Source organism: Andreesenia angusta (assembly GCF_001855385.1).
In the GTDB taxonomy this organism is placed as follows: Bacteria; Bacillota; Clostridia; order Tissierellales; family Gottschalkiaceae; genus Andreesenia; species Andreesenia angusta.
Map to the genome: position 1 here is coordinate 115,344 of NZ_MKIE01000005.1, position 57,671 is coordinate 173,014.

Sequence of the window (57,671 nt, forward strand, 5' to 3'; positions counted from 1 at the left end):
GTCGTACTTGGCTATTACATTAGCCATCTCTGGGTCTCTCTGAAGTCCCCATATGTCGTTTATGATGTCGACTCCAAGCTTCAGCATGGCCTCGGCCACTGCCGGCTTGTATGTGTCTATAGATATTGGAACCTCAACTTCCGACAGAAGCCTCTGAACAACCGGAGTGAGCCTAGCTATCTCCTCTTCATCGCTTATGACAGTATACCCAGGTCTTGTAGACTCCGCTCCTATGTCCAGGATGTCAGCGCCTTCAGCTATCATAGCTTTGGCACGCCTTACTGCATCTTCCTCGTCGAAGTACTTGCCTCCGTCTGAAAAAGAGTCTGGGGTTACGTTGAGTATCCCCATTATATAAGTTCTCTCCCCGAATTTGAACTCGGTGTTCCTGCACTTCATATTCACTTTTCTGTTTAGTCTATATCCAATATTTCTCATCTATATCACCCTAGAACTTTATAAGTGTCATTGCCTCTGATCTAGCTTTGGCATCTGTATTGAATATTCCTCTAACGGCAGATGTAATAGTCTTAGATCCTGGCTTCTTTATGCCTCTCATAGTCATGCACATATGTTCAGCTTCCACTACAACTATGACTCCATGAGGGTCTAGCACTTCCATTATGGCATCGGCCACAGAGCAAGTTATCCTCTCCTGAAGCTGCGGTCTCTTCGCCACGTCGTCTACGACTCTAGCCAGCTTGCTAAGGCCTGTCAGTTTCCCATTCTTAGGAAGATATCCAACATGGGCTTTTCCGAAGAAAGGCACTAGATGGTGCTCGCAAGTCGAGTAGAACGGTATGTCTTTTACAAGTACAAGCTCTTCGTGCTTTTCTTCCTGGAAGAAAACCTGAAGATGGTCCTTAGGGTCCACTTTCATTCCTCCGAATATCTCTCCGTACATCTTTGCAATTCTCTTAGGAGTGTCAACTAGTCCTTCTCTGTCTGGGTCTTCTCCTATAGCAAAAAGTATTTCTCTTATCGCTTTTTCAATTCTCTCTCTATCCATTTCTCTTCCTCCAAGTTTTTATGTTTTTTCACTTAAAGTCAAAAGGGTATTCCGATTTATCCCAATCATAAAGCTTCCCACCGAGCGGGTCCATAACATAATCTGCCACACGCTCTAAAGACTTTAGTTTTATCTCACGCTCGCTGCACATCAGGAGCGCTTCCACATAACCTCTAAGCTCCACATCTTCTATAGACTTTACAAGTCTTTTTTCCGATGGAGTCCAGTCTCCTCTGCTCTCGTAGTAAAAGCAGAGCAGGTCTGACAGATAGTTATGTACAAGAAAATCAAACTCCACTGAGTCTAGCCTTTTAATAACTGTTTCTAGCGACTTGGTCAGCCTGAACCTTCCATACCTTATTTGGGTTTCAGGCTTTTTTTCAGGACCTCTGTCGTAAGCCTCCACCACTCTAGAGACTATGTCATTGGCTTCTTCGCTCATATAGACTGGCTCCGAATTTGAAAGTACAGAAAGCACAGACCCAAGCTGGTTTTCTATCGCGTACTCCAGGTCTGAACAGCTTATATACGAAATGTCGTACTCCACTTCCCCGTCTTGTACCACTTCTCTTTCAAAGTCGCCGCTCTTCTTTATTACAAATACGTCTATATCGCTCGTAGCACAGTAGGGCTCTTCTAAGATTTTCCTTGAAGATCCTACTAAGAGTATACCATATGGCTTTTCAGTTTTTTTAATAAAATCAAGTTTTTCTTTTGTTTTTTCATATATATCTCTCTGCATTCAACATATCTCCATAAAGCCTCTGAAGTTTCCCTAAAACTCCGTCGAATTTTATATCTTTTTTCACATCTTCGATCTCTGAAACAGGCATAAGCCCCATAAGTGAGTTTGTAAGAAAAGCCTCTTCCGAGCTTAAAAGCTCTTCAAGGCTGTATTCTCCCTCAAAGACTTCAAGCCCCAAAGAGATTGCGGCTGAAATCACCTTGCCCCTGACTATGCCGTCCAGTATTCCAGATTCCAAGCTTGGGGTGTAGAGCGAACCGTCTTTTACGTAGAACAGATTGGATATAGACGTCTCGGCCAAATAGCCCTCTGTGTTTAAAAACAGACAGTCGTCAAACCCAACTTTCAAAGCCATGTTTCGCTCTAGCATGTTCTCCATGTAGTTTAGGGACTTCAGCCTCGGCATGAGCGAGTGCGTATTCCGCCTAGACCCGCTCAGCTTCAGTTTGAAGCCTCTTTCGTAAAGAGCTGCCGGGTATTCAGCCACTCTTGTCGACAGGACTGTGTCCCTAGAGTCTCCACTCTTAGAGACTATCACTTTGAGCGCACCCTCTTCTAGCTTGTTAAGGCTTATCAGGTGCTTTGCGCTCTTTTCCATGTCGTCCCGGTCTAAATCTGAAGCCATGCCTATCTTGGAAAGCCCTCTTGCAAGCCTTTCCATATGCTCTTGCCAGAACACAAGCTCGCCGTCTAGCACTTTCACAGTCTCAAACAGCCCATAGCCAAAGCTGTAACCATCGGTCAGCTTTAACGCTCTGCTGTTTGATGGCATCAGCTCTTCATTTACATATATATACAATATATTCACCTTCTTTGGCTACATATTAAACGAGTCCATAAGGGCTTTCCCCTTGTGCAGCGTCTCCTCGTACTCAAGCTGAGGGTCCGAATCCCAGGTTATCCCACCGCCTACTTGGAAGTAGGCCTTCTTGTCTTTGCACACCACAGTCCTTATGACTATGTTCAGGTCCATATCTCCGTTGAAGCCTATATAACCTATCGAGCCTGTATATATGTTTCTCTGCGTAGGCTCCAGCTCGTCTATTACCTCCATCGACCTTATCTTAGGCGCACCTGTTATAGATCCTCCAGGGAAAGTGGCCTTTACAGCGTCTATGGCGTCGCAGTCGTCTCTGAGCTCTGCCACTATCGTAGACACAAGGTGATACACAGTCGCATACTCCTCTAGGTGAAAAAGCTCTGTAACCTTTACAGTGCCTGTCTTTGCAACTCTTCCCAGGTCGTTTCTCTCGAGGTCCACTATCATCAGAAGCTCTGCCTTGTCCTTTTCGCTTGAAAGAAGCTGCTCTCTGTTGGCCAAATCCTCTTCCTCAGTCTTCCCTCTAGGGATAGTTCCCTTTATAGGCCTTGTCTCTATTATGCCGTCCTTCAGCTTTATAAATCTCTCCGGTGAGCTGCTGACTATTTGGAATCCATCTAAATTTAGAAAGCTTGCGAAAGGCGCCGGATTTATGCTTCTAAGCTTTCCATAGAGCTCGTAAGCACTCTCTTCTAGGGTGGTTTCAAACCTCTGGGTCAGGTTCGCTTGGTATATATCCCCTGTCTTTATATAGGCCCTTACCTTCTCTATAGCCTCTTTGTAGTCCTCTACGCTCTCGAAGTTAGACTTGAACTCAGATTTTCTCTTCTTCTCAGGAAGTACTATCTCTACCCCTTCGCGCTCTCCGCGCTCCACAGTCTCTAGTATCTCCTTGAAAAGCTCCTCTGCATCTGACTTGACTCCGTGGGCCGCTATATAGACGCTGTCGCTTCCGCCTCTGTGGTCTATGGCTATTATCCCATCGTATACTCCAAAGTAGGCGTCTGGTATCTTCACATCGTCTATGGCCGTCCTTGGGAGCTTCTCTATGTGGTGGCAGAGGTCGTACGAAAAGTATCCAACTGCTCCACCTGTAAACGGGATTTCACTCTCATAGTCCATCTTGTACTGGGACATCAGCGCTTGAAGCTCGTCAAACGGATTCCCTTCAAATACTGTCTTTTCTCCATCTCTCTCTATAGTTATCTCTCTATCTTTACTCTTTAAAAGCACTATTGGGTCGAAACCTATGAATGAAAACTGGCCCAGCTTTTCCGAGTCCATTCCACTGTCTAAAAAGAAGCTGTCTTTTCTGTCTTTGAACAGTGTGTAAAGCTGAAAACTGTTTAATTTTGTATCTATTTTTCTTACTAGCATTCCTTCACCTGCTTCTGCTCTTTTTTAGCCATTTTCAAGAAGTTGTCCAAGAGCTCCATTCCCTGCTCTGTGAGTATCGCCTCGGGATGAAACTGAACTCCTTCCACCAAGCACTCTTTATGCCTAAAGCCCATTATCTCGCCTGCCTCTGTCTCTGCCGTTATCTCCAGACATTCAGGCAGTGTCTCTTTTTCCACTATGAGCGAGTGGTACCTTGTGACATTTAGAGGGTTGTTCAAACCGGCAAATACCCCTTTGTTAGTATGGACTATAGGGTATACTTTCCCGTGTACCGGCTTTTCGGCCTTTACTATCTTCCCTCCAAACACCTGACCTATAGTCTGATGTCCAAGGCATATCCCCAGTATAGGTATCTTCCCCTTGAATCGCTTAACCACTTCAAGGCTCACCCCTGCCTCCATAGGCGTACACGGGCCAGGCGATATCACTATCATGTCTGGATTAATCTCTTCTATCTGCTCTAGGGAAATCTCATCATTTCTATAGACCAATACTTCTTCTTTTAGTCCCTGCAAATACTGCACTAGATTGAACGTAAAAGAGTCATAGTTGTCAATCATAAGTATCAAAACTTAACACTCCTTTTAAAGTAAAGAATTAGCGATTATAGTTCAATAAAATTACGTTATCAGTATACATTGTTAAAATGATATAGTCAAAGGATATTTGAGGGGTTATAATGGTGTGAAATAGAGTTAAGGAGGAAATCTAGATGAAGCTTGGTTTTACTTTTGATGAAAAGGCAATTTCCCACATATCAATTTCAGACTGGATATCAAAAGCGCACTCCCTCGGGGCCAATGCCATAGAGCTTGCACCCGACAAGAACATACTTTCCGTCTCCCAGTACCTTGAAATCGCCGGTCTGGCGGCAGATCTAGGCATAGAGCTAAACTACCATATACCCTACTTCGCCTCAGAGTATTACTCTGTGTCTGGCTTCTACAGCGATATCTATGAAGGTAAAAAAGCGTACGCCGGGTTTGTAGATCTTCTGGAGCAGATAAGCTTAGTCGCTGGAAACTCTGACTCCACTATAGTCGTTCATGGAGAGGAGTTCTCCTCTTCTTCAAAAAAGTCGCTTGAGAGGACTGTAGAGCTTATGGAATATATCTCAGATCTGCTTGAGTCTAAGAATCTAAATCACCGTGTGGCCATAGAGTCGCTTGGGCTTGGCGGCAAAGAGAAGGTGGGGAACTCAAGGCCTGAACTGCTTGAGATACTGGACCGTCTCAGTGGAAACCGCTTTGGAATCTGCCTAGACATATGCCATGACTCCATGAACTATTTCCCTTCAAAGCCGAATAGCGACAGTGACTTTTACGAAAAAATAATATATTCGCATATACACGGATTTGACTTTTCCACAGGAAAGAAACACATGAGCTTTTGCAACAGCCAGATAAACTTCTTAGATCAGATTTTCTCATTAAAGCAAATAAAGCCCGAAATAACTCTAAATATAGAGTCGCTTTCGGACTTTACAGGCAGTTCCTATTTAGAAGAGCTTTTCTGCGATATTTCCACGCTCTCTAAGCTTGTCTGATTACTCGTTTTCAAAGAGCACAGTGGAAAGGTATCTCTCTCCTGTATCAGGAAGGAGCACAACTATGTTCTTTCCTGCATTCTCTTCTCTCTTCGCTATCTCTGCCGCAGCATGAAGCGCCGCCCCAGAAGATATTCCAACTAGCAGCCCCTCTGTAGTGGCTACCTCTCTTGCCGCCTTGAAAGACTCTTCGTTCTCCACTTTGAATATCTCATCTATTATCTCAGTGTTCAGTATCTTAGGCACAAATCCTGCCCCTATCCCCTGAATCTTGTGTGGTCCTGGATCTCCTCCTGAAAGTACAGGTGAGTCTGTAGGCTCCACTGCCACTATCTTGACTTCGCTGTTGTGGGCTTTAAGCACTTCTCCCACTCCTGTTACAGTTCCGCCTGTTCCAACTCCAGCTATAAATATGTCCACCTTGCCATCTGTATCTCTCAGTATCTCCTGAGCTGTCGTATTTCTATGCATCTCTGGATTTGACGGGTTCTCGAACTGCTGAAGTATTATCGAGTTCGGAGTTTTCTTAGATATCTCCTGGGCCTTGGCTATAGCCCCTTTCATACCCTCGCTTCCAGGTGTAAGCACAAGCTCTGCTCCAAGCGCCTTCAGCAGATTTCTACGCTCCACGCTCATAGTGTCTGGCATAGTCAGTATAAGCTTGTATCCCCTTGCCGCTGACACAAATGCCAGTGCAACTCCAGTGTTTCCGCTTGTAGGCTCCACTATTACAGTGTCCTTGTTTATAAGCCCCTTGTCTTCTGCATCTTTTATCATTGCATAGCCAACTCTATCTTTGACGCTGCTGGCCGGGTTAAATGACTCCAGCTTTGCTATTATGTTCCCCTTCGCCTTTCTAGACTCTTTGAAGCTTTCAAGCTCCAGTAGCGGAGTGTTTCCTATAAGTTCTGTCAGATTTTTTGCTATTTTAGCCATCAGTATTCCTCCCTAATTTACTATTTTCATATCGTTTTACACGGAATTAGTATGTTCATTTTTAACTTATTTCAATTATAATCCATCAATCTCTATATGTCAACTATGTTTTTATGGTTTTATTGTTTTGGAGAGTGCAGAGTTTCTCTGCACTCTCTTCTCTAGATCAGCTCCAGCTCTCTGAGCACCGCTTCTCCTAGATTTCTGTTCTCTCCTACATAAGGGTAGCAGTGTATATGGATGGCCGGGTTGAAGTTAAGCTCTATTATGGCGTGGTTCTCCTCGTTTGGCTTCTCAGTTATGTCGTCTATCATGATATCCACTCCGCAGAACCTGGCCTCCACAGTTTTTGCCGCCTCTATGGCTATATGCTTGTACTCGTCCATTATTTCGTCTGTGTAGTCGACGCTGTCTCCACCTGTGCTTATGTTGGAGTTTTCCCTCAAGTATACGACTTCGCCTTCTGATGGCACATATTCGAAGTCTTTCCCCTGGGAGCTCAGGAACATCTCCTCGGCTTTCCCCAAACTTATCTTCTCAAGCGGAGTCTTGTATCCTTTCCCCCTCAGGAAGTCCTTGTTTTTTTCCTCTACAAGACCTCTTATGCTGGAAGTGCCGTCGCCCGTCACATTGGCCGGAACCCTGTTGAGTATACCGCAGACACGGTCCCCCACCACTATAAATCTGTACTCTTTGCCGCTTATGAATTCCTCCACCAGCACGGTGTCACCATGCTCGAAAGCTATGTCTATGGCCTCTATATAGCTTTCAACTGAGAAACTCTCCTTGAATATGGTTATACCTATTCCGAAGTTGGTCATTTTGGGCTTTATGACTATACTGCTGTCTTTAAATTTCTCGTAGTCTAATATGGCCTGCTCTCTGTCTCTGTAGTGATCCCCTTTCGGAACCCTTATTCCATTTCTCTCCAGTATCTTCTTGGTGACCACCTTGTTTTCCATCATCATTATGGTTATATAGGAGTCCTTAGAGGTCTTGGTGGCCTGCTTTACGTACTCCATCTTTTCATAGTTTGAAAGCTTTATGAAATTGTCTTCAAGGTCTAGAACCTCGAAGTCCAGCCCTCTCTTTATACTGTCCCTTAAAAGTATCTGCGTTGAAAGCTCAAGGTCTTGATAGCCAAAGAGCTTGTACTCCTCTCTTCTGCTCAGCTCCCTGTATTCCGCCGCAAGCTTCATGTGGAAATCCACAAATCCGTCACGCTTTATACCTTCATAGACCTTGTAGCCTATAGTCTCTCTTCTGTTTTCTATCCTGTTTCTGGCAGTTTTCAGTGCCCCCGAGAAGTTAGGGTTGCTAGACAGACCGAATATCTCAACTATCTCTTCCATGGCCTCTAGGATCTCTCCTCCAGCTTCCTCTATAGTTGTCTTATTTCCATCTACATCGTGTATATATATCTCCTGGTTGAGCCCGTAGTTGACAACCGACTCGTGATTTCTATACGCCATAACCTGATCCGCTTCTCCAAAGCTCTCGTCTTCCGTAAGCAGACAATAAAGTACCAGGAGGTGTGTCATATAGAAAGAGTCCAGCGATATACCGTTCCGATCTAGCGGGTTCAAGTCTATCGACCTTATCTCAAGGTACTTTATGCCACTTTCCTTCAGCGAGTCCAGTAACTTCTTGTTGTTCTTGCCCTTAGGTCTGACCGTCGTATAGAATTCCCTGGCGTCTGTCAGTTCCCCTTCCGCTATCAGCTTCTCTATGCTCTCTATATATCCTTCCACGCTGTCATAGGACACTATATAGTCTTTTTCATTTCTATATCCGCAAAATCCATTTCTGAGAGACATGCTGTTGGCATACATATACCTGTCCTCTATATCAGTCATCTTGCTGAAGTATTTAGAGTCATAAGTCTTGTGTATAAACGGACTAGCGCCTGTAAGGTATATCAGAAGCCATCTGTATTTCAGCAGCTTTCTGTTCAGCTTAAGGTAGAGATTGTTCCTAAACTCCCTGAAGCTATCCTGGCTCTCGCAACTGTCGCACAGTGCTTTCACAAACGACTCTTTGAAAGAGAAGTTGTAGTGGATTCCAGAAATCATCTGTATTTTTTTACCATATTTTTGCGAAAGAAATTCCCTGTAGGCTGTCTCCTTCTGTCCACGCTCTCCTGTTCCAAAGTCGGCCAGTGGTATCTTCTCTTCTTCTGGAAGCACACATGGAGAGCTCTGAGGCCAGAGGTACTCTTCCCCTATATTTGTATTTACTATGTTGTTCAAGTTCCGAAGAAAGTCATAGGCTTCCTCTATCGTGTCAAGTGCTGGCGTTACTACCTCTACTTGACTCTCTGAAAAATCTGTCTTTATATATGGATTGTCTACTTTGTGTCCAAAACACTCTGGATGTGGACGCTGTGAAAGCTCTCCTTTAGAGTTTACTCTCAAATTCTCTTTTTCTATGCCGTAGTTCCCAATATAGAGATATCTTTGGAGATTGCTTTCTAAAATGCTGTTTATAATTTTCATATCTAACTTCTTCACCTGTGACTTCCTCCTTGCTCGCTTTCTATGTACGTTCTCCAACTATTACTATACATTTAATGCGTTATATTGTCTACAGTAACTGGTCATATACCAGATTTAACAAAAGGCAGAGCCATAAAAATGCAACTTTGTGCATCTTAAGGCTCCAAATTACTCTCCGATTAAGGCTGTAGCACATCTGATATAGCAGCTATTATATCTCTTCTGGCCACTATTCCTATAACTTTGTGTTTCTCAACCACTACGACTCTGTTTATGTCTTTTTCCGACATCAAGAGTGCTATCTCGCCTACAGGGGTGTCTGGCTCAGCTGTGATCACCTTTTTGCTCATTGCGCTCTCCACAGGCTCTCTCAGAGTATCCTTCAGCTCTTCCCTGTATTTTTCCGGTGTCTGTCTGTAGAGAAGCACCTCTAAGAGCTCTAGATAGTCGGGTACCAGCAGGAGCTGTCCATGACTTAAGACATCACTCTCAGATATAACCCCTATTAGATATCCGTTATCGTCCACAACTGGAAGCCCACTTATCTCATTTTTTACCATCTTTATAACTGCATCGCTTATAAGTTCCTCTGGCTTTACCGTCACAACATCTGTTTTCATTATATCTTTAGCGTACATATATATCCCTCCTATTTTTCAGACAAAAGCTTGTTGGCGGAAAGCTCCATGCCTATGGCTCCTATAGGAGCTGTCAACAGTATTGCAAGCACCGAAATGGCCAGTATAGCCTCCCCTGACTCCACTCCCCTTGAAAGCGGAATGGCCCCTATGGCGGCCTGCACTGTGGCTTTCGGTATGTAGGCAATTGCGCAAAAAAGCCTCTCTTTCGCATTTAATTTCGATCCCAAAAGCGAAATCATAACACCTATCCCCCTAGCTATTATCCCTATGATTATTATTGCTATACTCTTTATACCCATGTCTAGCGCAACTGAAATATTTACTTCTGAGCCTATCAGCACAAATAAAAATATCTGCGCAAAAAACCATATGTCATTCAAGCCTTTCTCCAGAGGCTTGACCTTGTCTTTGAGCTTTTCCAAGAGGAAGAATCCCATTGTCATAACTCCCAACAGACCCGATATGGCTATGCTCTTTTCAAGCATCACCATAAAGAGCCCAGAAGCCAGCACGAGCAGCAGCCTTTCATTATTCTGCTCTAGAACCCGTCCTGATCTGTACACTCTATATATAACATATCCAAGCATAAATCCGGCGAAGAGCCCCCCTATTATCTTGGCGGGCACTCCCAGAAGACTCAGAGCACTCAAGCCCTCCCCAAAGTATATATTCAGAAATGCTGTAAATATGGTTATGGCGAATATATCGTCTATAGATGCACCTGAGAGTATTATTATCGGAATCCCCTTGCTCGTTCCAAGCTTTCTCTCTTTCAGCTCTATCATAAACGGAACTATGACGGCCGGGGAGACTGCTGCCACTATAAAGCCGAGCATTCCAGCTTCCACATAGCTTATCCCAAGCAGATACCTTGAACATATCATAATGGCGATACCTTCGACTACACATGGTATAAAGCTCATCTTGAGAGATATTGTGCCTACGCTTTTCAGTACGTCCTTATTTATTCCAAGCCCCGCTCGCAGCAGTATTACAACAAGGGCTATCATCCTTATGTCAGGTGATATCTCTATCATGGAGCTATCTAAAAGATCAGCGCCGTATGGTCCTATGGCCATGCCCAGCAGAATCATCCCTAGAAGCCCTGGGAGTTTAAGCGCCTTGAAAATTTTGTTGAAAGCTATTCCAAGCGAAAGTATCAGAAAAGTGCTTGCTATCATGTCTATTCCTCCTTTTTATTCATACAAAAAAACTTCTACTCAAAAGAGTAGAAGTCATAGAAATGCTTTTCAATTACACTATCCCTTTTCGTCCAGTATTATCCCCTCGTAGTCCATATGCTCTCTGTATTTCCCCTCTAGTTCCTCTTCGAACTTAGGTATCTTTATGTTCTTGAAAGCTTTGTAGAGCCTTATTATAAGTCCCTTTACAGGCTCGAATATGAACTTAAAAGCATCGTCTGACTCGTTCAGCTTTTCCTTGAACTTCTCTTTATCGTATATAAGCTTGTTGTCGCTTCCCCTTATTATCCCAATTCTGAACAGCTCTACTTTAAAGTCATTTATTATATTCACTATCCTCGAGTAGTAGCTTGTCCCAAAGTCGTAGTCAAAAGACTTAAGCGACTCTATTGCGTTGTTGTAGTTTCCCACAAGCTTTCCCATGTTCTCCACTATGCTGTCGTCATACTCAAGCTCCTTTATAGCTTTTTCTAGCTCTTGCTGATCATGGTAGAAGCTCTCATACTCTTTTCTGAGATTCTTAAGCTTGTCGTAGAACTCATCTGAGCCGGTTAAAAAATTGTATGCAGTCCTAGAGTCATTTGCAACCGGGTCCACCCTGTCTACTGGATTGACCATGTTAGCCCCCCTGACCACTGTCATCCTCTCTACAACGTTGTCGTGAACTCTCTGTCTTATTCTCTCTATGTCCCCAACTCTTCCTACGCCCATGTCCCCACCCCCGTAAAAAATAGAATCCAAGCCTCTTCACGATTTATATCGTCTCAGAGCTTGGATTTCTTCATAACAGATCTAAGCAAAAAGTCCTAGGCTCACCGCCATCACAACCATCCCCGATATAAGCCCATATATTGATATATGATGCTCTCCATATTCCTCTGAAGCTGGAAGCAGTTCATCAAGCGATATATACACCATTATTCCCGCAACTATCCCGAAGAGTATGCCGAAAGTCATGTCGTTAAAAAGCCTTGAAAGCAGCAGATATCCCACAATTGCCCCCACAGGCTCTGCCAGTCCCGACAGAAAAGAGTATATAAAGGCCTTTTTCTTGCTTCCTGTGGCATAGAAGAGTGGAATTGAAACAGCTATACCCTCTGGAACGTTGTGTATAGCTATGGCTATGGCTATTGGAACACCTAGGCTAGGATCTTTCACCGTCGCAGTGAAAGTCGCAAGCCCTTCCGGGAAGTTGTGAATCCCTATCGCAATGGCAGACATTATTCCCATCCTGTATAGATTGCTTTTATCCTCTATTCTATCCTTGTTTTCAAAGCCTATATCCACAGCGTTGCTGTCAAGCCTGAGCTCTTCTATATCAGACTGGGAATGCATAGTGTGTGGGTTTTCAAAACTTGGCACCAGCTTGTCTATTATGGCTATGACAAGCATGCCTCCAAAAAAAGAGGCTATAGATACCCACATGCCCATGCTGTCCCCAAGCTCGGACATCAAAGACTCTCTGGACTTTACAAGTATCTCTGTGAAAGATACATATATCATGACACCTGCCGAAAAACCTAGCGCTGCTGACAAAAACTTGGTGTTAGTCTTTTTTGCGAAGAAAGCTATAAGCCCTCCTATTCCGGTTGCCAGTCCAGCAAACAGCGTCACCGCAAATGCCAAAATCAAATTATCTTCCATTTTATCCCTCCTACATTCAATCTATCTTTAGTACAAGCGCCCTGTTTCTGCCGTGTTTTTTCGCTCTGTAGAGCGCCATATCAGCCTTCTCCATCGCATTTTCCATAGACACCCCGTCCTCTGGCTCTACTGCGACTCCTCCTAAGCTTACCGTAATCACGTCACTTATACTGGAGTATTCATGCTTATACCCCAGTCTCTCCACTCTTTTCACAATTTCGTCTGCGACCTCGCTCATCTTCGAGTATGCCATACCCTCGAAAGCTATGAGAAACTCGTCTCCCCCGAATCTTCCCATAAAGCCTCCATGCTCTTCTACCTTCACTTTTACCTCTCTACATACAGCCTTTATGGCTTCATCCCCGTTTATATGCCCATAGTTGTCATTGTAGTTTTTGAAATGGTCTATGTCCAGCATAAATAGCCCTATCTCTTTTTCATTTTTTTCAACACTTCTCCATATGCTAGACAGCCTATCTAGGAATTTTTCTCGGCTTAAAACAGAGGTCAGATAGTCTGTCGAATAGTGATTCTCTATTTTCTCTACGAAGCTTTTAGTCGTCTTCAGCTTTAAGGCCGACTTCAGTATTATAATCCCAGCTATAATATTTATGGCTACAAACCCAGAGAGTATTTTCAAAAATACGCCGACCTCTCTATAGTATTTGTCCATGTATATATCTGCCCCTACCATTCCTATGTATTTTCCACTTTCGGTGTAGAAAGGAGCGTATCCTGTCACATACTCTCCCCATTTCCCGTCGCTTATGGTGTATGTAGCTTTTCCCTCTATGTATATCTTTTCAAACTCAGAACTAAGCACATCATACCTATCTTTGTCGGAATAGCCTTGTCCGCCTGTGTCCTCTTCCCTTATGGCTTCACTTTTTACAGCGTCGAGCAAGTATACGACTTCAAGCTTGGTTCCAGCTGATGCATTGAAGTCTTCTTGTTCCTCGGGCTTTACATCGTATCTAACTTTATCTTTTGGAACCAAGCTTTCTAAGTATATATATTTTATATCTGTACTTTCCATGTATTTTCTTGATTTGCTTTCAAATTCAAGGTTTTTTGCAGTGTTTAAGGCGTCTTCAAAGTCCATATCCAGTATGTGCCTGTATTCTCTGTCGCTCATGCTGAGCTCGTTTGAAACGCTTATCGCCGCAAACATAGCCTTGTTGCCGAGATTGGACTTTATTTGACTAGATACTTTCGAGTATGAGTATATCGAGAGCAGTATAAGTGAAGCTATCCAGACCAAAATAATCATCTTTGTCTTGCTTAAACCGTCTATTTCGGTTCCCTTTCTCACCGTTTCTTTCCCTCCTAAAGTTGCTTGAAAATAAAACAGAATTCACCTCAGACCTAGTTTTACCCCTTTTTTGAACGCTAAACCAGTTTACTTTAAGTCTAGAAGATATTTCTCCTTATTTCTTCTAAGGTAGTATAGAAACATACTGACCAAGAGCAATCCTTTTACTATGCTGCTTACACTTATACTCATCCAGATTCCGTTAAGCTTAAACAAATCTTCACTGGATAGAAGCAATGCTATGGGTATTCTTAGAGCCGTGAAAGTGATGCTTATTATAGGTGCTACGTAAGTCTTACCCAAGCCGTTAAAAGCTCCTACCGTCAAGAGTTCCATGCACATAAACGCCTGAGATATACCCAGTATCCTCATGTAGTAGACCCCTATCTCTAAACTCTCCTTATCGTTTAGAAATATTTTAAATATCTGCTCTGGAAATATCAAGAAAACAGCTGTGACAGTGGCTCCAAATGCAAGCGTCATGGCCAGCGATTTGTAGTACCCTTCTCTTATACGCTTGAATTTCTTCGCCCCGTAGTTTTGACCTATAAATGCGGCTATCGCTCCCTGAAGTCCCCCTATAGTCATGTAAGATATGGACTCTATCTGAAGCCCGACCTTCTGAACAGCAATTGCAGTAGGCCCCCAAACAGCTATTATCTTGGCTATCATTATGGATATGAATATAAAAGTGACTCTCTGAGTTGTGATCGGAATCCCCATCTTGATTACAGATTTGGCCTTTTCTCTGTTGAACTTTATGTCCTGGCCAAAGACTTTGAAGTATCTCTTTCCAGATGTATAAAACACCATAAGCACCAATAGTCTGCAGAATACTGTAGCTATAGCAGCTCCTGCAACTCCCATAGGCGGTATAAAACCTATGCCGAATATAAGAATTGGATCTAGCACTATGTTTAGAAGCAGCCCTATTGAGTTGACCCTAAATGGGATTGCACTGTTTCCATAGCTGTTGAATATATTGCTGTACAGATTGTTGAAGCACATAAAGAGAACTCCTACCATCGAGATAACAAGATACTGCACAGCCAGCCTTTCGACCTCTGGGTCTCCTAGCTCGAAAAAACCTATAAGCCTGTCTCTGAATATCAGTATAAACAAGGCATAGACTATAGCTAAAATAAAAGACATTATAAATCCGCTCTTTATATACTCCTCTGCCCCTTCGCTGTCTCCTGCCCCTATGCTGTGCGCTATCTTGACTCCGCTGCCTATTATGACTATTGTGAACAGAGCCATCGCCAGATTCACAAAAAAGCTGGCCGTTCCTATTGCGGCCACAGACTTGCTCCCAAGCCTGCCTATCCAGATCATGTCCACCATGCCGTAAGCTGTTTGAATGAAGTTTGTAGCTATTATTGGAACTGACAGTTTCAGCAGAGTAGAGACTATATTTCCTTCAGTTAAGTTGTTTTTTCCTTTCAAAGCATCATCTCCTATCATAGAATATTATATCTCAATTATGATTTTTTTCTAGACTCTAGTCCTAACTTGGGTATACTTTAATTAAAGCGAGGTGATTTCATGAACATTTCCAACTATTTTCACACAATGCGAAACTTGATGGAGATAAAAAGATACCAAAACAAGATATCTTTAGTTCCAAGAACTATAGCAGAACACAAATTCGGATACTCCAAGATCTCATATATGCTCGGCTACTGGGAGAATCGCCTTGGTGGCGCTCTCGACATGAGCGAGCTTCTTCAGAGGAGCATCTTGAGCGGCACTATAAAGGCCATAACAGGGGATATTCAGAACAACACCCTATCTGCAACTCCCAATATGAGAAGCACGCTCCTAGACACCTACGACAAGTTCTATGACTCTTCGTACAAACCTCTTTTGCCCCTATTTATATCTGAAAATATAAAGTCAAAAGTTCTATACGCAAAAGACAACTCTATAGAAGGACAGGTTCTCAGGGTAGCCAGCCTTGTAAACAGGTTCCTGGAGTGTTTTGATGAAGTTTCCCTTGGTAATGGCTTTAAATTCGAAAAAATATTAGAAGACACGACTGAAGAGCTTCTTTCCATAGACTCTATTACAGCCAAGCTTCTGCTCTCCGAGATGCCCAAGAGCATGTCTTACCACCTCTCTAAGTTCAAGTCTGAACTCAAAGAGAACAAGCGTTTCGTATACAGCAATTTGGAAGCTAAGGATATTTTCGACTTCGACTACACTTTCTACAGCTATATCACAGAGATAAGGGGGCTTATGGGAGTTGTCAGGTACCAGAATATATTCAAACACAGAGTCAGAAGCGTGGCGGAACATCAGTGGTTTGTGTCGCTTGTATCTCTCTTTGTCTACTACTACCTTGACAGCTCAGAGGTGGATTTAGAGGATCTGCTTGTAAGGTCACTTTTCCATGACGACATCGAACTCTACACTGGCGACATCATCACTGGGACTAAGAACGCCAATTCCGACACAAAGCAGGAAGTGCTGAAAGTGGAGAGCAAGTACTACGACAGCATCTACTGCAATCTTGTGCCAGAAGATCTAAACGGGTATCTCAAGTCAATGGTCCTGGATCCGAAGTCTGACAGCCTAGAGGGCAGGATTCTATCCATATCCGACATAGTGGATACCATATACGAATCTCAGGAGGAGATAATACTCGGCAATCTGGAAAACTTCCGCAATATAAGGCATACAGGCCTTTCTAAGCTTGAAGTCTACAGAGAAGAGTTCCCTTTCCTAAACGAGTTAATACCGTCTGAAATTTGACACAAAAAAGTTCAGGATAGGAGGTTCAATCTATCCTGAACTTTTTGTCTATGCAGTGCTTTTTGCAGACAGCTCCCCTCTTGTTGCAAGCTATCTCCTCTGAGCCACATGCAGGGCATCTTACCTTGTCTTGCTCATAGCCCGCCTCGTATTCGTGTCCGCAGTCTCTACATGTAAAGCTGCAGTGCTTGCTCGTGTAGTTTCCTCCACCTATGCTTATGGCAAAGCCTTCAGTTAAAGCTATCGCCACTTTCTTTCTAGCGCTGTCTATTATGTTTTGAAATGTCTGGCGAGACACCCCCATCTGCTCTGCGCACTCTTCTTGGTTCAAGCCCTCTATGTCCTTTAATCTCATAGCTTCAAGCTCTTCCACTTTCAAATTCATCTCTTCCACTTTACACTTGGGCTTTCCAGCCGGTATAAAATAGCTTGTATCTGGAAAAAACTCAACTCTTCTCATCTTCACAGGTCTAGCCATGTCTCACTTCCACTTCCTCACTATTTCATTCTGTCTATTTTAGCCGCAAACACTATATCGCTTTCACTGAGTCCATCTATCTTGTGGGTAAATAGCGTCAGCACGACTTTTCCCCAGGACAGACTTATATCTGGATGATGTTGTTCTTCTTCCGCAAGCGCTCCAACTCTATTTACATAGTCAAGAGCCTCTACAAAGTTCTTAAACCTGAAGACTCTCTCTAAATGATGATTGTCCACCACTTCCCATCCACAGTCTAGCGACTCCATATACTCTGCTATCTCCTCTGGCTTGAGCGGTTCAGCCCCTATGGTGCATGCCTCGCATCTCTTTTTATGCAGTTCTTCTTTCATTTTCTTTCACTCCTCGCTGTATTTTCTATCGGTTTTCTTTCTAGCTTCATTATATCACAGTCTAGCGCTCTGCACTTCTTCAATAGCCACGCTCTTGAACCTAATTCTATCACCTGACTTGGACTGTGCAATCTTGCTCAAGTCGTCCCAAACTACACAGGCTATCTTGGCATAGCCCCCAACAGTCTGTCTGTCCGACATCATGATGATGGGCTCTCCTCCGTTTGTAATCTGTATGGCTCCAAATGCTATTCCGTCAGAAACTATATCTGTTCCTGAAATAGACTCCACTTTGGGCCCTGTGAGCCTGTAACCCATCCTATCTATCTGAGCAGTGCATCTGTATTCGGAGCACAGAAATGTCTCGATCCCGAGATCTGAAAAATACTCCTTTTGTGGCCCAAGCACGACTCTAACCTGCTTCTCTTCTCTGTACTCTGGTATATATAGAGGGTTAAGCCTCTTTGAAAGGCTACCTCCGTCAATCCCAGTTTTCCTGAACACCTTGAGCTTGTCGCCTTCGCGGAGCTGTCTTCCGAGATATCCACCGATTTCTCCCCTCGCATAGGTGGACCGGCTTCCCATTGTAAGAGGTATATCCAGTCCGCCAAAAAAAGCTATATACGTCCTAGCCCCCGACTTCAGCTCTCCAAACGATAAAACATCTCCAGGCTTCACCTCAACTGACCTCCACATCTCGATCATATCCCCGTTTAAGCTCGGAGACATATCTCCCCCGGTCAAGGCGATTTCCATAGGCGAGCGAAACAATATCCTAGGCCCGGAAATTGTGGCTTCCAGCACTGCATCGCTTTCGCTGTTTCCCAGTATATAGTTGGCCATTTTGTAGGCGTACATGTCCATAGCCCCGCTTACAGGTATTCCGTAGGACTGGTAGCCGTATCTGCCAGAATCCTGAACCGTGGTGAAAAGCCCCGGGCTGATTATCTCCAAGTCGCTCATCAGAGTTCACCTCTCTCCACCATATTTTCAAGCCTCTTGTATTCATCCCTATCTATGCTCTTAAACGAGACGTAGTCGCCTGGCTCAAGCAGCACAGGCACTTCTCTCTCCGGACTGTAGAGTTTAAGGGGTGTTCGCCCTATTATATTCCATCCTCCAGGACTCTCTATGGGGTATATCCCGGTTTGGACTCCAGCTATTCCTACAGAGCCCTTCATCACTTTCAGCCTAGGAGTGTCTCTCCTTGGAGCTGAAATCGACTCGTCAAGCCCTCCAAGGTATGGAAAGCCTGGGGTGAACCCGATCATGTGGACAAGATACCTGCCCTCTGCGTGCCGCTTAACCACCTCGTCGACTGGAAGTCCGCAGTGTCTTGAAACAGCCTCTATATCTGGTCCGAACTCACCGCCGTATAGAACCGGTATCTCCACTGTTCTCTCTGGTGTTCTCTCTTCCGTCTCTAGCGTTCTCTCTATCTCAATCAGCTCTTTTTCAAGCTCTCTGTAACCCCTAATCGGGTCGTAGTAGATCAAAAGGGATCTGTAGGTCTGCACCACTTCCTCAACGCCGTATATCCTTCTGCGCTCCACTTCCCTCTTCATGGCCGAAACTCTTCTAGATACCGTCTCGGATATCTTATCTCCAAACTCCACCGTGATAGCCCTGTCCCCTGAACAAGTATATTTCGTCTTCATGCCGCTACCCCAGCACTTCACTCATGGAGACCACTGAAATTCCAGAGCACTTAAGTGCTTCACCTATTCCCCTTGCGAGCTCTACAGCTTTTCTGTTGTCGCCGTGGACGCATACTGTGTCGGCAGCTATCTCGACTTCATACCCGTCTATAGACCTGACTTTGCCGTCTTTCACCATTCCGACTACTCTCTCTATGGCAAAAGATTCATCCTCTATCACAGCTCCCAGAACGCTTCTGTCCACAAGGGTCCCGTCTCTATTATATGATCTGTCTGCAAACACCTCGTTGGCCACCTTTAGCCCAACTCTCTTTCCAGCTGTGATTATCTCGCTGTTTGAAAGCCCCACCAGTATTATGCCCTTGTCCACTTCGTATACGGCCTCTGCAAGGGCCATGGCCAACTCTATGTCTCTGGCCGCCAGATTGTACATTGATCCGTGAGCTTTCAGATGCTCCACTTTAGCCCCTCTGCTGGCCGCTATGCCCATTATGGCTCCTAGCTGATACTTAACGTATGACTTCAGCTCTTTCGGGCTTACAGATATGTTTCGCCTTCCAAAGCCCATCATGTCCATAAAGCCTGGATGAGCCCCTATCTTCACGCTGTGATCTCTTGAGATATCAACCGTTTTCTCCATCACAAGGGGGTCTCCCGCATGCCATCCGCAGGCTATATTGGCAGAGGAGATATGCTTGACTATCTCCTCGTCAAGGCCGACTTTGTAAACTCCCATACTCTCTCCTATGTCGCTGTTTAAATCTATTTTTTTCAATTTTTAGCACCTCACCGCAATCTATCTCTACACTACGATTTTATCACCTTTCGAGCTATATTACTATATTCAGCCTCTCTCCGCATTTGCCGCATATGTCAGAGCTGTTTCTCACTTTAGAGGAATATGCGTCCCTCTCCACTATGGTGCTCCCGCAGTTCGGGCAGTACGTGTTGTTGTCCACATCCCCCACATTTCCTATATAGACGTAGTCCAGTTTTTGCTTGGCTATCTCGGCGAGCTTCAATATCCTCTCAACAGGGGTCGGAATCTCGTTGAACTTGTAAGTCGGATGGTACCTGGATATGTGGAGTGGTATCGACCTGTCCAGCTCGGAAATCCAGCCTGAAAGCTCCTCCATCTCCTCGTCCGAGTCGTTGTAGCCCGTTATGGCAAGGGTGGTTAGCTCCACATGGCAGCTTTTGTTTGCCCGCTCTATAGTGCGCAAGACATCCGAAAGGCTGCCTCCACAGACTTTTCTGTAGAAATCCTCGTTAAAGGACTTCAGGTCTATGTTCATGGCATCTACATACGGAAGCAGCTCCTCAAGCGGCTCTGCATTTATATATCCGTTTGTAACCACCACCACGTCAAGCCCCTTAGACTTGCAGATATTTGCCGTGTCCAGCATGTACTCGTAGAACACCGTAGGCTCGTTGTACGTGAATGCAAGCCCTACGTTTTTTCTCTGGCTCAGCTCTGCAGCTTTCTCAGCCATCTGCTCCGGCCCTATATAGTCTGTCATGGGCTTGAAATGGGCTATGCTGTAGTTCTGGCAGTAGCCGCAGCTGAAATTGCACCCATAGCTTCCGCAGGAGAGTATGCTCTTTCCCGGCCTGAAGTGGAACAGCGGCTTCTTCTCTATAGGGTCAATCCCAAGAGATGAGATCTCCCCGTAGTTTTCAGAGTAGATCTCTCCGCCTCTAGCATGCCTTACACGGCATATGCCGCTCTTCCCCTCTTTTACTCTGCAAGCATGAGGGCATAGCTCGCATACAGCTCCGTCCTCTGTCTTTCTGAAATAGCTGGCTAGCTTCTCCAAATCCTCCACCTCCTATTCATCTTGACCATGTCTTATGACTTCAAATCTCTCTATGCTGTAGTCTTCGCCCCTGTATATCCCTGCCTTTTGAAGCGCCACAGACAGCTGGTACTCCACTGTGTCCACGCCCTCAAGGTCCGGAAGCAGAAGTCCTCTTCTCATGCCTGAAGTCACTATGACCCCGTATTTTCTTGGGTCGAGCTCATCACGGCTTGCCAGCTCCGGCTCTAGAAGTTCGTCCACAGACACTTCAAGCTCGTCTATCTCGCTCTCCGCAATCGGCTGGAACCTAGGGTCTCTCTGTCCCGCTTCCACGGCATTTCTGATTATCTCTTCAGCCACATTTTCCGTAGTGGGGTATATCGTGCCTATGCAGCCCCTAAGCTCTCCGTGTTTCTTGAAAGACACAAACACCCCTCTCTTCACGCTTCTCATCTTGTCTGGAATATAGTCCGGAATGTCCATCTCCCGCCCGTGCCTTATATAGTGCTTTAAACTCTCTCTGGCCAGTCTAGTATAGCAGCTATTCAGTGTGTCCAACTTTACGACAGCGTATCCAACTCCAAACGGCCCCTCATAAGAGAACACGTCCCCAGTGTAATCCATGTTTTTCAGAGTTCCAAGCAGTATGCAAAGTGACCTGAGCCCGCACTCTCCAGCGTCTCTCACCAGCTCCTCGTCCAGTTCCATGACGCTTTCACTGTCCCCCCGTTCAAGGGCCGATAAAAGCGTGCTGTCAAATTCCTCTCCCGCAGGGCTGTAGCTATAAGGGCCATCTTCACTCAGCCTGTGGGACAGATCTCCGCTCGCTATCATCACCACGTCGCTGTCACCTGATGAAACAGCTTCCACTATGGCCTCTCCAAAGCTGTACAGCTCTTTTCTCGAAAGCATCCCGTATGTTATGTGGACCAATTTGTAGGAGCTGTATCTCTCGTTTACATAGTAGAGCGGAACCATGGTCCCATGGTCTAGCTTTCCGCTTATATCATAGCCCTTTATAATTTTCTCGTTTATCGAGACAAGTGGTATCCCCTTTTCAAAAGAACTGTCCACTATTCGCTCTGTAAGCTCGGAATCTATTCTTAACTTCATCTTGACATCAGGCCTTCCAAATTGAGCAAAGTCGCCTTCGACCTCTTCCAGCTGATTTATGGCTATGGCGTCGCTGAAAAGCGGTCCATGAGGCGTTACAACCACCACAGTGCTTGGCCTCAACCTGGCGATTTCCTCAGACACTCTCTCCAAGGCTTCTACAGTTTTCACAGCCTTTTCTTCCTGACCCCGACCTATCTCGTGAACCACTATAGGCGGATGTGGAACTACATACCTTCCAATTATCTTTCCCATGACTTCACCCCCATGAATTTGATTAATTTATACCCCTTTTACGTCAAAATAAAAAGCTCCAGACTAAAACAGCCTAGAGCTTCTCATTTTCCATGATTTCTTTGTATATGTGTATATCTGTCTGAGGGTATGGAATCGAAATCCCTCCGCTGTCAAATGCCTTCTTGATCTCTTCCTGGAATTCAAAATATATGTCCCAGTATTTGTCCGCATCGCACCATACCTTGACAGCTATGTCAACTGAATGGTCGCTCAGACTAGTTACTTGAACAAGAGGCTCTGGATGCCTTATGACCAGCCTGTTCTTTTTTATTATCTCATTTATTATGTCTCTGGCTTTGTCTATGTCGTCCTTGTAGCCTATTCCAAAGACCATATCCACTCTTCTCAGCTTCTCTGCAGTGTAGTTTATTATCTTGCCAGTCGCCAAGTCGCCGTTTGGAATTATTATTCTCCTGTTGTCTACAGTGTTAAGCCTGGTGTAGAGCAGCTTTATTTCCTTTACCGTCCCCGATATCCCGTCAAGCTCTATGACATCGTCTATCTTGAATATCTCGAATGCAAGTATCAGTATCCCTCCGGCAAAATTGGCCAAGCTGTCTTTAAGTGCAAGACCTATGGCAAGTCCGGCCGCACTCAGCATAGCTATAAATGTAGTCACAGGGACTCCAAGCATAGTAGCCGCCGTTATAACCACTATTATCTTCATAAGGAACTCGGATATGGACTCTATGAAAGAGTGAAGCGATTTGTCTACCTTGCTTTTCTTCAGCACCTTGTCCAGCATTTTTTTAAGCAGCCTGACTATCCAAAAGCCTATCACCATCACGAGGATTGCCGCTAAAAGCTTGGGAGCCATTTCAAGTCCCCAGTCTATAAGCTTTTCCTGAAACCTTAAAAAAGTTCTCACTTCGGTATTCTCTAGAGCTCCTTCTATAGGATTTCCCAGAACTTCTTCCGCTTTTTCTATTGCCAAAACTATCTTCCTCTCTCTGCTATTTTATCTATACAATTCTATCACTCTTAGGCAATAAAAAAAAGGCCTCTTCCTGGGAAAAGGCCCTTGAAATCTACTACATTATTGCGAATCTTATTACAAATAGAATCGCCAGTATATACATTGGTATCTTTATCTCTTTTCTTCTTCCTGTTGCAAGCTTAAGCACTACGTAGCTTATTATTCCTCCGGCTATACCTTCGGCTATGCTAGTTGTGAATGGCATAAGCGCCATAGTGAAGAATGCTGGAGCACCTTCAGTTATGTCAGAGAAGTCTAGTCTTGTAACAGAACTCATCATGAGAACTCCTACAACTATAAGCGCCGGAGCTGTTGCCGCCCCTGGAATAATGCTGACAAGTCCCGAGAAGAACATTGCAACTATGAAAAGTATTCCAGTAGTTAGGGCTGCAAGACCAGTTCTTCCACCTGCAGCTATTCCTGAAGAACACTCTAGGTAAGTCGACGTAGTAGTCGTTCCGAAGAAAGAGCTTAGAGTAGTTGATATAGAGTCTGAGACAAGCGCTTTCTTCATGTTTCTTACATTTCCGTTTTCATCGTACAGCTTCCCTCTGTCCGCTACCGCCAGAAGAGTTCCCATATTGTCGAAGAAGTCCACCAAACTTATAGTCAGAACTACCATAACTACGTTTAGTAGCGCAACTCCTATTCCGCCACTTCCAAATAGCCCTGCAAAGTCTTGCTGGAAGAAAGTCCCTCCTATTGACGGTGGAATCGAAAGGAACCCTAACTTGCTTACATCAGTTATTCCAAGCGGTATACCTATAAGAGTAGTTGCAGCTATGGAAACTATAAGAGCGGCACCTATTCCCTTGGCCATCAACACTAGAGTCAGAAGTAGCCCAAATATACTGAGCAGAACTGCTGGATTTGAAACATCTCCGAAGTACATTCCGCCATCTACTGCTACAACTATTCCAGCGTTTTTGAACCCTATGACAGCTATAAACAGTCCTATTCCGCCGGTGATAGCCACTTTTATGTTGTTAGGCAGACTATCTATTATAGATTCCCTTATTGACGTCATAGACACCAAGAAGAACGCTATACCCGACACCATTACCGCTGCAAGTCCCTGCTGCCAAGTATAACCCATAGGGCCAACTACAGTATATGCAAAGAATATGGTCAGTCCGAGACCTGGCGCTGTCGCAAGCGGCAGCTTAGAGTAGAACGCATGAAAAAATGTTCCTATTATCGATATAAGACATACAGATGTGTACAGACCCGCGGCTGGCATCCCTGCGTCCGCCAAAAATCCTGGTACAACTACCAGCACATACGCCATGGTCAAGAAAGTCGTTATTCCAGCCATGATCTCGGTTTTTACGTCAGTTCCGTATTTAGACAGCTGATAGAACCTTTCCAAGAAATTTCCCGAGTCGCTCGATACAGACTCAACTTTATTATTTAGTTCTTCCAAAATTTCTCCTCCTCTTTTATAATCATTCTTGTTGATAAGGTTTTCCCAAACCTATGTACTTCAAAGTATACATTGCGCCTCAAAGTTTGTCTGTAAAATAACTGTTACGAACTTATTTTGTATTCTTAATAATTTACTTTTTAGAAATATTTATTTTGTACAGCAGTATTGCTGGTGTTTCGAACAAAACCGTAGGGTTTGATGAATAGATATTGACGTTTTTTTATCAAAAACTGCTCTACTTTTTCTTTGAAAATAAAAAAGAGTCGAGTTTTTACTCTCGACTCTCATATATCTATGCCTTACACTTGCTTTTAAATAAAGACCTGTAGATCAGCTCTTCTAAAATTGAAAAGATTCCGCTCGTTATAAGGTATATTCCCATTACTACAGGGCTTTTGAACGTCAGCATAATCGAAATGACAATAGTAGTTATTATATTTTGCTTCAGAGGCTTGTCGCTGTTGAATCCCTTTAAGTAGCCTATATAGTTCAGCAAGCTAGGCCCCAGAGCGACCAGCGAGTATATAATCGGAATTATATTATATAGCTGCTGTCATGCACCTTTAAACTTGAAACCCACGGCACCAGTGCCGACCCAGTCTCTATACTCAAAGCCTTTATAGAATTGAATAGAGGTATCAGTATCGGAAGTTGAAGAAAGACTATAAAAAAACCTAAAAGACTTGAGCTATTTTCCTTGTAGCACTTCTTTAGCGCTTCGTTTTTCTTCTCCTCATTGTTTTTATATTTTTTGTTTATCTCATTAACAGCTGAGCTTAGTTTTTGCTGCTCTGACATGGCTATCTTTTGCTTTATAGACAATGGCAGCATTATGACTTTAACAAGTATAGTCAAAGCTACTATAGCCATCCCCCAGTCATTAGTCAGTCCAAACATAATATTTAAGACATCATTCAGTATATTAGACATAATAATTTCATCTCCTAATTGTGAGTATTTGTGGTTTGAATTATTATATCTTGCCTCTAGTCTGGAAAGTAGAGTCTCCAAATTTCATATTTTTCATACTGTCTAAAGTCCACGGAATCTAGGTGAATATCGTAATCTAAAGACTTGATTCTATTTAATTTGCAGCTATTGTAGTTCAAGTATGTCATCTTGCTCTTATATGAACTTAGCAACAGGAATCCTATAGACATAAAACATAAAAAGAATATTGCAGCACTCAATATATAGAGATATTCAAAACTCATGGCAACTTCCTCCTATCGCATTATGTACGCTCCCTTTTATAACTTAATCAAGATTATATACCAAATAATACTAATTTACAATACTGTACATCATTTTTAGCAAATGTATGTTTCTATTAATAAAAAAAAAGAGAGCTAAGCTCTCTTCTCTATTCTTTATTCAACTGTAACCGACTTGGCAAGGTTCTTTGGCTTATCCACGTCACAACCCCTTATAACTGCAACATAGTATGAAAGCAGCTGAAGCGGTATTACCGAGAGGATAGGAGTCAGTATTGATATAGTTCTAGGCATATATACTACCTGATCCGAAACCTGCTCTATATCTGTATTTCCCTCTAGCGCAAACGATATAACCTTGGCTCCTCTAGTCACTACCTCTTTTATATTGCTGACCATCTTTTCAAATAGCTCTTCCTGTGTCGCTAGTGCTATTACAGGTATATCTTGATCTATAAGAGCTATTGGCCCGTGCTTCAGCTCTCCAGCTGGATATGCCTCTGCATGTATATACGATATCTCCTTGAGCTTAAGTGCGCCCTCAAGCGAGACAGATCCGTCTAGCCCACGACCTATATAGAACATGTCCCTATGCATGTGGTTCTTGTCTGCAAACTTCTGTAGCTCTTCTTTGTTTTGTATAAGCTTCTCCACTTTCTCAGGAAGTACAAGCATCTCGTCTCTTATAGTTCTGAACTCCTCTACTGAGAGCTTTCCGTTCAGCCTTCCAAGGTAAAGCGCAAGTATATACATAGCTATAAGCTGTGTAGTGTAGGCCTTGGTGGACGCAACTGCTATCTCTGGTCCAGCCCATGTATAGAACACGTCGTCGGCTTCCCTTGCAACAGAACTTCCAACCACATTTGTGACTGCCATGACTCTTGCTCCGGCTTTTTTAGCCTCCCTTAAGGCTGCAAGCGTGTCTGCCGTCTCGCCTGACTGGCTTACAACTATAAGAAGTGTCTTTTCATCCATTATAGGGTTTCTGTATCTGAATTCCGAAGCTATGTCCACCTCTACAGGTATTCTAGCCAGCTTCTCTATCACGTATTTTCCAACCATCCCAGCATGGTAAGCTGTTCCACACGCCACTATAAAGACTTTGTTTATATTGTCTAAGTCTTCTTTTGTAAGTTTTATGTCGTCTAGAACAATTTCGTCTGAATCACTCATTATCCTTGAAGTCATTGTATCTTTTATGGCTTTAGGCTGCTCGTGAATCTCTTTTATCATAAAGTGCTCGTATCCACCTTTTTCAGCAGCTTGGGCATCCCAAGTCACGTGGAATATCTCTTTCTCCACTGGAAGCCCCTCAAGTGTCTGTATCTCTACAGCGTCTTTAGTAAGCACAACCATTTCCTTGTCCTCTAGCAGGTATACGTCTCTAGTGTAGTTCAGTATTGCAGGTATGTCTGAAGCTATGAAATTCTCACCTTTTCCAAGCCCCACTATAAGCGGACTGTCCTTTCTAATAGCTACAAGCCTGTCCGGCTCCTGCTTCGACACCACGCCCAGCGCATACGATCCCTCTAGCTTCTGCACAGTCTTGGCCACTGCCTCGACTATGTCTCCGTTGTAGTTATGGTCTACCAGATGTGCTATTACCTCAGTGTCTGTATCTGATTTAAACTCATATCCAAGTGATATAAGCCATTCTTTCAGGTACATGTAGTTCTCTATTATTCCATTGTGGACAACCGATATGCTCTCTTTCCCATTGAAATGAGGGTGCGAGTTTACATCTGAAGGCTCCCCATGAGTTGCCCATCTCGTATGCCCTATTCCGATTGTCCCCTCTATAGGGAACTCGTTTATTCTGTCCTCTAAGTTTGCAAGCCTTCCCTTTTTCTTAGCTATTGTGAGCTTGCTTTCTCCTAGTATAGCCACTCCTGCCGAGTCGTAGCCTCTGTACTCAAGCTTTGAAAGACCGTCTATAAGCACAGACGTAGCCTCTCTATATCCTATATAACCTACTATTCCACACATTTTTCAATTGCTCCTTTCAATTTCTAAAGAAGCCCATAGACCTCCGCTTCCCTTTGTCCTCGAAATCGCTCCCGAGTTTTGTAGAAGCTTTGACGCTGGTCAAACGCAGAGTATCCGCCGAATCCTCGATAGACTCTGTCCTCGTCAACTTTGCAAGACGCAAAGTCCTGGCGCTTTTATTTTACATATATGGGCTTTACGCTTATTATATTACATTTTCTCTTTAAGCGTTAGTCTTTTTATTTCTTCTTCTTCTTCTGATCTGTGCAGGGCAGTCCGGGCAGTCTTTCATCTGCTTTTTTTTCTCACAGAGCTCGTACTGTCCTCCCTGTATCTTTAAGTTTTTTCCGTTGACCAACGCATCTGCCAGCTTCTCTCTTGCTTCCTTGTATATCCTCTGAATAGTAGATCTGGCCACTCCCATTTTCTCAGATGTCTCTATTTGGTCTAAATTCCTATGGTCTATCAGTCTTATAACTTCGTATTCTTCTAGTGTCATTAAAATTGTATCTCTGATGCAACATTCACCTGATGGCCCAAATCTTTCGAATATAGGCTTTTCACATACTTTTCTGAGTTTTTTTGGTCTAGACAACTTAAATCCTCCTCTTGTTCTAAGACATGGCCCTAGAGATTCTCTATGCCATGTCCCTTTATAAATATTACTTATTTTGAAAACTGGTATTTGCCTTCTACATAGATCTGATGCCAAAGCGCAAATATCAGCACAGTCCACACCTTCCTGCTATTGTCTGCTACACCCTTGCAGTGACTTTCTAAAAGTGACAGTACGTATTTCTTGTCTATATACTCGTCTATTTCACTGTTGCTTATGATGTCTACAGCCCAATCGTGTATTTCGTCTTTAAGCCAATGGCGTATTGGCACTGGGAATCCCAGCTTTCTTCTAGTAGAGGCGCCTGTTTTTACAACCTCTTTTGCGGCCTCTCTCAACGCATATTTTGTTGTATCGCTAGCTATCCTGAGGTCTGTGCCTATCCTAGATGCGACCGAGAATACCTCTTTGTCCAAGAAGGGAACTCTAAGCTCAAGCGAATTGGCCATAGTCATCCTGTCCGCCTTTACCAGTATGTCTCCTCTAAGCCATGTGTGGATATCCACCTGCATCATCTTGGTAACGTCGTCATAGTCTTTGAATTTCTCATATATAGGCCCTGTTATGTCTTTGTAGCTTGTGTTAGGTGAATAGCTATTTAAGAACCTCATTTTCTCACTTTCAGTGAATATCTTGGCATTTCCGTAGAACCTGTCCTCTAGTGGGGTAGTACCTCTTTCCAGAAGTGATTTCCCTTTCATACCTTCACGCATGGCCTTTGAAATTCCTCTAAGCGGAGAGTAAAGACATTTAGGTATCTTCTTAAATACATCTAGAGATATAGGCTCTCTGTATATATTGTACCCTCCAAACAGCTCGTCTGCCCCTTCTCCGGACAGCACAGCCTTTACGCTCTTTCTGGCCTCTCTAGCCAAAAAGTAAAGCGGTATAAGTGCAGGATCTGCCACAGGATCGTCTAGATGCCAGACTATCTTCGGCAATTCTTCCACAAATTCCTCTGGGCTTATGACATAGGATATGTTCTCCACCCCTATGCTCTCTGCCGACTCCTTAGCAAAGTCTATCTCGCTGAAACCTTCCCTTTCAAATCCCACAGTGAAAGTCTTTATTGCAGGATTGACTTCCTTCGAGAGTGCCGCTACTACAGTGGAGTCAACCCCACCGCTTAAGAAGCATCCTACTGGCACGTCACTTCTCATATGCACTTTAACTGAATTTCTGAGCACATCTATTATCTGCTTTTTAGCCTCTTCTATCTTGAGAGGCTGTCTCTTGAACTCAGCCTGCCAGTACTTTTGAATCTTCATGTCTTCGCCTATTTTAAACTCTGCGAAGTGTCCTGGTGGAAGTTCTAGCACACCTTCGTTCATAGTTCTGTCTCCAGGAACGTATTGATAAGTTAGATACTGCTGAAGCGATGTCTTGTCCACCGTCTTCAAGTCCTTCACTGCCAGTATGCTCTTTTTTTCAGATGCAAAGTATATCTTGTCGTCATCTTCACAGTAGAAAAGTGGCTTTATGCCGAAATTGTCTCTCGCCACAAAAATACTCTCTTCTTCTATGTCGTATATCACAAAGCTGAACATACCTCTAAGCTCTGAAAGCAGCTCTTTCTTCTTCTCCACATACAGCGCCAGTATAGTCTCTGTGTCGGAAGTCGTGCTGAACTTGTAGCCTTTAGACTTCAACCTGTCCCTTATCTCTACATGGTTGTATATCTCTCCGTTGAAAACTATCTTGTACTTGCCATCCATGTAGGAAAGCGGCTGATGACCGTGCTCTAAGTCGAAAAAGCTAAGTCTTCTGAATCCAAAAGCCACTTTCCCGTCGTCAAAATAGCCGTCACTATCTGGTCCTCTGTGGTGAATTATATCTGTCATCTTCTTTAGGTCTTCAGACTTCATCAACTTTTCGCCGTTTGTTTTTCTGCTTATAACGCTTATATATCCACACATTTACGCTAAATGCTCCTTTTCTTTAGTCTACTTGGACTTCGCCAGTATCATATCAGCTATCTCATTTGCCATTTGCTCTATCTCTTCTATGTTCTCTCCCTCGAGCATGACCCTCACAAGAGGCTCTGTTCCAGAAGCTCTTATCAGGACCCTTCCCCTACCATCAAGCGAAGACTCCACTTCTCTTATCTTCTCTACTATGCACTCGTCTTCGTTGAATATGTTTTTCTTTTCGTTTGGAACCTTGGCATTTACAAGCACCTGTGGAAGCTCCGTCATTACGCTCTTAAGGTCTGAAAGTGCTTTCCCACTTTCCTTCAACACTGTAGTCAAATAAAGCGCAGTGAGCAGTCCATCTCCAGTCGTATTGTGGTCGAGGAGGATTATATGTCCTGACTGCTCCCCGCCTATCTTGTATCCATTAGCTTTCATATTTTCAAGCACATATCTGTCCCCGACTTTTGTCTTTTCAAGCTTTATGCCTTCTCTGTCACAAGCTATGAAAAGCCCCATATTGCTCATCACAGTTACAACGAGAGTGTCTTTTTCAAGCTCTCCCTTGTCTTTGAAGTGTTTTGCAAGCACTGTCATTATGAAGTCTCCGTTGACTTCTTCTCCATTTTCGTCCACGGCAAGGCATCTGTCGGCATCCCCGTCGAAAGCAAGCCCTATATCGCATTTGTTTTCAACTGTAAACTGCTTTATAGCTTCTAGGTGAGTCGAACCACAGTCTTTGTTTATATTGGTCCCGTCAGGATTGTTGTGTATAGTATATACATCTGCACCTAGCCTCTTGAAAAGCTCTGGAGCACATTTAAAAGCCGCTCCTTCTGAACAGTCAAGTGCAACTTTCATTCCGTCCAGCTTTGTTTCAGCGGCATTCATAAGAAAATCTATATAGTCCTCGCAAGCAGTTTCCTGCTTTAAAAACCTCCCAACATCCGATCCAGTTGGACTTGGGATTCCCTCCAGCTCAGAGTCTATAAGCCTCTCTATCTCTTCCTCTACACTGTCTGGAAGCTTGAAGCCCTGGCTGTCTAGAAATTTTATGCCGTTGTATTCGACTGGGTTGTGAGATGCAGATATCACTACCCCTGCATCTGCTCCGTATTCCCTGACTAGATGTGCAACTGCAGGTGTAGGTATGACTCCTACAGATATCACGTCTGCTCCGACAGAGCAGATTCCAGATTCAAGAGCCGCTTCCAGCATATCCCCAGAAATTCTTGTGTCTTTTCCGACTATTATCTTCACATGCTTTTTTCCGTTTGTAAGGACATGGGCTCCTGCCCTTCCTATTTTATATGATAACTCCGGACTCAGTTCAGTGTTCGCAATTCCTCTGACTCCGTCTGTTCCAAAATACTTTCCCAACGCATTTCCTCCTCGTCTCTTTTAGAGTAAACCTTTTTTTATTATATACTATCAAGCTTAATTCCACAAACTCTTAATCTGTTTTAGCTCCAAGTTCAAATTCTAAGGACTCGGGGCCTACACTTATAACTCTTATTCCAGCTGGAATTTCGCCATAGCCTATGGCCAAGGAGTATATGCCCGGCTCGGAGGCTTCAGAAAAGTCAACAGTTAGCGCTATGTCCTCTTTTGATATACCTTCCAGAAGCTGTGCTTCTCCGCTTATCTTTACTCTTACGAGGTCCGGTGCTTCATTCACATTTGTCACAGCCAAGTCTTCGCTTATGTTTTTAAACTTAATTTCAGATAAGCTGTAATCAAGAGTTTTCTCTATCTCTTCTTCCAGCTCCTGCTCATCTTGAACTTCCTTGACCGTAAGCTTTACCTTGACTTTTTTGTCGACCCCTTCTGCAAGCTCCATGCCTTCAGGCAGCACCAGCTCCACATCTATCTCCTTGCTCTCCGTAATCCCGCTTATATCTATCTCGGTCGTGTCCACTTTAGCTGGAGCGTTCTGAGACCCAGAGTAAATGAATTTAACCTTTTCTGGAATTACTTCTGCTACTGAAACCTCGTAACCTTCTGGAATCTCGCCTACAAGCTTCGGCTCTATCTTAGCTATCTTTATATCAGCACTCAGCACCTTCACATATAGCTTAGACTTACTCAACTTAACTCCCTCTACGCTGTTTCCCGCTCTGTCTAACGGGACCAAACTCACTTCGATATCTTGCCCGTTTTTCACCTCACCTGCATCCAGACTTGCAACCACTCTGTCTACAGAGTCAACATCGCTTCTTACACCAGTTACACTGACTTCGCTCTCTGGAAACTCCAGCATGTCTGGATTTATGCCCGACGGCAGTTCCCCCGTTGTAACTAGCTCTGCTTTAAACGACTTGCTCACAATTCTTTCAATAGTGACCTCTATCTGTTTAGGGCTGTAGTCTATGTCAGCGGTTCCTCCTCTTATGTTGCTTTCCATTTCCACATCTACTGTATGCGTCCCCTCGTCATATCCGCTCAAGTCCGCTTTAAATCTGATATCGTCTCTTCTGATTTGATATATGTCATTTCGCCTGCCAGATATCTTCACGTCTACCTTGAAGTCTTTGTCTGAAGTCACAACTAAACTTTCGTCCTCTTGCTCTATCAGCTCCACGTTCATTCCGAGAAGTTGCTTTGTGGTAGATGGATTTATATCCCCCATGACATAGGACCAGAGAAGTATCGATATCGCGATAGACAAGAAAACTATGGTCTTTTTGTTATTTAACTTTATTCTTCTCATTTCTATTCCTCCATCTAGCAAGCATCCCTTTCTTCTTTTCACCAGAGCTGTACATCTCGGCAAGCTTTCCCTTGAGCTCTATCATATCTATAGCCCTCATAAGCTTGCCTCTCTCCGCTATGGAAACTATTCCTGTCTCCTCTGAAACTATAAGGGTCAGGCAGTCTGATATCTCTGTGATGCCAAGCGCGGCTCTATGCCTTGTTCCTATAGTCTTGTTCAAGCTGTAGTTCTCTGAAAGCGGCAAAAAGCACCCCGCAGCCTTTATTTTGTTGCCCTTTATTATGACAGCTCCATCGTGAAGAGGCGTGTTTGGATAGAATATATTCCCTAGCAAGTTGGCTGTTATGTCTCCATTTATCGAAACACCAGTTTCAGCTATTTCATTTAAGCCTATCTCTCTCTCGAATACGACAAGCCCGCCTATCTTTTGCTGAGAAAGCGACCTTATGGTCTCCATAAGCTCTTCTACGACTTTCTCTCCTGCTTCCGCATCGCTATTCACTATTGAGTCTGTAAAAAACTTGGTCCTCCCTATATACTCAAGCCCTTTTCTAAGCTCATTTTGAAAGACTATGAATATCGCTATTACACCGTAGTTCATGGTTTTTTCAAGAGTCCAGTATATGGTATACAGCTCTAGTGACTTGCTCAGCTGCGTCACTACAAGCAGTATAAGTATCCCTTTCAAAAGCTGCTCCGCCCTTGTCTCTCTTATAAGCATAAATATCTTGTAGATTACAAACGCCACTATTCCCATATCTATAAGATCCCGTATTCTTATGTTTAAAGCTATGTCTCTTATCGTCTCCATCGTGCTACACTCCCTAATTATTCTAAATTGCAAAAACTTGAGTCATTCCCCTATTAGATACCCATGATTAACTATTTTACATCTCTTGAAGTGTAAACTGAAGTTACAATTGCATTAAAAGTATACAAAAAAACCGACGTGGCATATATACCCGTCGGTTTAGAATTTCACCTTTAGATTAAAATATTCTGAATTTGTCGCTTTTTACATTGCATATAGGACAACTGTCTAGCATATCCCCGTGAGCAGCATATCCGCAAACTTCGCATATGTGTATGTTTGAGAACTCAGCGTCTTTTCCTTGATCCACAAAAGACTTTGCCTCTAAGTACATTTTCTCGTGAGTCTGCTCTGCTGCCATAGCCCATTTTATAGAGTTCACAGCTTTCTTCTCGTCTGCTGATTCAGCGTTTTCTAAAAACTCAGGATACATAACAGTAACTTCCCATTTCTCTCCATCAGCTGCCGCTTTAAGGTTTTCAGAAGTGCTTCCTATACCAAATCCAGCCATAGAGCTCACTTCAAAATCTCCTTTTACGTCTTTTATAACGTTAAAATGCGATTTTGCATGTATAGACTCTGCGTAAGATATTGCATTGAACACAGTTTCGACTACAGGGAAGCCGTCTTTCTTAGCAATTTCTCCCCATATTTGATATCTCATTCTAGCTTGGCTTTCGCCTCCAAAAGCTGATCTCATATTTTCCGCTACGTTGTTGTTCATCTAGAATACCTCCTCTTATGTGTTTAGCTAAATTATATCAGATTGTAGAGCTTTTAACAATTAAAATTCCCTATCATTCCCTTTAGACCTATCGAAATTGTAAAGAACCTCTCCTGAAAGATCCACCACCATTATAGATCCGCTTTTTCCAAACTCTATGTCCTTGGCAAGCTCAGCTGACTCGCTCATGTTTAAAAAGTCCTTCATATAGTCTGGCCTTTAATCTTAGTTGTATGTTCATAGTAAAATCATCCCCCTATGTCAACTACCCCCAAGACAAGCATGGGGGCTTGTACCTAATCTACACGAAGTACTAGCGATAGCCTAAGCTATCTCCTTCCTCAAACGATTGGAACATAAGGCTAGTTGACTGTAGCCCAAGCTATAAAGTTTACTCTACAGCCTCTTCTTTGGAGTTTGTTTCTATATATTCGATGCCTTTCCTCCAAAGGTTCATAGCACCAATCCTATCATCGTTGGATTGATAGCTACAGTTTTTGCATTTGAAGATATGCTTCTTCTTGTCCCTGTTAGCTTTTTCAATATGTCCGCACTTTGGACACTGTTGGCTTGTATATCTAGGGTCTACTGCAATCACAATAGAGCCATTCATCATAGCCTTATATTCTAACAGTTGTCTGAATTGATAGAAAGCCCAAGAGACAGAAGTATATCTATTATTTATATGCACTTTTTCAGTTGCATTTCTAACGCCAGACAAGTCCTCAAGAACGAAAAGAGTGTTAGAGCCATATTTATCAACGAGTGCCTTAGTAATGGCGTGGTTTACGTCATTCACATAACGGTTTTCTCTTGACCCGATAGACTTTATTTTTCGTTTTGCAGACTTAGTGCCTAGCTTTTGCAACTGTTTACGCAAGATTTTATAGTGTCCTCTTTTCGACTTTATGTGCCTACCTTTAAAGAAGCTGGTTTCACCATCGCTGTCATAGGTAGTCGCCAAAAAGTTAATTCCAAGGTCTATTCCTACAATCTTGTTTACTTCAAAAAGAGTAGTTCCCTGATAGTCCTTAGTCATCGGTATATGCAGAAAGTATTTGTTGAACTTATATACTAGCTTTGCTGTACCAAAAGAATAAGAGCCGTCAAAGAACTTCTCCATGCCTTTAGTTTCAAATGGTATTTTCAATCTACCTGAAAGGCTGTTTATAGAGAATACGCCATCAATGAGGGAATAGTCCCGATTCCAAACGAGGTCATATTCAAGATTTTTAAAATTAACCAAGCTGAAATTATGACCGTTGGATTTGTTGGTCTTGTATTTGGCTATCGCAGTTTTCATAACAGACTGAGCCATCTGGGACTTCAATCCATAGGCTTCTCTAAGGTGATAGTAGGTATCTTCATTTATCTTGCGTTGGTTCAAGCAGTTGTTCTCGAAGATATACTTAGATACACAGTTTAATGCTTTTCTAACTTGGAGCATAGTCTGTGTAAAAGATTCTATTTGTTCAGTTGTAGGGTAAATTTGTATTTTTGATGTAATAGTAACTTCCAAGCTAGACACCACCTTTCACTAATAACCATATTATAATCAATTACTGAAATCAAGCTATATTGGTAGTAGAAAGGATATAAATATGTCAAAAACCCCTGCTAACGCAGGTGGCGTTTCCTCCTCCCAGACAAGCAGAGGAGGTTTCCACGCCACAAAACCTATGAATTCTATTTTATATAGGGGGACTTTCCCTCAAAATGCTGTTAAGCGTTTGTTATCTTAAGGTTAAAACACTCGTCTATAGTCTTACTTCTTTGAAGTAATGGCTTTCATTCTCTGTGACTCTATTTAGGCTTATATCGAGCCTGTGTTTGAATATGGGGCCATTTACAACTATGCTGTGGTATTCTCCGTTTTCGCCTGCTAAATCCACTCTTTTTTCCCTAAACTCTTCTAAGAGGTCCTTGTCCAACCTTCGCCCCAGGAAGCTGGCGTCAAGTGCCTCTTTTTTGCATGAGACTATATAGGCTTCAAATCCGCTCTCTATAAACTTGACCACCACTTCCTCTCTGCTCATGCCCCAGAGCGGGAAAACCGGCTTTATCCCTGTGCCCTCTGCTGCGTTTTCAAGCCACTCTCTGTGGGCCAGCAGATCTATGTCTCCAAATACTCCTGAGTCCAGCCCTCTACTGCTTGAGCCTTTAAGGAAGTCTACAAATACGTCTCGGTAAGCTCCCCAGCTCGCCTCTACTATTTCAAGCGGTATACCCAACGATTCGCTCTGTGCCTTTAGTATCTCTCTTTTCAGCCCATGGGCTCTTGAACGCTCTCCACCCTCTTCAAATATAGAGAGGAGAAGCTTTGGAGCTCCTCCTCTTTCTACTGCGCTATAAAGGGCGAGTGACGAATCCTTTCCTCCACTCCAGGAAGAAAAAAAATTCATTCTCTCCATATTCACCTTCTCCTTATTTGTAAAGATTAAAGCCCTCTGTCAGCTTCGGAACTATCTGCTTCTTTCTAGATACAAGTCCGTCTACAAATGCTCCCTGCTCCGCCTCTATGTCGAAAGCTGTCTTTATTATGTTTTCGTTGTTGCTCTCGAACAGTATATAAGACCCTTCGTTTATTATATCTGTAAGTGCCAACAGCGTTATATAGTAGCCGTTTGTCTTGTGCGCTTTCTTTATGAAGTCTATATACTCGTCTTTTCTGGCCATTATCTCGTCTATGTCCAGAGTGAAGACTTGCCCCACTCCTACTTTATTCCCCTCTAGGTTGAACTCCTTGAAGTCCCTGTAGAATATCTCCTCTATAGTGAATCCCTCTAACGAAGTCCCAGCCTTGAACATATCCATGGCATAGCTTTCTAGGTCCAGGTTCAGTATCTTGTTTAGAGAGTCAACTGCATCCCTGTCCATATCTGTAGTCGTAGGAGACCTGAAAAGCAGCGTATCTGAAACTATTCCTGAAATCAACATCCCCGCTATACTCTCCGGTATCTCGACTCCACTCTCTTTGAACATGTTGTAGATAACTGTACAAGAGCTTCCAACCACCATGTTCCTGAAGTTTATAGGTGTAGAAGTGCTTATATCACCTATCTTGTGGTGGTCGACCACTTCTATTATGTCCGCTTCCTCTATTCCCTTTGCACTTTGGGCGTACTCGTTGTGGTCCACCAGTATCACTTTCTTGTTTTTAGGATTTATAACGTGATTTCTGCTTATAAGCCCTAAGAACTTATTCTCACCGTCTACTACAGGGAATGTCCTTCTCTTTGTCTCGAGCATTGCCTCTTTTACATCGTCTAGGTAGTAGTCCGCTCCGAACTTTATTACGTCTCTGTTCATTACAGAGGATATATAGTTGCATCTGTCTATTATTTTAGAAGCCACAAATATATCCGAAGACACAGAGACTACGCTTACACCGTTTTGCTTGGCTTTCTCGACTGCATCTTCTGAAATGCTCTTGTCGTTTGTCACAACTATGAGCTTCGATCCTCTTTCTATAGAGGCCTTCACTACTTCGTCGTTGTCAGAAGTTATGACTACAGTGTTGCTGTCTATCTTGCTTTTAGCAAACTCGTCTAGCTGAGTCACAACCACTATGCTTCCCTTCACCTCGTCGCTTCCCTTTACTAGGAGCTTGCCCTCTAGACCTGAAACCACATTTTCCACTGAAGTGTTGAGGTCAGCAAACTCGTCTTTCATTATGCCTATGGCTATGTCTTTCAAGCTCACTATTCCCATAAGCTTGTCGTCTTCCTCTAGTATAGGGAGCAGTGTAAGTTCCTCGTTTTCCATCATCCTGTGGCATTCTATTATAGGCGACTTAGGCGAAACTCCATTTACCTTTTCATATTCCAGATCCCTTACCTGCGTCTTCACGTCGGATATAAGCTCAGGTGACTCCACTTTAAACTTGTTAAGTACAAATTCAGTCTCTTTGTTGATTTCGCCTATTCTAGCAGCCTTGGCCTCAACTCCGAGTTTGTTTTTCAAATAAGATAGTGATACAGCTGATGTTATGCTGTCTGTGTCCGGGTTCTTGTGTCCAAATATTAAAATCGACATAAGCACTCTCCTTTTTCTTGATTTCATTCTTCTTTACTGATTATATCACCCAAGTCATCCTTTGTGAACTTATTCTGTCCCCTTGATATCATATCTCCAATTGCCACTTCTGGATTTCTATACCTTCTCTTTTTCTGGGTTTTCCTCTTGTACTGTATCGACTCCACAGGACACCACTGTATGCAGGCCATACACCCCTCGCACTTGTTTTTCCACCTGGGATTGCCGTCTTCTGTATATATATTGCCTACAGGGCATATATCTTGGCATATACCGCATTTTGTACAGCGTTCGTCTGAATGAAAGCCGCTTCCCATCTTTTTTATCCTCTTTATGCCGATCTTGTTTATAAAGCCCATGTAAGACCTGCTAGACTTCAGATCGTATTGAGCATTTCCACTTTTTATTCTTCCAACTATTTCATCTGTCTGTTTTTTTGCATCGTCTAAAAGCCGCTCTATCTCTTTTGCTGTAGCTCCATTGAACATAGGTATGTAGTTGTCCGGCATCTTTACACTGTAGAGTCCTACAAGCTCTATACCTGCCCTCGAGATTATCTCCCTGGCTTGGTACAGTGCGGCTCCTGGCATTCCACCATGCGATGCTACTACAAATATCCGCTTTATACCCTCTAGCTTTTCCAAAAACTCTCTCACTATATTGGGCATTCCAAACATATAGACAGGAAAAACCAAACCTATATTTTCAGAAGCATCCAAACTGTCTATAGGGGCTTTTATCTTTTTTATCTCGCTGTCCCCTAGATTTTCAGCTATTTGCCTCGCTATCGAAAGCGAGTTTCCCGTCCCCGAAAAATAGAATATATCGTATTTCACGCAATTCACCTCTTTCTAAATAAATAGAGATGACCTTGACTTAGGTCATCTCTAACTTCCCAATCCGCAGTATCTGAGCTCCATCTCTACTTTGAAGTTCTGGTTTTCCCCTCGTCTCACAGAGACGTTTTTAGGTTCCCCGTCTTCATCTATGCACATCAAGTAGCTGAGCACTATTTCCACTACGGCCTCGTTGATGGTCTCGTCGTCAGCTTCGTCATATGCCGAGTAAACCACCCTCTCAGGTATATCTAACGTCAACGTGTAATACCCTTCTGTACATTTAACTCTGCTTTCCTTAATTTGCTCTAACAAGCCCATCATCCCCTTTGTAAGATACTGTGCGTAACTTGAGTTTAGTTGCTATTGTTCCTTTATACCCTATTCCTCAAGTTTATATCTTACACTTAAGCTTTTTTTAGCTTTTCTATCAAGTTTAATATATCGTATGGAAGCTCTGCTCTAAGCTCTATTTCGCTCTTGTCTCTAGGAAGCCTTAACTTCATGGCATAAGAGTGAAGCGCCTGTCTATCTATATCTGGGCTTTCCTTAAAGTAAAGCGAATCTCCAATTATAGGATGTCCTATATGCTTAAGATGCACTCTTATCTGATGTGTTCTCCCTGTCTCTAGCCTTACTTTCAGGAGAGTAGCGTCTTTATACCGCTCTACGACTTCATAGTGGGTCACCGCTCGCTTTCCATCCTCTCTCACTATTCTCATTATAGAGTCCTCTGACTCTCTCTCTATAGGAAGATCTATAGTGGCCTTGTCTTCGCCTACAACTCCGTCTACAACTGTCAGGTATGTCTTCTCCACTGTGTTGTCCTTAAACTGTTTGGATATTTGCTGATGCGCAAAGGAGTTCTTGCCCACTAAGAGCACACCTGAAGTGTCCCTGTCCAGCCTGTTTATAAACCTTATCTTCTTTTTTATTTTGTTTTCCAGAAAATAATACGCTAGTCCATTTGCAATCGTTCCAATAGGATGACCCTGAGTCGTATGTACGACTGTAAACGGCCTTTTGTTCAGCACCACCAGGTCTATGTCCTCGTATATTATGTCCAGCTCTATTTCAGGCTCTGGAAGATTGTTGTCGTCCTCGTCATCCATCAAAAGGCTGACTGTATCGCCTTTTTTCACACTTACATTCCGTCTGACTTTCTCACCGTTTAAGAAAATCGACCTCTCTCTGACCATCTTCTTTATAAGCCTTGAAGACACGTCATACTCTCGCTTTAAAAACTGCTCTAGATTGTCTGAATCAGCCTTGACCTCAAAAGACACTACGCTCTCGCTCTCCACCAATATGTTTTGTTTCACTTCTCCACCTAATTCCTTTCAATTAGTCTCTTTTAATATTATAATGTATTCAGGCTACAATTAAAACAGCGTTTCAGGAGGAAATCATGGGAATTTCAGAGAACAGCAACATAAACATAGTCCATAATCACAAGACCAACTCGATAGAGACTGCAAACGAACTCAAAGGCAAACTTCGTTCTAGAGGCTTTACAGTGTCAGACACTATTTCAGAAGATGCCATGGTCAACATATGTATAGGTGGCGACGGAGCTTTCCTACGAGCCGTCCACGCTTCTAATTTTTCGTCTGTGCCTTTTCTGGGGATAAATACCGGGCACCTTGGATTTTTTCAAGAGCTTTGCCCTTCAGACTTGGATGAGCTCATAGACAGCCTTGAGCAGAAAAGCTATTCAATAGAGGAGATAGAGCTTCTAAAGGCAACTGTCTACACAAAGCACGACAGTTTCACTGTCAAGGCCATAAACGAGATAGCCATAAAGGGAGTTTCTTCAAAGGTAATACATATAGATGTCTACATCGACGGGGATATATTCGAAAAAGTAAGTGGGGATGGTCTTATAGTCTCGACTCCTATTGGAAGCACAGCCTACAACTTCTCATGCGGCGGAAGCATAATCTCCCCCAAGCTCAAGACTCTTCAGATTACACCTATAGCCCCTATTAACTCCAAGGCCTACAGGTGCATGAACAACAGCCTCATAGTACCTTCCTGCTCTTCACTCGTAGTCCGTCCAGAGTACAGGGACGAAAGCTCCTTGTCCATAATCTCTGACGGAATACAGTACAACCACCATGGAATACGAGAGATAAGCTTTGGGTACTCCGGCCATAAACTCAAGAAGCTCACAGTAGAGGGAAAGAGCTTTTGGAACAACGTCAGGGAGAAATTCCTGTAGTCTGAATATACGCACTAAAAAAGGAGGCCTAGGCCTCCTTTTCCTCTTCTACATCGATCAGAGCTTCATACTCCGCCACAAGTTCTCCAAACTTTTCAAGCGCTTTCTCTATAGGCTCGGAGCTCGTCATATCCAGTCCTGCTTTTCTGAGTATTTCTGTAGGGTAGTCTGAGCTTCCGCTCTTCAGGAACTCTATATACAGATCCCTGGCTTCCACGTCCCCTGAGATTATCCTCTCTGCAAAGTAGACAGCCGCCGAGAAGCCCGTGGCATACTGGTATACATAGAAGTTGTAGTAGAAGTGAGGTATCCTAGCCCACTCCACCTCTATTCCAGGGTCCAAGACAATCTCCTCTCCATAGTACTTTCTGTTGAGACCTGAGTATATGGCAGAAAGCGATTCTGCTGTCAGCGCTCCTCCAGCTTCGACTCTTTCGTGTATTATCTTCTCGAACTCTGCAAACATTGTCTGCCTGTAGACAGTCCCTCTGAACTGCTCTAGATAGTGGTTCAAGAAGTATTTCTTCTTCTCTCTGTTCTCTGTGTTTGCTATCAAGTGATTTATCAGAAGCACCTCGTTTACCGTTGAAGCTATCTCGGCTAAGAAAATCGAGTAGCCCCCGTATACATATGGCTGGTTCTCCCTGCTGTAGTAGCTGTGAACCGAATGACCCATCTCGTGTGCCAGTGTAAACACGTTGTCCAGCGTGTCGTGGTAGTTTAAGAGTATATAGGGCTCTGAGTCGTAAGTTCCCCATGAGTAGGCCCCGCTTCTCTTTCCCCTGCTTTCGTACACGTCTATCCACCTTGAATCAAGACCTTCTTTCACCACTTCCAGGTACTCTTCGCCAAGAGCCTCAAGTCCCTCTAGGACCATGCGCTTGGCCTCTTCATACTCTATTTTCATCTCAATGTCTTTCACCATAGGAGTGTACAGGTCGTACATGTGGATTTCATCTAGCTTCATAGCTTTCTTTCTAAGCGATATATAGCTGTGCATCTTGTCCACGTTCTTCTCTACAGCCTCTATGAGATTTTCGTAAACCGCCACAGGTATGTTGTCCCCGTGAAGGGCATGCTCTAGAGAAGATCCGTATTTCCTGGTCTTGCTGTAGAATCTGTTTTTCTTTACCTCGCTTCCAAGCGAGGTGGCAAATGTGTTTTTGAATCCCGAGTACGTCTTGTAAAGCGATTGGAAAGCGTCTTTTCTGACTCTTCTATCCCCGCTCTCCATAAAGGGAATGTAGTTGCCATGGGTTATCTCAACCATGTTCCCGTTTTCATCCTCTATCTCTGGAAACCTCAAGTCTGCATCATTCATCATAGAGTAAAGCTGATATGACGATCCAGATATCTCCCCAACCGAAGCCAATATCATCTCCTCTGCTTCAGAGAGTGTGTGGCTCTTCCCTCTGAGTATATCCCTCAAGTAATGTCTGTATTGTTCCAGTTTTTTATCACCTATAAGCTCTTCCAGCTTTTCTTCCTCTAAGGCCATAAGCTCTGGAACTATATACGAACAGGCCTCCGACGCCTTTACCGACAGGACCTGTCCCCTGTCCACCATTCCTTGATACCTGTCACTTGAAGTGTTTTCATCTAGCTTCATTTTGCTGTAAGTGTATATATTCTCTAGCTTTCTGTTTATCTCTAGCTCAGCTTCAACTACGCCTAGCAGGTTTTCCACACTCTTGCCTACTTTGCCTCTGTATGTCTCAACTTCTTCAATCAGCTTGTCCACATATTCTGTGTCGGATATCCACTTATCCTCATCGCTGTAGAGCTTTTCTAGATTCCACTTGTATATCTCCGCTATTTCTTCTCTTTCTTTTATCAAGCTTTTCACCCACCTTTAGTATCCAAGTCTATTCATCGACTCTATTATCATATCTCTAGCTATCGGTGCAGATGCCGATCCACCTGTAGTCCCTGCATATTCAAGCATTACAACCACTGCCACTTTCGGGCTTTCAGCTGGTGCAAACCCTGCAAACCAGGCGTGAGAGTTCTCCGTCTCGTTCTCGGCTGTACCTGTCTTTCCAGCCACTTGGACGTTCCTTATCTTGGCTCCAGTTCCTGTTCCGCTTTCCACAACCCTGACCATCATGTCTCTGAGCGCTTTTGCCGTCTCTGGACTAGAGACATTTGCTATTATCTCTGTGCTGTTCTGCTTCTTGAGTTCGCCTTCGTGGTTTCTTATCTCGCTTACAAGTATTGGCTTTACCATATTTCCGTCGTTTGCTATAGACGAGACCATAAGAGCTATGTTTAACGGAGTGACAAGGGTTTTTCCCTGTCCTATAGAAGTCGAGCCTATATCTGGCTCAGTCATCCCGCCTTTTTGAAACCTAGAGACACTGACTCCTAAGTCAAAAGGTATCTGGCTGTTCAGCTTATATCGCTCGGCTAGCTCTCTCAGCTTCTTGTCTCCAAGCTCCAGTCCCTTCTCTGCAAAGTAAGTGTTGCATGATTCCTCTAAAGCTTTCTCAAGGTCAACTGTCCCATGGGCCTTTTCATTGTAGTCTCTGAGCTTGTATCCGTCTATTGTGGTTGAGCCTGTGCAGTTGTATGTCTCTTTGGGATTTAAGTCCTCCATTATGCCTGTGGCTGTCACAAGTTTGAACACAGACCCTGGCGCATAGAGACCCATAGTGGCCCTGTTCAGCAGAGGGCTGTCTTCACTTTCGACTATCTGCTCCCACTCTTCGGCCATGGTCGAAGGGTTGAAAGAAGGGTTGCTGGCCATGGCGTAGACTTCACCTGTAGATGGGTTCATAAGCACTATGCTTCCACGCCTTCCCTCTAGCAGACTGTATGCCTTCTGCTGAAGCACATGGTCTACGGTCAAGGTCAAGTTGTTTCCGTATTTCTCGTCTCCGCTTTGAAGCAGCTCTTGAAGTTCGCTTATGGGGTTTTTCTCCCTCAGGTCGAGCAGCTCGTTGTTGTAAGAGTTTTCAAGCCCGTACCTGCCGTATGCCCTGTAGCTGTACCCTATTATATGTCCGTAGGTCTCGCCATACTTGTATTCTCTGCTCTGCCCTCCGTCAGCTCCTCTTTCGCTGTAAGCCAGTATCTCCCCGTTTCTATCCGATATGCTGCCCCTGAGTATCTGCTCTTCTCCAGCCCATATTCTTCTATTCGACTGATGATCTTTTATCTCCTCGGCCCTGAAGATCTGAAAATAGCTCAGGTACAGTATCGGGATTACGAAAAGTCCGCAGAGTATCCCGAGCACCCAAGTTATCCTGTTGTTCTCCTTTTTATTGCTCATCTGAAACCTCTCCTTCAACGTCTATATCTTCAGATGCGAACTGAAGTATACCAAGCGAAATGAAACCTGATACAAGAGAGCTCCCTCCGTAGCTCATAAACGGCAGAGTTATCCCTGTAAGTGGTATCATGTTTATCACTCCACCTAGTATTATAAATGCCTGGAATCCAAAAGTGGCCGTCATCCCAAGCGCCACTATTTTAAAGAACTTGTTTTTCTGCTTAAGTGTTATCTTTATTCCACGGTATACTATTATGAGGAATATCAGCATTATAGCTATTCCTGCAAAGACCCCCATCTCTTCGCATATTGCAGCAAATATAAAGTCTGTATGGACTTCCGGTACGAAGCCTGGATTCCCAAGCCCTATGCCAGTTCCAAAGAAGCCTCCCTCCGCTATGGCAAAAAGCGACTGCACTATCTGGTATCCTCTGCCATTGAAGTCGGCCCAAGGGTCAAGCCATATGTCCACTCTGACCCTGACGTGGCTGAATAGAAAGTACCCCAGTATGCCCATAACGGCCGCTGCCGCTATGTTCAGAAGTATGAGTTTTCTATTCGGCTCGTATACAAATATGATAGTGTTGAAAACTGCAAAAAACAGCAGAGCTATTCCAAGCTCCCTCTGTAAAAACAGAAATGCTATAAAAGAGTAGCACACGCCCATAAATACCAAGGTGTACATATTGTCGCTCATCTTCTTGAACTTGGTGCTCAATTTCTCAAGTTTGACTCTAATCTCATCTCTGTGGACGTAGAACGAGGCTATGAAGAATACAAACAGTATTTTCACTATCTCAGCAGGCTGTATGTTTATAGGCCCCAGCACTATCCAGTTCTTGGCCCCGCCAATTCTAGTTCCAAACAAGAGAGTGGCAAAAAACAGCCCGAAAGACCCTACAAGGTAAAGGACTGTGAGCCTGTCCCAGCATTTTATCTTTTTGAGTATAAAGTGGGTTGCAAAAAAAGCCAGTATCCCCACGCCACTGTAGAGCATCTGCCTAAGCCCCAGTGATGTATCTATCCTGTAGACCATAAACACCCCTATGCTGACCAAAAGTGACACGAGCAGGAATATATAGTTGTCTCCGCCACTGATTCTCTTTAAAATTATATTTGTGCCGTAAAGTCCCGCCATAAAAACAGCTATGTATATGAAGGACTTGTCGGCAGAGCTATCTTTGTAAAAAAACAGGAGTATCATAGCCATGGCATTTATTATCAACAGCAGTCCCTGCGGTGTTCTGTTTACTACTTTGTTTACCATATCTACCAGCTCCTAAGTATTTTTTACAAACAGAAATTCTATCTGACCTACTTTGACTCTGTCCCCATGATATATCCTGGAAATTCCTGTTATCCTGTTGTTGTTCACGTAAGTCCCATTCGAGCTGTTTATGTCCTCTATATGGTACTCCCCGTCTTTTAGAAATATCCTGCAATGCCTTTTAGAAGTATATGGATCTCTGAGCACTATGTCGTTGCTTGAATCCCTTCCCATAGTTATCTCTCTGTTTATGAAGTACTCGTCCTTTATCTTGAAAGGTACGCTCTCCCTCATATTGATAAGCTTCAGATAAGTACCTGTCTCATCTCCTAGCTCTCTTATATTCCTTATATCTAGATATATAAGCCTTATTATGCCTATCATAAAGAGATATATAAGTGCTATAAATATATATCTAAATACAAGTGACAATAGACTGAACATAACTTCACCTCTTCTTTAGTTTTAATCTATTATATCATAGCCCACTTTTTCTGAATATTTTTTCTTCTTCTTAATATTACCACAAAGTCCGTGTGATATAATCTATATATAAATGCAGAGAAAGGAGATTGAAATGGACAAAAAACTTTACCGTTCCAACAATGACAGAGTTGCAAGTGGAGTTTTAGGAGGAATTGCAGAGTATCTCGACTTAAACTCTTCTCTTCTGAGAATTCTTTTCGTAGTGCTTGCCATATTTGGAAACGCAATTTTTCCTTTGGCCGTGCTCTATGTACTGGGCGCAGTGTTTATTCCGCTAGATCCAAGCGCCTTTAACCGCAACGGGTACAGCGGGCCTTTCAGCGGCTCCAATCCGTCTGGTCCAGATGTCTTGAAGAACAAGAGCAACAAGCAGACAATCGGCGTTTCACTCATAATCCTAGGGGTGTTCTTTCTAGCCAACACTGTTTTTTCTATAGACAAAGAGTATATAGTGGCGGTAGTGCTCATTTTACTTGGGATCTATATAGTTTTTAAATATGACAAGGGGGGAGAGCGATGAAAAAAGATGGACTTTTTCTTGGAGGCCTTCTCATATTGATAGGAAGCCTTTGGCTATTGGGGAACCTGGGTCTTATATCTTTTTCCATATATGACCTCGGGACTTATATCAGAAGAGTAATAGAGCTTTGGCCAATCGTGCTCATAATAGTGGGTACAAATATGATCACAGATAGCTCAGCCGTAAGGAACACAGTGCTGGCCTTATGCCTTCTGCTTGTAGTTGTGTATATAGCATACTACCAGCAGATAAACGCTCTTTTTTAAATTCAGGGCAGTAAAAAAGATCGACTCTCGAGTCGATCTTTTTTTATTACTCGTCTAAAAGCGCTACGGCTCTTATTGGAGATCCAGTTCCTCCACGGATCTTCATAGGAAGACCTATATATAGGAATCTCTTGTTTACAACTTTGTCTAGATTTGCAAGGTTCTCTGTGTTGGTTATTCCATACTCTCCGCATACCTTGTGTCCTGCAAAAGTAAGGTCGTCTGGAGTCTGGTCTATAGCAGGAGCGTCTACACCTATGTTGACAACTCCATTTTCAGCAAGCCATTTAGCCGCTTCGTAGCTCACGCCTGTGTAGTAGTTCTTATATCCTTCACCTGGGTATTCTCTGTTGTAAAGACCTGTGTACATAAGGAATATATCTCCTTTTTTAAGCTCCTGTCCAGACTTAGATATAGCCTCTTCAAGGTCAGCTATCTCTATATACTCTGGATATCTCTTGTGGCTTAAGTCTACACATATTGCGCTTCCGTAGAAATACTCTATAGGCATCTCTATTATATCCTTTCCACCCGGTAAGAACTCAAGCACAGCGTCACTGTGTGTTCCAGCATGCTCGCTTAAAAGCAGGTTTCTAGCGTAGAATCCTAAGTCGCTTCCTGTAGCGGCCTTGCTCTCCTCGTGAGTCTGGTTTGTCATGATAAAAGTAGGCTGGTGAATGCCGTATAGTGGCATTCCTTGATAGATGTCCTGTGATAAATCAACTAGTTTCCAACTTCCCATTTTAACTCCTCCTTATAAATCACTTCATATGATTTGCAATATTTGATATATATATACTCTATCACTTTTAAAGATTTTTTTAAACTCCCAATTTTCTTTTAAACAGCTTTGCCCCGAGCACTAGCAAGAGCATCCCAAGCGATATAAGCACTATAGATCCCCCCGGCGCCAGGTCTAGGTAGAAAGAGACTACAAGTCCAGACACAATGGAGATCAGCCCGAATAGATTGGCATATACCATTGACTGCTTGAAGCTCTTGGCCACCTGCAAGCTGGTAGCCACCGGAATCACCATAAGGGATGACACCAGCAGTATCCCCACTATTCTCATAGAAATAGTTACAGTAATTGCAACCATAATAGAAAAATAGAGGTTTATGTAGTTCACCTTCACTCCAGCTATTTTGGCTGCCTCTTCGTCGAAAGTCGTGTAGAAAAGCCCCCTGTAGAGCACGAAAACAGAAGTCATTATTATGGCCCCAAGTGTGATGACTATATAGAGATCCTGTTTTGTGACAAGAGATATGCTTCCAAAGAGATACCCCATTATGCCGTTTGTCTTTCCCTCAAAGAGGTTTATAAGCACGCTTGCAGTCCCTATTCCTGCCGCTAGGAATACAGACAGCGCAAGCTCCGCATACTTCTCATAGTGCTTTCTAAGCTTTTCTATCCCTATTGAAGCCGCTATTGATATAGCTATCGCCGTATATATGGGATATATGCCACTGACCATTCCTATAGCCACTCCTGCCAGCGATATATGGGAGAGTGTATCCCCAACCATAGAGAATCTCTTGAGCACAAGGAATAGCCCTATGCTTGAGCAGATCAAAGATACTACTACTCCTATGACTATGGCTCTTCGCATAAAGTCATAAGCTAAAATTTCCATTCCAACACCTACTAGATTAAATTTTTAATATCCCTTTCAGCAATTTCCATTCGTTCCTCTTGCGTAGCCATGTCTGAAAGGTCGTACTCGATGATTTTTCTGTCGTTCAGAAGAAGCACCTTGTCTGCTTTACCGAAGATTTCGACTACGTCATGCGTCACCATTATGAGACTTATACCCAGTTTTTTGTTTAAATCATCTAGTATTTCATAAAAATCTCCCTGTGAAGCTGTGTCGACTCCCACTAGTGGCTCGTCCATAAATATTATGTCTGGATTGCTCACAAGTAGCCTTGCTATGAAAACCCTCTGCTGCTGTCCACCTGAAAGCGTGCCTATTATTCGAGTTTTGTAGTTTTCCATCCCAACTGCCTTTAGAGACTCCTCTATGCTCTCTCTGTCTTTTCTCCCCAGCATCTTAATTATTCCCTTTTTAGAGTAAAGATTGGCTCCAACTACTTCTTCCACAGTTGCAGGGAAGTTAGAATTAAAAGACCTGACCTGCTGTGAAAGATACCCTATGCTTCCCCACTCCTTAAATTCATTTAATTTCTTGCCCTTTATATATATATCCCCACTCTTAGGCTTGAGTAACCCTAGCATCAGCTTGAGGAGTGTACTCTTTGCAGACCCATTCTTTCCAACTATACCTACATACTCCCCGCTTCGTATCTCTAAGTCCACGTTTTCCAAAAGGTTTTCGCCATTTTCGTACCCGAAAGTGAGGTTGTTTAGCTCAAGTATCTTTTCGTCCATTACTTAAGCAACTCCTTCTTGATATTTTCTAGATTCTCTTCCATGAGGGTGATGTAGTTGTCTCCTCTGGCTAGGTTTTCCTCAGTGAGCCCTTCTACTGTATTTAGGACCGATGGCTCTAGCTCTGCCTCTTTAGATATCATCTCGGCGGATTTAGGGCTTGCAAGCGTCTCGAAGTAGATATACTTCAGGTTCTTTTCCTTCGAAGCGTCTATAAGCCTTGAAAGCGTCCTCGGACTAGGCTCGGAACTTGGACTGACTCCTGCAACAGAAAGCTGCTCTATTTCGTAGTCTCTTGCCAAATATCCAAAGGCCGAGTGGGACACAAGTATGGTGTTGCTAGTTCTGTTTTTCAGTTCATCCATATACCTATTGTCCAGCTCTGAAAATTTGGCTGAAAGAGATTCATAGTTCTCTCTGTATCTTTCACTGTTTTCTGGATCTAGCTCTGAGAGTTTCTCTTTCACTTCATTCGCTATTTTATCCATATTCCTTATGCTTAGCCAAATATGAGGATCCTTGCTGCCATGGCCCTGCTCGTCTTCATGGTTGTCTTCTTCCTCTTCGTGGCTTTCATCCATGTCTATAAGTTCCACATAAGAGCTCGCCTCCATGGCTTTCCCATCGCCTATCTCTGAAGACACTTTTTCCGCCCAAGGCTCAAGTCCAGCCCCATTGTATATAAATAGATCTGCCTTTTCTATATCCGCTATGGTCTTCATAGAAGGCTCGTAGTCATGAGGGTCTGTTCCCTGAGGAACTACGCTCTTTAGCGATACCATATCCCCTCCGATTTCAGACACTAAAAAATTCATCGGATACATGCTCGTATATACGGTGAGCTTTCCCCCCACCTCTACTGCACTTCTACTGTCTGAACTGCTGCATCCTGCAAGCAAAGTCATAATAGAAATCATTATCAATATGAGCTTCTTCACATACCTTCCTCCTTTCATATTGAGAGGAGCTACCAGCTTCCGCCAGCTCCTCCTCCTCCTGAAGAACCTCCTCCTCCGGAGCCCCTAGAAGATCCGCCTCCAGAGCCACCTCCGAATCCTCCTGGGCCTCTTCCTCCTAGGAAAATCCTTATGATGATCATGGTCATAGTTCCTCTGAAAAATATCATATCCAGAATTACAAGCGCAACTACCCCAGCTACAATTAGAATCTTTCCTATTCCAGCTCCTGCGGCATCGCTCTCCACTGCTTCCTGCGGGCTCTCTACACCTACATCTCCAAGGTTGTACTCTTTTGAAACTTCCTCTGCCAAGGCATAGAACCCCTGCCTTATTCCTTCATTGTAGTCCCCGCTTTTGAAGTTCGGAATCACATACTTGTCTCTTATGCCTCCTACTTTCCCGTCAGGGAGAGCCCCTTCGAGCCCGTACCCTATTTCAATCCAAAGTTCCTGCTCTTCCATAGAGACTAGAAACAGGACTCCGTTGTCTTTTTCACTGTCTCCAATCTCCCACTTCTCAAATAGCTCATTTGCATACTCTTGCGCTCCTGAGCTGCCTTCGGTATTCTCTACAACAGCTACAACTATCTGGGCTCCTGACTTTTCATCTATCACCTTGTTTGTCTCGACTATCTCTCTTTTGAGGCTCTCGCTTATAGTTCCAGTCTCGTCATACACATAAAAGTCATATGAGCTTTCCGGCAGCTGAGCCCCGTGGGCAGTACCTGAAAATACGAGAGCTAAAAGAAGAGCTATAATTCCAATGAGTTTTCTCATGGCACTCACCTATTCAAACTTCACTTCTGGATTTTCCATATCGCTTTCGCTTATTTCAAAGTATTCCTTCTGCTCAAAGCCAAACATCCCTGCCATCAGGCTTGTAGGGAACTTTCTTATCCTTGAGTTGTACTGTTGAACCGACTCGTTGTATCTTCCTCTCTCTACAGCTATCCTGTTCTCAGTTCCAGCAAGCTCGTCTTGAAGCCTTATGAAGTTTTCATTGGACTTGAGTTCCGGATAGCTTTCAACTACTACGTTAAGCCTCGATATAGCTCCTGTAAGCGCCTCGTTGGCCTCTGCATATTCTGAAGGGCTTCCTGCCGACTGTATTCTGCTTCTGGCCTCTGTAACCCCCATAAGCACTTCTCTCTCCTGGTCTGCAAACCCCTGGACTGTATTTACTAGGTTTGGAATGAGGTCCGCCCTTCTCTTCACCACGTTTTCAACCTGGGCCCATTTCCCGTTTACATCTTCATCCATGCTCACAAGGCTGTTGTAGCTTCCAACAAGTGAAACTGCTCCAATCAGAACAACCGCAAGCACCGCTATTATAGCTACTAGCTTTTTACTCATGCTATCTCACTCCTTATTTATTTTATAAACTCAAGTTCAGCACTCTCCACTGCACTCTTCACAAGTCCCTCTACGTCCAGCACCGACTCTGACTCCTCTATGTCCTCTAGCTTCGGCTTTGTCACAGGGTGCTTCGGCAGGAATACTGTACAGCAGTCCTCAAAAGGAAGTATCGATGTTTCATAAGTCTCTATGTCTTTTGAAATCTCAACTATATCCGTCTTGTCCGTACCTATAAGCGGTCTGAGTACAGGCAGGCTCACAGATGAGTTTGTGACGTTTATACCCTGTATAGTCTGGCTTGCCACTTGCCCAAGGCTTTCTCCCGTTATAAGCGCATCCATGCCTTCTCGCTTGGCTATGGCCTCCGCTATCCTCATCATAAACCTTCTAGAGATTATGGTCATCTCGTCCTCAGGACAGTTCTTGTTTATCTCTTTCTGTATATTCAAGAGGTTCACGCTGTACAGCTTCATATTTCCGCAGTAAAGCGAGATTATGTTTGCAAGCTCCTTGACTTTCTCTTCTGCCCTCTCGCTTGTAAACGGATAGCTGTGGAAATGTATCGCGTGGACTTCAACGCCCCTCTTGGCCATCAAGAATCCTGCAACAGGACTGTCTATTCCGCCTGAAAGCAGCAGCAGACCCTTTCCGTTGGTCCCGACTGGAAGCCCGCCGTATCCCTTGTGCTTCTCTGTGTAGACATATGCTGAAGTCCTTATGTCTACATATACCATTGTGTCTGGATTGTGTATGTCCACAGACGACCCCTCCAGGTTCTCCAGTATATAGCCTCCAATATCCCTCGAGATATCAGGCGACTTTATTGGGTATCTCTTGTCTGCTCTCTTTGTGTCTACCTTGAAAGAGCTTTTTCCATTTTCCATCTCCTGCTTCATGGCATATACAGCTGCCTCTCTTATGGAGTCCATGTCTTTTTCTATCTTGTAGCATGGCGACACATACACTATTCCAAATACCTTTCTGACTCTCTTTATTATCTCCTCTATATCTTCCGGATTAGGCTCTATATAGAGCTTGCCCTGGTCCTTGCTCACGTGTATGTTCTCGAACTTTCTAAGAGCAAATCTTATCTTCCTTATGAGCTGGTTTTCAAAAAAACCTCTGTTCGCCCCTTTTAGAGCTATTTCTCCAAAACTAATGCTGACTACTTTTTTCATCTTGCACCCCTCTTATCTTTTCATTATGCTTCTTATTTCTTCAACTGCTTCTTTAAGCTCTTTTACTGCCAGTTCCACTTCCTCTTTGGTGTTCTGATACCCAAAGCTGACCCTTATACTCCCCTCTATTTCAGACTCTGAGAGCCCCATGGCGCTTAGCACATGGCTCTTTGTCTTGTCCTTGGATGAGCAGGCTGAAGTAGTGGATATAAATATGCCCCTGTCCTCCAGTGTGTGCAGCAGTATCTCTCCTCTAGTTCCCTCGAAAGACAGACTCACTATGTTAGGCAGGAAAACATCCTCTTGCGGAGAGTTCAGTTTGTACTCCCCTATGCTCTCTCTCAGCTTTTCCAGAAAAGTGCGCTTGAGTCCCTCTATATGTGCGCGATCACTGCTGTAGTTTCTCTCTGAAATCTCTACAGCCTTTCCCATCCCAACTATGCCTGTGGTATTTTCTGTACCTGGTCTGTGGCTTTTCTCCTGTCCTCCTCCGTACATAAGAGGCTTTAAGCTGACTCCCTTCCTTATATAGAGTCCTCCAACGCCTTTAGGAGCGTTTATCTTATGTCCACTGAATGAAAACATATCTACCCCTAGAGACGCCATACTGAGCTTCAGCTTCCCAAACGCCTGCACCCCGTCTGAGTGAAGATAGGCTTTGCTCTTGCTATCCTTCAATATGTTCTTTATATCTCTTATGGGCTGTATAGCTCCTGTCTCATTGTTTACAGTCATTACAGACACAAGCACAGTTTCTTCCTTCAGAAGCTCTCTGAACTTTGAAAGCTCTATCAATCCTCTTTCATCCACTTCAGCATAGTCCACCGATATATTGGGTCTGTTCTCAAGCTCTCTGAATAGATTTAGCACAGAGGCATGCTCCACCTTTGAAGTAATTATGTGGATATCCCTGTTTTCAAACCTGTCGACTATACCTCTTATGGCCATATTGTTGCTTTCAGTTCCACCTGATGTAAAGTATATCTCATCTTTAGAAGCACCCAAGCTCTCGGCCACTTTTTTTCTAGAGTCCATGACTTTTTTTTCAGCCTCCAGCCCCAGTCGGTGAAGCGAAGACGGATTTCCGTAGTGGCTCTTCATCATGTCGTATATTTCATCTATGACTTCTCCTCTGAGCGGAGTTGTAGCGCTGTTGTCCAAGTAAATATTCAAGTAAATCACCTCTATATTTTAGGATACCTTTACAGCTTTGTTTTTACAAGCACAATTTTAAACGCGTACCCACTTCTTATAGAAAAAAACTATTTAAATTCAAAAAACTATAGTTTTTTCTCGTTTTCTTATTGCTTTTTCTCGATTATCTTGCTATAATTTGCTTGTGGTTATCCCCCTGGTAACCTCAATATTGAGATCTCTATTCCCAATACCCCTTTTTGAACGGTTTTACTTGTAATCCGAAAGGATTAAGAAAAGACTCTCGAACGGAAGAGAGTCTTTTTTCTTTTTTGTACTTTAAAAGCAGGATCAGCTGATCCTGCTTTTACTAGTTTAGCCTGCTCTTTTCAGCGCTTGACCTGTAGTAGTTCATAAGTTCAAGAAGGCTGTTCACAAGTGCAACGCTCTCTTCTTCTCTAGTCGTGAGGTTTATGCTGTTTGCAAAGTACTCAGAGAAGTCGTTTGGACTTGCAAATACCCCGTCTACAAGAGATATAAGCCTTCTCATTCTGGCCTTTCTCTGTATATTGGATATGTCCTTTGTATTTCTCTCTATAAAGTCTAGGAAGCTCGCTATAGACTGTTTCAAGTACTGCTCTCCTGCTGGTTCATAGTATGTCACTTCCGTTATCTCATCTTTTTCCAGTGCATAGTCGTTTATATAGTTGAGTACATACTGCGCCTTCTGAAGGGCTTCTTTCAGTTCCTCGCTTATCTTGTTCTGCCTGTTGAAGTTCTCCATAGTCAGCTTTTGGAGTCTGTTGTTTGTATCCTGGAACTTCTTGTCCAGTTCTTTAAACACCTTCTTGTACTGGCTTATAACTCTGGACTGATTTGTCTTAGGGTTGGTCAAGTAGTTGTTCCAGTCTGTTACAAGCAGCTTTATCTCAGGGTTTTTCAGATTCTCCACTATGCTCTCTCTCAGAATGCTTATAGCTATCAGTCTGTTGAGTATTATTCCAAATTCCCTGATTATTGTGGATACTTTGTTTATCTCTGCTATAGTGTCGAAAGTGTCGTTGTATATATTGTTTAGGTCCTCAGTTTTGGCTTGTTTGAAGTCAAAATACCTTGACTCCTGAGCTTTCCTGAAGTACCTGTCAAAGTAAACCCCATACTCCGCTTCCATCGACCCGTTGAAAACAGTCCTGTATCTAGATACGACTGTGTCTATTATCTCTTGGCTTGCATCTGCCATGGTTCTGCTAAATGCCCCGTCTATCATGCTGTAGTACTTGTCCTTCGAAACTCTGACAGGAAGTATAGAAGTTATGTCTTTCACTTTCTGCTTTATATTCCTTCCGTCCTCCGATAGGAATATCTGTATGTTCTTGTATAGCTTATCAAAGTCTATCTTTTTCTCCATGTCGCTTGCATTCTCTTTCAAGAACTCCCTGTAAGCCAGGTCTTTAGCTATTTCATTTGTATAGGATATTTCAGTGTTGTAGGAAGACAGACATCTCAGCAGCTTTACAACTTTCTTTCTAAGCGATTTAAGCTCATCTATGTCTAGGCTGTTTTCCTTGTCGAACGCCATAACAGGTTTCAAGTCTATTATATCCTGCTTGAACTTCTCGTATAATTTCCTGAACTCCTCGTCTTCCTCTGCTATGACTGATACAAGCTCGCTGTCTTCTTTTAGAATAGTTCTCAGGTAGAGTGTCCTGTTAAAGATCTCCACATAAGCCATAGTCCCTATTTTAGACAGCTGCTTCTCGTTCGTTCTGCCTATCTCTTCTACAAGCTCTTCGTTTGTGATATCTATAAATTCTTCTGTGCTTCTCGTATTCATCTAATATCTCTCCTCCACTTTAAAGTCTGCATATGCTGTTCAAGCTTAGATACCTCTCTATAGTATATCATCTTAGCCGTTTTTTTTACACGTGTTTAGCCTAAAACGAGATTTCTTTCATCTGGCTCTAGATCGTATATTTTGGCAAAAATACAGTCCAGCTCTGACTCGATCCTACTCTTTTCCTCTTCAGACCGCCTTAATACATCTCTCACTAACAGCACCACCGATTCGACTGTATTCTTGTCCGGAATCTTTATCTTTAAGCTCATTATCTTGTTCGGATAGTATTCGTATATATCTCGGTTAAGCTTCTTAGCCACTGTCCTGAAGTAGTATTCAAACAGCTTGGAGTTCAGAAATCCCAGCAGATACTCAGTCGGAATACTCTCTCTGAACTCCTCTTTTAGCTTTATCGAGTATATATCTGCGCTGTGATAGAGTTCTTCTGAAGTCATAGTGTAGCTTCTCTCATGCGACTTGTAGGGGAAGAGTATCCTCTCTCCCTGAAAGTTAGTACACTCCCTACCCCACTGTATGTCGTACCAATTTCTAATCCCCAGCTTGCACTCTCTTCTCTGCTGTAGCTTATCTCTGTACTTCTCTATTCGACTCTTTAAATATGAGAACATGTCGATGTCTTCTATGCAATCCGTATATATCAAGTATTTGTCTGTCTCTATTGTTCCGTACCTCTTTATGTCGCTGTTTTTTGCCCAAGGCTTCAGCACATGAATTTCATTCTCCGGTACGTTCTCTATATCTTGAATCACAAAAGCCCTGTCCAGACCTGTTATAATGCCTTGGCTGGAACTGGCTATATCTTTCAGTAGATATTCACCCGATCCATCTATCTTTCGAAAAAGATCCAGTTCTTTTTCCGACCTCATAAGCCATCTCTCTTGGGACAGATTCTCCATATTTACCTCTATGCTTTCAAAGCCATTCATGTCCAGCATTACTCTCTTGCTCCAACTTCTATTTGGCCTTAAATACCTCAAGCTAAAAGTCGCCGAGTTTTTTTTCAGCTTTATTATAAGTGGGCTTATGGCTATTCCTTTGAATATGTTTTCACCGTAAAAATCCAATATACTCTCTATTCCGTATGCTCTGCTTATATAAGACCTCAGCTTATCTGCGTACAGCGCCTCTAAGAAATACCTAGAGGTTATTATCTCTAGCCTTCCTGATTCGTTTAGCAGCTCGTAGCCTCTTTTGAAAAAACAGTAGGATATGTCCGACTTGTCTTCATAGACCTCAGAGTATATCTTTCTAAGCTCGGCCTTGTATTTGCCATCCAGTTTTTTTGCCCCTATGTACGGGGGATTCCCTATTATCAAGTCA

The 57,671-nt window shown here is 43.4% G+C and carries 58 protein-coding genes (2 of these 58 cut by a window edge); 5 read left to right on the forward strand and 53 right to left on the reverse strand.

The window, feature by feature from the left end; genetic code table 11:
- The 6 genes in view from folP to EUAN_RS07545 are tightly spaced (at most 28 nt apart) and all read right to left on the reverse strand, a layout consistent with a single transcriptional unit that may run on beyond the window.
- Positions 1-438, reverse strand: the 5' portion of a protein-coding gene (gene folP / locus EUAN_RS07520) for a dihydropteroate synthase (RefSeq protein ID WP_084655825.1). The gene continues 429 nt to the left of window position 1, outside the view; the window shows 438 of its 867 coding nt (coding positions 1-438); it begins with the start codon at positions 436-438; its stop codon lies beyond the left edge, outside the window.
- Positions 439-448: 10 nt separating this feature from the next.
- Positions 449-1,009, reverse strand: a complete 561-nt coding sequence (folE, locus tag EUAN_RS07525) for a GTP cyclohydrolase I FolE (protein ID WP_071063324.1) — start codon at positions 1,007-1,009, stop codon at positions 449-451.
- 28 nt (positions 1,010-1,037) lie between these two features.
- Positions 1,038-1,751: a hypothetical protein gene (locus EUAN_RS07530; protein ID WP_071063326.1), complete on the reverse strand. Its 714-nt coding sequence runs from the start codon at positions 1,749-1,751 to the stop codon at positions 1,038-1,040.
- Positions 1,732-2,553, reverse strand: a complete 822-nt coding sequence (locus EUAN_RS07535; protein WP_071063328.1) for an aminotransferase class IV — start codon at positions 2,551-2,553, stop codon at positions 1,732-1,734. Before EUAN_RS07535 ends, EUAN_RS07530 begins: the two co-directional genes overlap by 20 nt.
- Before the next feature lie 18 nt (positions 2,554-2,571).
- Complete coding sequence (pabB, locus tag EUAN_RS07540) at positions 2,572-3,951, reverse strand: aminodeoxychorismate synthase component I (RefSeq protein WP_071063330.1); 1,380 nt, start codon at positions 3,949-3,951, stop codon at positions 2,572-2,574.
- The gene (locus tag EUAN_RS07545; protein ID WP_245674468.1) at positions 3,945-4,532 is read right to left on the reverse strand and encodes an anthranilate synthase component II; all 588 of its coding nucleotides are present in this window, start codon (positions 4,530-4,532) and stop codon (positions 3,945-3,947) included. Before EUAN_RS07545 ends, pabB begins: the two co-directional genes overlap by 7 nt.
- 152 nt (positions 4,533-4,684) lie before the next feature.
- On the opposite strand from EUAN_RS07545, the gene EUAN_RS07550 reads away from it, so the two are divergent.
- On the forward strand, positions 4,685-5,518 hold the full coding sequence (locus EUAN_RS07550) for a TIM barrel protein (protein ID WP_071063334.1): 834 nt from the start codon (positions 4,685-4,687) through the stop codon (positions 5,516-5,518).
- Here the strand turns inward: EUAN_RS07550 and cysK are convergent, their stop codons facing one another.
- The 8 genes from cysK to EUAN_RS07590 form a co-directional block, all read right to left on the reverse strand.
- On the reverse strand, positions 5,519-6,454 hold the full coding sequence (gene cysK, locus EUAN_RS07555; RefSeq protein ID WP_071063336.1) for a cysteine synthase A: 936 nt from the start codon (positions 6,452-6,454) through the stop codon (positions 5,519-5,521).
- Positions 6,455-6,615: 161 nt separating this feature from the next.
- Complete coding sequence (gshAB, locus tag EUAN_RS07560) at positions 6,616-8,964, reverse strand: bifunctional glutamate--cysteine ligase GshA/glutathione synthetase GshB (RefSeq protein WP_211266315.1); 2,349 nt, start codon at positions 8,962-8,964, stop codon at positions 6,616-6,618.
- 164 nt (positions 8,965-9,128) lie between these two features.
- On the reverse strand, positions 9,129-9,587 hold the full coding sequence (locus tag EUAN_RS07565; RefSeq protein ID WP_071063337.1) for a CBS domain-containing protein: 459 nt from the start codon (positions 9,585-9,587) through the stop codon (positions 9,129-9,131).
- An 11-nt stretch (positions 9,588-9,598) separates the two neighbouring features.
- On the reverse strand, positions 9,599-10,771 hold the full coding sequence (locus tag EUAN_RS07570) for a cation:proton antiporter (RefSeq protein WP_071063339.1): 1,173 nt from the start codon (positions 10,769-10,771) through the stop codon (positions 9,599-9,601).
- A 78-nt stretch (positions 10,772-10,849) separates the two neighbouring features.
- Positions 10,850-11,503: a hypothetical protein gene (locus EUAN_RS07575; RefSeq protein ID WP_071063341.1), complete on the reverse strand. Its 654-nt coding sequence runs from the start codon at positions 11,501-11,503 to the stop codon at positions 10,850-10,852.
- An 81-nt stretch (positions 11,504-11,584) separates the two neighbouring features.
- Positions 11,585-12,436, reverse strand: coding sequence for a zinc transporter ZupT (gene zupT / locus EUAN_RS07580; RefSeq protein ID WP_071063343.1), 852 nt, complete (start codon positions 12,434-12,436; stop codon positions 11,585-11,587).
- Between the two features lie 16 nt (positions 12,437-12,452).
- Positions 12,453-13,748 carry a sensor domain-containing diguanylate cyclase gene (locus tag EUAN_RS07585; protein ID WP_071063345.1) on the reverse strand — a complete coding sequence of 432 codons (1,296 nt, stop codon included), beginning with the start codon at positions 13,746-13,748 and terminating at the stop codon, positions 12,453-12,455.
- Positions 13,749-13,835: 87 nt separating this feature from the next.
- A complete protein-coding gene (locus tag EUAN_RS07590) occupies positions 13,836-15,194 on the reverse strand; it encodes an MATE family efflux transporter (RefSeq protein WP_071063347.1) in 1,359 nt (452 codons plus the stop codon).
- 99 nt (positions 15,195-15,293) lie between these two features.
- On the opposite strand from EUAN_RS07590, the gene EUAN_RS07595 reads away from it, so the two are divergent.
- A complete protein-coding gene (locus EUAN_RS07595) occupies positions 15,294-16,502 on the forward strand; it encodes a YfbR-like 5'-deoxynucleotidase (RefSeq protein WP_071063349.1) in 1,209 nt (402 codons plus the stop codon).
- Positions 16,503-16,527: 25 nt separating this feature from the next.
- Here the strand turns inward: EUAN_RS07595 and EUAN_RS07600 are convergent, their stop codons facing one another.
- From EUAN_RS07600 to EUAN_RS07715, 25 genes are all read right to left on the reverse strand, one after another.
- Positions 16,528-16,980 carry a DUF134 domain-containing protein gene (locus tag EUAN_RS07600; protein ID WP_071063350.1) on the reverse strand — a complete coding sequence of 151 codons (453 nt, stop codon included), beginning with the start codon at positions 16,978-16,980 and terminating at the stop codon, positions 16,528-16,530.
- A 20-nt stretch (positions 16,981-17,000) separates the two neighbouring features.
- Positions 17,001-17,333, reverse strand: coding sequence for a 4a-hydroxytetrahydrobiopterin dehydratase (locus tag EUAN_RS07605; protein WP_071063352.1), 333 nt, complete (start codon positions 17,331-17,333; stop codon positions 17,001-17,003).
- A gap of 54 nt (positions 17,334-17,387) precedes the next feature.
- On the reverse strand, positions 17,388-18,296 hold the full coding sequence (locus EUAN_RS07610) for a 5-oxoprolinase subunit C family protein (RefSeq protein WP_211266317.1): 909 nt from the start codon (positions 18,294-18,296) through the stop codon (positions 17,388-17,390).
- Positions 18,296-18,991, reverse strand: coding sequence for a 5-oxoprolinase subunit PxpB (gene pxpB, locus EUAN_RS07615; RefSeq protein WP_071063354.1), 696 nt, complete (start codon positions 18,989-18,991; stop codon positions 18,296-18,298). Before pxpB ends, EUAN_RS07610 begins: the two co-directional genes overlap by 1 nt.
- A gap of 4 nt (positions 18,992-18,995) precedes the next feature.
- A complete protein-coding gene (locus EUAN_RS07620) occupies positions 18,996-19,766 on the reverse strand; it encodes a LamB/YcsF family protein (RefSeq protein WP_084655826.1) in 771 nt (256 codons plus the stop codon).
- Between the two features lie 55 nt (positions 19,767-19,821).
- Positions 19,822-20,808 (reverse strand): AmmeMemoRadiSam system radical SAM enzyme, encoded by a 987-nt coding sequence (gene amrS, locus EUAN_RS07625; protein ID WP_084655827.1) that lies wholly within the window; start codon positions 20,806-20,808, stop codon positions 19,822-19,824.
- A 12-nt stretch (positions 20,809-20,820) separates the two neighbouring features.
- Positions 20,821-22,158, reverse strand: a complete 1,338-nt coding sequence (amrA, locus tag EUAN_RS07630; protein ID WP_071063359.1) for an AmmeMemoRadiSam system protein A — start codon at positions 22,156-22,158, stop codon at positions 20,821-20,823.
- Positions 22,159-22,231: 73 nt separating this feature from the next.
- A complete protein-coding gene (locus EUAN_RS07635) occupies positions 22,232-23,134 on the reverse strand; it encodes a mechanosensitive ion channel family protein (protein ID WP_211266318.1) in 903 nt (300 codons plus the stop codon).
- A 97-nt stretch (positions 23,135-23,231) separates the two neighbouring features.
- Positions 23,232-24,599, reverse strand: a complete 1,368-nt coding sequence (locus EUAN_RS07640) for an NCS2 family permease (protein ID WP_071063360.1) — start codon at positions 24,597-24,599, stop codon at positions 23,232-23,234.
- 295 nt (positions 24,600-24,894) lie between these two features.
- Positions 24,895-25,098: a hypothetical protein gene (locus EUAN_RS12240; protein WP_084655828.1), complete on the reverse strand. Its 204-nt coding sequence runs from the start codon at positions 25,096-25,098 to the stop codon at positions 24,895-24,897.
- A gap of 38 nt (positions 25,099-25,136) precedes the next feature.
- The gene (yidC, locus tag EUAN_RS12245) at positions 25,137-25,532 is read right to left on the reverse strand and encodes a membrane protein insertase YidC (RefSeq protein WP_084655829.1); all 396 of its coding nucleotides are present in this window, start codon (positions 25,530-25,532) and stop codon (positions 25,137-25,139) included.
- Positions 25,533-25,972: 440 nt separating this feature from the next.
- Positions 25,973-27,802, reverse strand: coding sequence for a glutamine--fructose-6-phosphate transaminase (isomerizing) (gene glmS / locus EUAN_RS07655; protein WP_071063364.1), 1,830 nt, complete (start codon positions 27,800-27,802; stop codon positions 25,973-25,975).
- Between the two features lie 223 nt (positions 27,803-28,025).
- Positions 28,026-28,397, reverse strand: coding sequence for a DUF134 domain-containing protein (locus tag EUAN_RS07660; protein WP_071063366.1), 372 nt, complete (start codon positions 28,395-28,397; stop codon positions 28,026-28,028).
- A 71-nt stretch (positions 28,398-28,468) separates the two neighbouring features.
- Entirely contained in the window at positions 28,469-30,334 is a 1,866-nt protein-coding gene (gene asnB, locus EUAN_RS07665; RefSeq protein ID WP_071063368.1) for an asparagine synthase (glutamine-hydrolyzing), read from the reverse strand.
- Positions 30,335-30,361: 27 nt separating this feature from the next.
- Positions 30,362-31,708 carry a phosphoglucosamine mutase gene (glmM, locus tag EUAN_RS07670; RefSeq protein ID WP_071063370.1) on the reverse strand — a complete coding sequence of 449 codons (1,347 nt, stop codon included), beginning with the start codon at positions 31,706-31,708 and terminating at the stop codon, positions 30,362-30,364.
- Positions 31,709-31,781: 73 nt separating this feature from the next.
- Positions 31,782-33,038, reverse strand: coding sequence for a CdaR family protein (locus tag EUAN_RS07675; protein ID WP_071063372.1), 1,257 nt, complete (start codon positions 33,036-33,038; stop codon positions 31,782-31,784).
- The gene (gene cdaA / locus EUAN_RS07680; RefSeq protein WP_071063374.1) at positions 33,016-33,852 is read right to left on the reverse strand and encodes a diadenylate cyclase CdaA; all 837 of its coding nucleotides are present in this window, start codon (positions 33,850-33,852) and stop codon (positions 33,016-33,018) included. Before cdaA ends, EUAN_RS07675 begins: the two co-directional genes overlap by 23 nt.
- 178 nt (positions 33,853-34,030) lie before the next feature.
- Positions 34,031-34,576, reverse strand: coding sequence for a rubrerythrin family protein (locus EUAN_RS07685; protein ID WP_071063376.1), 546 nt, complete (start codon positions 34,574-34,576; stop codon positions 34,031-34,033).
- Between the two features lie 60 nt (positions 34,577-34,636).
- Positions 34,637-34,783 carry a hypothetical protein gene (locus EUAN_RS12685; protein ID WP_169817365.1) on the reverse strand — a complete coding sequence of 49 codons (147 nt, stop codon included), beginning with the start codon at positions 34,781-34,783 and terminating at the stop codon, positions 34,637-34,639.
- A 184-nt stretch (positions 34,784-34,967) separates the two neighbouring features.
- Positions 34,968-36,095 carry an RNA-guided endonuclease InsQ/TnpB family protein gene (locus EUAN_RS07690; protein WP_071063378.1) on the reverse strand — a complete coding sequence of 376 codons (1,128 nt, stop codon included), beginning with the start codon at positions 36,093-36,095 and terminating at the stop codon, positions 34,968-34,970.
- Between the two features lie 238 nt (positions 36,096-36,333).
- A complete protein-coding gene (locus EUAN_RS07695) occupies positions 36,334-36,987 on the reverse strand; it encodes a Dph6-related ATP pyrophosphatase (protein WP_071063380.1) in 654 nt (217 codons plus the stop codon).
- Between the two features lie 13 nt (positions 36,988-37,000).
- On the reverse strand, positions 37,001-38,611 hold the full coding sequence (locus EUAN_RS07700; RefSeq protein ID WP_071063381.1) for a putative manganese-dependent inorganic diphosphatase: 1,611 nt from the start codon (positions 38,609-38,611) through the stop codon (positions 37,001-37,003).
- 23 nt (positions 38,612-38,634) lie between these two features.
- A complete protein-coding gene (locus tag EUAN_RS07705) occupies positions 38,635-39,447 on the reverse strand; it encodes an EFR1 family ferrodoxin (RefSeq protein ID WP_071063383.1) in 813 nt (270 codons plus the stop codon).
- Positions 39,448-39,498: 51 nt separating this feature from the next.
- A complete protein-coding gene (locus EUAN_RS07710) occupies positions 39,499-39,708 on the reverse strand; it encodes a hypothetical protein (RefSeq protein WP_071063385.1) in 210 nt (69 codons plus the stop codon).
- 146 nt (positions 39,709-39,854) lie between these two features.
- Positions 39,855-40,769, reverse strand: coding sequence for an RluA family pseudouridine synthase (locus EUAN_RS07715; protein WP_084655830.1), 915 nt, complete (start codon positions 40,767-40,769; stop codon positions 39,855-39,857).
- 86 nt (positions 40,770-40,855) lie between these two features.
- Between EUAN_RS07715 and EUAN_RS07720 the strand changes: the two genes are divergently transcribed.
- The gene (locus EUAN_RS07720) at positions 40,856-41,668 is read left to right on the forward strand and encodes an NAD(+)/NADH kinase (RefSeq protein ID WP_084655831.1); all 813 of its coding nucleotides are present in this window, start codon (positions 40,856-40,858) and stop codon (positions 41,666-41,668) included.
- Positions 41,669-41,696: 28 nt separating this feature from the next.
- On the opposite strand, the gene pepF is transcribed toward EUAN_RS07720, so the two are convergent.
- From pepF to EUAN_RS07740, 4 genes are read right to left on the reverse strand one after another with little or no spacing between them, the layout of a single operon-like run.
- A complete protein-coding gene (pepF, locus tag EUAN_RS07725) occupies positions 41,697-43,514 on the reverse strand; it encodes an oligoendopeptidase F (RefSeq protein WP_071063387.1) in 1,818 nt (605 codons plus the stop codon).
- 6 nt (positions 43,515-43,520) lie between these two features.
- Complete coding sequence (locus EUAN_RS07730; RefSeq protein WP_071063388.1) at positions 43,521-44,939, reverse strand: peptidoglycan D,D-transpeptidase FtsI family protein; 1,419 nt, start codon at positions 44,937-44,939, stop codon at positions 43,521-43,523.
- Entirely contained in the window at positions 44,929-46,206 is a 1,278-nt protein-coding gene (locus EUAN_RS07735; RefSeq protein ID WP_071063389.1) for an FtsW/RodA/SpoVE family cell cycle protein, read from the reverse strand. The genes EUAN_RS07730 and EUAN_RS07735 overlap by 11 nt, the downstream gene beginning before the upstream one ends.
- A 12-nt stretch (positions 46,207-46,218) precedes the next feature.
- Entirely contained in the window at positions 46,219-46,650 is a 432-nt protein-coding gene (locus EUAN_RS07740) for an FHA domain-containing protein (protein ID WP_071063391.1), read from the reverse strand.
- A 133-nt stretch (positions 46,651-46,783) separates the two neighbouring features.
- On the opposite strand from EUAN_RS07740, the gene EUAN_RS07745 reads away from it, so the two are divergent.
- The gene (locus EUAN_RS07745) at positions 46,784-47,212 is read left to right on the forward strand and encodes a PspC domain-containing protein (protein WP_071063393.1); all 429 of its coding nucleotides are present in this window, start codon (positions 46,784-46,786) and stop codon (positions 47,210-47,212) included.
- Positions 47,209-47,478, forward strand: coding sequence for a LiaI-LiaF-like domain-containing protein (locus EUAN_RS07750; protein WP_071063395.1), 270 nt, complete (start codon positions 47,209-47,211; stop codon positions 47,476-47,478). The genes EUAN_RS07745 and EUAN_RS07750 overlap by 4 nt, the downstream gene beginning before the upstream one ends.
- Positions 47,479-47,524: 46 nt before the next feature.
- On the opposite strand, the gene EUAN_RS07755 is transcribed toward EUAN_RS07750, so the two are convergent.
- From EUAN_RS07755 to EUAN_RS07800, 10 genes are all read right to left on the reverse strand, one after another.
- Positions 47,525-48,220 (reverse strand): cyclase family protein, encoded by a 696-nt coding sequence (locus EUAN_RS07755; RefSeq protein ID WP_071063396.1) that lies wholly within the window; start codon positions 48,218-48,220, stop codon positions 47,525-47,527.
- A gap of 79 nt (positions 48,221-48,299) precedes the next feature.
- On the reverse strand, positions 48,300-49,112 hold the full coding sequence (locus EUAN_RS07760) for a metal ABC transporter permease (RefSeq protein ID WP_071063398.1): 813 nt from the start codon (positions 49,110-49,112) through the stop codon (positions 48,300-48,302).
- Positions 49,113-49,123: 11 nt separating this feature from the next.
- Entirely contained in the window at positions 49,124-49,867 is a 744-nt protein-coding gene (locus tag EUAN_RS07765; protein WP_071063400.1) for a metal ABC transporter ATP-binding protein, read from the reverse strand.
- Complete coding sequence (locus EUAN_RS07770) at positions 49,867-50,805, reverse strand: metal ABC transporter substrate-binding protein (protein ID WP_245674466.1); 939 nt, start codon at positions 50,803-50,805, stop codon at positions 49,867-49,869. The genes EUAN_RS07765 and EUAN_RS07770 overlap by 1 nt, the downstream gene beginning before the upstream one ends.
- 29 nt (positions 50,806-50,834) lie before the next feature.
- Positions 50,835-51,602: a TPM domain-containing protein gene (locus EUAN_RS07775; RefSeq protein WP_071063404.1), complete on the reverse strand. Its 768-nt coding sequence runs from the start codon at positions 51,600-51,602 to the stop codon at positions 50,835-50,837.
- Positions 51,603-51,611: 9 nt separating this feature from the next.
- Positions 51,612-52,178: a LemA family protein gene (locus EUAN_RS07780; protein WP_071063406.1), complete on the reverse strand. Its 567-nt coding sequence runs from the start codon at positions 52,176-52,178 to the stop codon at positions 51,612-51,614.
- Positions 52,179-52,195: 17 nt separating this feature from the next.
- On the reverse strand, positions 52,196-53,359 hold the full coding sequence (gene thiI, locus EUAN_RS07785) for a tRNA uracil 4-sulfurtransferase ThiI (protein WP_071063408.1): 1,164 nt from the start codon (positions 53,357-53,359) through the stop codon (positions 52,196-52,198).
- A 12-nt stretch (positions 53,360-53,371) separates the two neighbouring features.
- Entirely contained in the window at positions 53,372-54,532 is a 1,161-nt protein-coding gene (locus tag EUAN_RS07790) for a cysteine desulfurase family protein (RefSeq protein WP_071063410.1), read from the reverse strand.
- Positions 54,533-54,863: 331 nt separating this feature from the next.
- Entirely contained in the window at positions 54,864-56,327 is a 1,464-nt protein-coding gene (locus EUAN_RS07795; RefSeq protein ID WP_071063413.1) for a hypothetical protein, read from the reverse strand.
- Between the two features lie 95 nt (positions 56,328-56,422).
- Positions 56,423-57,671: the 3' portion of an Eco57I restriction-modification methylase domain-containing protein gene (locus EUAN_RS07800; protein ID WP_071063415.1), read on the reverse strand. Its footprint extends 659 nt past the window's final position; only the last 1,249 of its 1,908 coding nucleotides appear in the window; its start codon lies beyond the right edge, outside the window; it ends in the stop codon at positions 56,423-56,425.

Bases quoted from the DNA above. Each gene is read 5' to 3' on its own strand.
- EUAN_RS07795 (WP_071063413.1), bottom strand. From the start codon at position 56,327: ATGAATACGAGAAGCACAGAAGAATTTATAGATATCACAAACGAAGAG.
- thiI (WP_071063408.1), bottom strand. From the start codon at position 53,359: ATGAAAAAAGTAGTCAGCATTAGTTTTGGAGAAATAGCTCTAAAAGGG.
- EUAN_RS07755 (WP_071063396.1), bottom strand. From the start codon at position 48,220: ATGGGAAGTTGGAAACTAGTTGATTTATCACAGGACATCTATCAAGGA.
- amrA (WP_071063359.1), bottom strand. From the start codon at position 22,158: ATGGGAAAGATAATTGGAAGGTATGTAGTTCCACATCCGCCTATAGTG.
- EUAN_RS07765 (WP_071063400.1), bottom strand. From the start codon at position 49,867: ATGGACGAAAAGATACTTGAGCTAAACAACCTCACTTTCGGGTACGAA.
- EUAN_RS07685 (WP_071063376.1), bottom strand. From the start codon at position 34,576: ATGAACAACAACGTAGCGGAAAATATGAGATCAGCTTTTGGAGGCGAA.
- EUAN_RS12685 (WP_169817365.1), bottom strand. From the start codon at position 34,783: ATGAAGGACTTTTTAAACATGAGCGAGTCAGCTGAGCTTGCCAAGGAC.
- EUAN_RS07595 (WP_071063349.1), top strand. From the start codon at position 15,294: ATGAACATTTCCAACTATTTTCACACAATGCGAAACTTGATGGAGATA.
- EUAN_RS07775 (WP_071063404.1), bottom strand. From the start codon at position 51,602: ATGAGAAAACTCATTGGAATTATAGCTCTTCTTTTAGCTCTCGTATTT.
- yidC (WP_084655829.1), bottom strand. From the start codon at position 25,532: ATGTCTAATATACTGAATGATGTCTTAAATATTATGTTTGGACTGACT.
- glmS (WP_071063364.1), bottom strand. From the start codon at position 27,802: ATGTGTGGAATAGTAGGTTATATAGGATATAGAGAGGCTACGTCTGTG.
- EUAN_RS07730 (WP_071063388.1), bottom strand. From the start codon at position 44,939: ATGAGCAATAAAAAGGAGAACAACAGGATAACTTGGGTGCTCGGGATA.
- EUAN_RS07760 (WP_071063398.1), bottom strand. From the start codon at position 49,112: ATGGAAATTTTAGCTTATGACTTTATGCGAAGAGCCATAGTCATAGGA.
- EUAN_RS07740 (WP_071063391.1), bottom strand. From the start codon at position 46,650: ATGTTCAGTCTATTGTCACTTGTATTTAGATATATATTTATAGCACTT.
- EUAN_RS07610 (WP_211266317.1), bottom strand. From the start codon at position 18,296: ATGAGCGACTTGGAGATAATCAGCCCGGGGCTTTTCACCACGGTTCAG.
- EUAN_RS07570 (WP_071063339.1), bottom strand. From the start codon at position 10,771: ATGATAGCAAGCACTTTTCTGATACTTTCGCTTGGAATAGCTTTCAAC.
- EUAN_RS07780 (WP_071063406.1), bottom strand. From the start codon at position 52,178: ATGAGTAAAAAGCTAGTAGCTATAATAGCGGTGCTTGCGGTTGTTCTG.
- EUAN_RS07530 (WP_071063326.1), bottom strand. From the start codon at position 1,751: ATGCAGAGAGATATATATGAAAAAACAAAAGAAAAACTTGATTTTATT.
- pxpB (WP_071063354.1), bottom strand. From the start codon at position 18,991: ATGAAGACGAAATATACTTGTTCAGGGGACAGGGCTATCACGGTGGAG.
- EUAN_RS07550 (WP_071063334.1), top strand. From the start codon at position 4,685: ATGAAGCTTGGTTTTACTTTTGATGAAAAGGCAATTTCCCACATATCA.
- pabB (WP_071063330.1), bottom strand. From the start codon at position 3,951: ATGCTAGTAAGAAAAATAGATACAAAATTAAACAGTTTTCAGCTTTAC.
- zupT (WP_071063343.1), bottom strand. From the start codon at position 12,436: ATGGAAGATAATTTGATTTTGGCATTTGCGGTGACGCTGTTTGCTGGA.
- EUAN_RS07735 (WP_071063389.1), bottom strand. From the start codon at position 46,206: ATGGTAAACAAAGTAGTAAACAGAACACCGCAGGGACTGCTGTTGATA.
- EUAN_RS07750 (WP_071063395.1), top strand. From the start codon at position 47,209: ATGAAAAAAGATGGACTTTTTCTTGGAGGCCTTCTCATATTGATAGGA.
- EUAN_RS07545 (WP_245674468.1), bottom strand. From the start codon at position 4,532: ATGATTGACAACTATGACTCTTTTACGTTCAATCTAGTGCAGTATTTG.
- EUAN_RS07565 (WP_071063337.1), bottom strand. From the start codon at position 9,587: ATGTACGCTAAAGATATAATGAAAACAGATGTTGTGACGGTAAAGCCA.
- cysK (WP_071063336.1), bottom strand. From the start codon at position 6,454: ATGGCTAAAATAGCAAAAAATCTGACAGAACTTATAGGAAACACTCCG.
- cdaA (WP_071063374.1), bottom strand. From the start codon at position 33,852: ATGGAGACGATAAGAGACATAGCTTTAAACATAAGAATACGGGATCTT.
- folE (WP_071063324.1), bottom strand. From the start codon at position 1,009: ATGGATAGAGAGAGAATTGAAAAAGCGATAAGAGAAATACTTTTTGCT.
- EUAN_RS07700 (WP_071063381.1), bottom strand. From the start codon at position 38,611: ATGTCGATTTTAATATTTGGACACAAGAACCCGGACACAGACAGCATA.
- EUAN_RS07605 (WP_071063352.1), bottom strand. From the start codon at position 17,333: ATGAAAGAAGAACTGCATAAAAAGAGATGCGAGGCATGCACCATAGGG.
- EUAN_RS07745 (WP_071063393.1), top strand. From the start codon at position 46,784: ATGGACAAAAAACTTTACCGTTCCAACAATGACAGAGTTGCAAGTGGA.
- asnB (WP_071063368.1), bottom strand. From the start codon at position 30,334: ATGTGTGGATATATAAGCGTTATAAGCAGAAAAACAAACGGCGAAAAG.
- EUAN_RS07720 (WP_084655831.1), top strand. From the start codon at position 40,856: ATGGGAATTTCAGAGAACAGCAACATAAACATAGTCCATAATCACAAG.
- EUAN_RS07675 (WP_071063372.1), bottom strand. From the start codon at position 33,038: ATGAGAAGAATAAAGTTAAATAACAAAAAGACCATAGTTTTCTTGTCT.
- EUAN_RS07695 (WP_071063380.1), bottom strand. From the start codon at position 36,987: ATGGAGAGAATGAATTTTTTTTCTTCCTGGAGTGGAGGAAAGGATTCG.
- EUAN_RS07575 (WP_071063341.1), bottom strand. From the start codon at position 11,503: ATGGGCGTAGGAAGAGTTGGGGACATAGAGAGAATAAGACAGAGAGTT.
- EUAN_RS07600 (WP_071063350.1), bottom strand. From the start codon at position 16,980: ATGGCTAGACCTGTGAAGATGAGAAGAGTTGAGTTTTTTCCAGATACA.